Origin of the sequence: Methylobacterium sp. Leaf361, assembly GCF_001424445.1 — a bacterium.
Taxonomy (GTDB): domain Bacteria; phylum Pseudomonadota; class Alphaproteobacteria; order Rhizobiales; family Beijerinckiaceae; genus Methylobacterium.
Window position 1 is genome coordinate 223,656 of sequence record NZ_LMPY01000056.1, and the last position, 43,419, is coordinate 267,074.

33 protein-coding genes (1 of these 33 cut by a window edge) are annotated in these 43,419 nt (G+C 73.6%); 17 read left to right on the top strand and 16 right to left on the bottom strand.

The window, feature by feature from the left end; all coding sequences use genetic code 11:
- From ASG32_RS27845 to ASG32_RS27870, 7 genes are all read right to left on the bottom strand, one after another.
- Window positions 1-48 carry the beginning of an AraC family transcriptional regulator gene (locus ASG32_RS27845; RefSeq protein ID WP_244492254.1) on the bottom strand. It extends 726 nt beyond the left edge of the window, so only the first 48 of its 774 coding nucleotides appear in the window; the start codon lies at window positions 46-48; its stop codon lies beyond the left edge, outside the window.
- The gene (locus ASG32_RS35420; RefSeq protein WP_244492255.1) at window positions 45-293 is read right to left on the bottom strand and encodes a hypothetical protein; all 249 of its coding nucleotides are present in this window, start codon (window positions 291-293) and stop codon (window positions 45-47) included. The genes ASG32_RS27845 and ASG32_RS35420 overlap by 4 nt, the downstream gene beginning before the upstream one ends.
- Window positions 294-544: 251 nt before the next feature.
- Window positions 545-1,123, bottom strand: coding sequence for an ABC-type transport auxiliary lipoprotein family protein (locus ASG32_RS27850; RefSeq protein ID WP_020092337.1), 579 nt, complete (start codon window positions 1,121-1,123; stop codon window positions 545-547).
- 121 nt (window positions 1,124-1,244) lie between these two features.
- Window positions 1,245-2,327, bottom strand: coding sequence for an MlaD family protein (locus ASG32_RS27855; RefSeq protein WP_020092338.1), 1,083 nt, complete (start codon window positions 2,325-2,327; stop codon window positions 1,245-1,247).
- A 134-nt stretch (window positions 2,328-2,461) separates the two neighbouring features.
- Window positions 2,462-3,271 carry an ABC transporter ATP-binding protein gene (locus ASG32_RS27860; RefSeq protein ID WP_056532693.1) on the bottom strand — a complete coding sequence of 270 codons (810 nt, stop codon included), beginning with the start codon at window positions 3,269-3,271 and terminating at the stop codon, window positions 2,462-2,464.
- A gap of 10 nt (window positions 3,272-3,281) precedes the next feature.
- Window positions 3,282-4,436 carry an MlaE family lipid ABC transporter permease subunit gene (locus tag ASG32_RS27865; protein WP_056532696.1) on the bottom strand — a complete coding sequence of 385 codons (1,155 nt, stop codon included), beginning with the start codon at window positions 4,434-4,436 and terminating at the stop codon, window positions 3,282-3,284.
- A 48-nt stretch (window positions 4,437-4,484) separates the two neighbouring features.
- The gene (locus ASG32_RS27870) at window positions 4,485-5,660 is read right to left on the bottom strand and encodes an MFS transporter (RefSeq protein ID WP_056532699.1); all 1,176 of its coding nucleotides are present in this window, start codon (window positions 5,658-5,660) and stop codon (window positions 4,485-4,487) included.
- 145 nt (window positions 5,661-5,805) lie between these two features.
- Between ASG32_RS27870 and ASG32_RS27875 the strand changes: the two genes are divergently transcribed.
- Complete coding sequence (locus ASG32_RS27875; RefSeq protein WP_056532701.1) at window positions 5,806-7,128, top strand: hypothetical protein; 1,323 nt, start codon at window positions 5,806-5,808, stop codon at window positions 7,126-7,128.
- Between the two features lie 103 nt (window positions 7,129-7,231).
- The gene (locus ASG32_RS27880; RefSeq protein WP_020092343.1) at window positions 7,232-7,672 is read left to right on the top strand and encodes a DUF1489 domain-containing protein; all 441 of its coding nucleotides are present in this window, start codon (window positions 7,232-7,234) and stop codon (window positions 7,670-7,672) included.
- Between the two features lie 129 nt (window positions 7,673-7,801).
- Here the strand turns inward: ASG32_RS27880 and ASG32_RS27885 are convergent, their stop codons facing one another.
- Window positions 7,802-15,205, bottom strand: coding sequence for a hypothetical protein (locus ASG32_RS27885; RefSeq protein ID WP_056532704.1), 7,404 nt, complete (start codon window positions 15,203-15,205; stop codon window positions 7,802-7,804).
- Between the two features lie 288 nt (window positions 15,206-15,493).
- On the opposite strand from ASG32_RS27885, the gene ASG32_RS27890 reads away from it, so the two are divergent.
- Together ASG32_RS27890 and ASG32_RS27895 are read left to right on the top strand one after the other, a co-directional pair.
- Complete coding sequence (locus ASG32_RS27890) at window positions 15,494-15,814, top strand: Hpt domain-containing protein (RefSeq protein WP_056532707.1); 321 nt, start codon at window positions 15,494-15,496, stop codon at window positions 15,812-15,814.
- A 133-nt stretch (window positions 15,815-15,947) separates the two neighbouring features.
- The gene (locus ASG32_RS27895; protein ID WP_020092346.1) at window positions 15,948-16,268 is read left to right on the top strand and encodes a 2Fe-2S iron-sulfur cluster-binding protein; all 321 of its coding nucleotides are present in this window, start codon (window positions 15,948-15,950) and stop codon (window positions 16,266-16,268) included.
- A gap of 169 nt (window positions 16,269-16,437) precedes the next feature.
- On the opposite strand, the gene ASG32_RS27900 is transcribed toward ASG32_RS27895, so the two are convergent.
- Window positions 16,438-17,613, bottom strand: coding sequence for a VWA domain-containing protein (locus tag ASG32_RS27900; protein ID WP_056532710.1), 1,176 nt, complete (start codon window positions 17,611-17,613; stop codon window positions 16,438-16,440).
- A gap of 335 nt (window positions 17,614-17,948) precedes the next feature.
- Between ASG32_RS27900 and ASG32_RS27905 the strand changes: the two genes are divergently transcribed.
- Window positions 17,949-18,356 carry a hypothetical protein gene (locus tag ASG32_RS27905; RefSeq protein WP_020092348.1) on the top strand — a complete coding sequence of 136 codons (408 nt, stop codon included), beginning with the start codon at window positions 17,949-17,951 and terminating at the stop codon, window positions 18,354-18,356.
- Window positions 18,357-18,431: 75 nt separating this feature from the next.
- On the opposite strand, the gene ASG32_RS27910 is transcribed toward ASG32_RS27905, so the two are convergent.
- Complete coding sequence (locus tag ASG32_RS27910; protein ID WP_042671514.1) at window positions 18,432-20,276, bottom strand: cation:proton antiporter; 1,845 nt, start codon at window positions 20,274-20,276, stop codon at window positions 18,432-18,434.
- 310 nt (window positions 20,277-20,586) lie between these two features.
- Between ASG32_RS27910 and ASG32_RS27915 the strand changes: the two genes are divergently transcribed.
- The 7 genes from ASG32_RS27915 to ASG32_RS27945 all read left to right on the top strand — a co-directional run bounded on the left by ASG32_RS27915 (window position 20,587) and on the right by ASG32_RS27945 (window position 27,743).
- Complete coding sequence (locus ASG32_RS27915; protein WP_020092350.1) at window positions 20,587-21,846, top strand: hypothetical protein; 1,260 nt, start codon at window positions 20,587-20,589, stop codon at window positions 21,844-21,846.
- The gene (locus ASG32_RS27920) at window positions 21,843-22,484 is read left to right on the top strand and encodes a hypothetical protein (RefSeq protein ID WP_056532713.1); all 642 of its coding nucleotides are present in this window, start codon (window positions 21,843-21,845) and stop codon (window positions 22,482-22,484) included. Before ASG32_RS27915 ends, ASG32_RS27920 begins: the two co-directional genes overlap by 4 nt.
- A 233-nt stretch (window positions 22,485-22,717) precedes the next feature.
- Complete coding sequence (locus ASG32_RS27925; protein ID WP_056532716.1) at window positions 22,718-23,569, top strand: MoxR family ATPase; 852 nt, start codon at window positions 22,718-22,720, stop codon at window positions 23,567-23,569.
- Between the two features lie 65 nt (window positions 23,570-23,634).
- On the top strand, window positions 23,635-24,585 hold the full coding sequence (locus tag ASG32_RS27930) for a 3-hydroxyacyl-CoA dehydrogenase family protein (protein WP_056532719.1): 951 nt from the start codon (window positions 23,635-23,637) through the stop codon (window positions 24,583-24,585).
- The gene (locus tag ASG32_RS27935; RefSeq protein WP_056532722.1) at window positions 24,582-25,340 is read left to right on the top strand and encodes an SDR family oxidoreductase; all 759 of its coding nucleotides are present in this window, start codon (window positions 24,582-24,584) and stop codon (window positions 25,338-25,340) included. The genes ASG32_RS27930 and ASG32_RS27935 overlap by 4 nt, the downstream gene beginning before the upstream one ends.
- A gap of 18 nt (window positions 25,341-25,358) precedes the next feature.
- Window positions 25,359-26,246, top strand: a complete 888-nt coding sequence (locus ASG32_RS27940) for a 3-keto-5-aminohexanoate cleavage protein (protein ID WP_056532724.1) — start codon at window positions 25,359-25,361, stop codon at window positions 26,244-26,246.
- A 267-nt stretch (window positions 26,247-26,513) separates the two neighbouring features.
- A complete protein-coding gene (locus tag ASG32_RS27945) occupies window positions 26,514-27,743 on the top strand; it encodes an ABC transporter substrate-binding protein (protein WP_056532727.1) in 1,230 nt (409 codons plus the stop codon).
- A 158-nt stretch (window positions 27,744-27,901) separates the two neighbouring features.
- Here the strand turns inward: ASG32_RS27945 and ASG32_RS27950 are convergent, their stop codons facing one another.
- A complete protein-coding gene (locus ASG32_RS27950; protein ID WP_056532730.1) occupies window positions 27,902-28,771 on the bottom strand; it encodes an aldo/keto reductase family oxidoreductase in 870 nt (289 codons plus the stop codon).
- Between the two features lie 92 nt (window positions 28,772-28,863).
- Here ASG32_RS27950 and ASG32_RS27955 point away from each other — a divergent pair, with 92 nt between their 5' ends.
- Window positions 28,864-29,784: a LysR family transcriptional regulator gene (locus ASG32_RS27955; RefSeq protein WP_056532733.1), complete on the top strand. Its 921-nt coding sequence runs from the start codon at window positions 28,864-28,866 to the stop codon at window positions 29,782-29,784.
- Here ASG32_RS27955 and ASG32_RS27960 read toward each other — a convergent pair.
- The 3 genes from ASG32_RS27960 to ASG32_RS27970 form a co-directional block, all read right to left on the bottom strand.
- The gene (locus ASG32_RS27960; protein WP_056532736.1) at window positions 29,768-32,929 is read right to left on the bottom strand and encodes an autotransporter domain-containing protein; all 3,162 of its coding nucleotides are present in this window, start codon (window positions 32,927-32,929) and stop codon (window positions 29,768-29,770) included. The genes ASG32_RS27955 and ASG32_RS27960 overlap by 17 nt on opposite strands.
- A gap of 411 nt (window positions 32,930-33,340) precedes the next feature.
- The gene (locus ASG32_RS27965; protein WP_107352005.1) at window positions 33,341-35,119 is read right to left on the bottom strand and encodes a methanol/ethanol family PQQ-dependent dehydrogenase; all 1,779 of its coding nucleotides are present in this window, start codon (window positions 35,117-35,119) and stop codon (window positions 33,341-33,343) included.
- A 34-nt stretch (window positions 35,120-35,153) separates the two neighbouring features.
- Window positions 35,154-35,750, bottom strand: coding sequence for a TIGR00730 family Rossman fold protein (locus ASG32_RS27970; protein ID WP_056532742.1), 597 nt, complete (start codon window positions 35,748-35,750; stop codon window positions 35,154-35,156).
- Between the two features lie 227 nt (window positions 35,751-35,977).
- Here ASG32_RS27970 and ASG32_RS27975 point away from each other — a divergent pair, with 227 nt between their 5' ends.
- Window positions 35,978-37,480 (top strand): LysM peptidoglycan-binding domain-containing protein, encoded by a 1,503-nt coding sequence (locus ASG32_RS27975; RefSeq protein ID WP_056532744.1) that lies wholly within the window; start codon window positions 35,978-35,980, stop codon window positions 37,478-37,480.
- A gap of 10 nt (window positions 37,481-37,490) precedes the next feature.
- Here the strand turns inward: ASG32_RS27975 and ASG32_RS27980 are convergent, their stop codons facing one another.
- Window positions 37,491-38,825 (bottom strand): PLP-dependent aminotransferase family protein, encoded by a 1,335-nt coding sequence (locus tag ASG32_RS27980; protein WP_056532747.1) that lies wholly within the window; start codon window positions 38,823-38,825, stop codon window positions 37,491-37,493.
- Window positions 38,826-38,929: 104 nt separating this feature from the next.
- Here ASG32_RS27980 and ASG32_RS27985 point away from each other — a divergent pair, with 104 nt between their 5' ends.
- The 3 genes from ASG32_RS27985 to ASG32_RS27995 all read left to right on the top strand — a co-directional run bounded on the left by ASG32_RS27985 (window position 38,930) and on the right by ASG32_RS27995 (window position 41,443).
- Window positions 38,930-39,124 (top strand): translation initiation factor IF-2, encoded by a 195-nt coding sequence (locus tag ASG32_RS27985; protein WP_020092364.1) that lies wholly within the window; start codon window positions 38,930-38,932, stop codon window positions 39,122-39,124.
- Window positions 39,125-39,211: 87 nt separating this feature from the next.
- Entirely contained in the window at window positions 39,212-41,134 is a 1,923-nt protein-coding gene (locus ASG32_RS27990; protein WP_056532751.1) for an ABC transporter ATP-binding protein/permease, read from the top strand.
- 72 nt (window positions 41,135-41,206) lie between these two features.
- Complete coding sequence (locus tag ASG32_RS27995; protein ID WP_020092366.1) at window positions 41,207-41,443, top strand: hypothetical protein; 237 nt, start codon at window positions 41,207-41,209, stop codon at window positions 41,441-41,443.
- Between the two features lie 60 nt (window positions 41,444-41,503).
- On the opposite strand, the gene ASG32_RS28000 is transcribed toward ASG32_RS27995, so the two are convergent.
- Complete coding sequence (locus ASG32_RS28000) at window positions 41,504-42,409, bottom strand: NAD(P)-dependent oxidoreductase (RefSeq protein ID WP_056532754.1); 906 nt, start codon at window positions 42,407-42,409, stop codon at window positions 41,504-41,506.
- Window positions 42,410-43,419: the final 1,010 nt, after the last annotated feature.

Below are 43,419 nucleotides of genomic sequence, written 5' to 3' on the forward strand. Positions count from 1 at the left end.
CCGATCGTACTGATCCGCGCGGACCTGTCCCGAGAGCACGATGCTCATGAACAGGTGGTCGGTCTTGTGGTTTTCATGGCGAAGCGTGCGCGGCGTCGTGGCCGCCGCAGGTTGCGCAGCGCGAATTTCGTGAAGATCAGGCCGCCGATACTGGCCCCCTCGATCGTCGCGTGAAAGGGCTCGTCGTTGAGACAAGTCTGCGCCATCGGAACCAGGCGATCTTCGCAGACATCTCGCCAAAGGCGAAATTTGTCCTTCTCCAATACACCTTCAGTTGAGAACAGAGTCTGCATCGCGGCAGCCGTATGACCGCGATTGCTGCGAACTGCAACCGCGCCCCGTCCACGCACGCCGCCGCGGCGCCGCGGGACACGGATTGATCGGCAGGAAATCCCGCGCGCCCACGATGGACCGTCGGGCCCCTCCCATCACCCGTGGCGCCTGTCGGGCCGTGGAGCGGATCCGCACGGCTGGCATTCGGAGGACGTTCCGTCGCGAGCGCCCCGCCCCGGCGGGGCGTCGGCGCGGCCCGGCCGCGGGGCCGTCAGCGCCCGCTGTTCACCCAGCGCACCACGTCGGCCAGCACGATGCTCAGCGCCTGATCGAGGGCGCGGGCGCCGCTGCCGGCATCGATCTTGGACACCGGCACGCGGGCCGTGAAGATCCGCGCCGCCGCAACCCTGCCGGTGCCGTCGGCCACGAGCTTCAGCGACAGGTCGACCACGGCCTCGCCGGTCCCGGACTGCACGTCGAAGGCGCGGATCTCGCTGATCAGCTGGTAGTCGGCCACGACCTTGTCGCCGGGCCGGCTCACCGAGCGGAGCCGCCCGGAATTCTCCAGGCTCTGGATGAGCCGCGTCTGGATCAGGCGCGGCAGCCGGTCGGCCCACTGGCCGCCGCCCAGGAACGACAGGGCGCCGCCGTTCTCGCGGACGATGATCCGGTCGGCCTCGAAGGGCTGGATGCTCACCGGCTCCGAGACCGCGATCGAGCGGCCGGCCGCGATCGGCCGCCCCGCGGCCGGCAGCGCCGCGAGGTCGAAGGTGAGGGGCGCCGCGCCGCCGCAGCCGCCCAGGAGGGCGGCGAGCAGCGCGGCGGCGGCGATGTGGGACGAGCGGACCATACGCATGACCTGAAGGACCCCGCCGGCGAACGGCGGAGCTGTATAAGCTATGCGGTTAAAACTAATCCGCTGCGGCATCCGTGCCGTGCGCCGGGACACATCCGCCCGGCGACGCGGCATTTCACCGGCCACCGTTGTATTCAGGCAACGAAGGCTTGCCGCCGAAGATCACCTGGCTCGGGTCGCGCTCCAGGCTGCGCACGGTGCGGTTGAGGGTGCTCAGCGTCCGCTGCCCGTCGCCCGACAGGGCCTCGACCTCCCGGCGGCCGGTGCCGCTCAGCCGGCCGAAATTGGCCGAGATGCTGGCGGTGCGCTTGTCGAGGTTCTCCGACATGGTCCGGAACGCCTTGCCGGCGTCGCGCACCGAGATCGCCGCCGCGCGGATCTCCGTGAAGGTGCTGGAGCCCTCCTGGCCGGAGGCCGAGCCCAGGAAGCTCTGGGCGCCGTTCAGCACCGCGTCGATCTTGTCGGCCGAGGCGCTGAGCTTGCCGGCGAGCAGCCGGGCGTCGTGCAGGCCGGCCTCGATGTCGGGGCTGGCCTTGGACAGGGCGGCCGAGAAGCGGTCGGCGTTGTCGATCACCCGGCCGAGCTTGGCCCCGTCCACGGCCTTGACCAGCGCCGAGATGTTCGGGCCGGCATCGGCCAGCGTCTTCGAGAAGGTCTCGACGTTGGTCAGCGACCGGTTGATCGCCCCCTCGTTGGCGGAGACCAGCCGGTCGAGGCGGGCCAGCATGTCGTCGGCCCGCTGCGCCACCTGGCGCGCCAGCGCCATCATGTCCTGCATGTCGGAGGAATCGGCGAAGATCGTCGGCGGCTCGCCGTTGGCCATCGGGGTCAGCACCGGCGCGTCGGCGTTGCCGCCCGACAGGGAGATCACCGAGACACCGGTGAGCATCGCCGAGTCGAGGCGGGCGCGGGTGTCGGCCCGGAGCGGGGTCGCGGGATCGACCTTGATCGTGGCGAGCACCCGGCGGGGATCCTGCGGGGCGAGGCGGATGTCGGTGACCTCGCCGACCTTGATGCCGTTGAAGTTCACGCTCGAGCCGCGCGACAAGCCCCCGACCGAGCCGGAGAAGACGATGCGGACGAGCTGGCTGACCTGCCGCGAGGAGCCGCCGGAGAGCCACAGCACGGTGCCGAAGCCCGCCAGGATGACGGCGATCGTGAAAGCCCCGATCAGGGCGTAGTTCGCGCGGGTTTCCATGCGCTCAACCTGCGGTTCTGGCCGGCGGAGATCCGGCCGGGCCTGGAGCCCCGGCTCCCGGAGGGGAGCAGGGCGGGATCTGGGTGGGACGGCGGCGATCGGGCATCGGGTCAGGCACGGGATCAGGCACGGGATCAGGCATGGGCCGAGGCGCCCCCCGTCGCGATGGTCCGGGCGCGCTTGCCGTGGAAGTACGAGCGCAGCCAGGGATGGTCGCTCGCCAGCATCTCGTCGATCGTGCCGGCGGCGATGATCTGGCCGTCGCCGAGCGCCGCGATGCGGTCGCAGGCGGTGTAGAGGCTGTCGAGGTCGTGGGTGACCATGAAGACCGTCAGGCCCAAAGTCTCCTTCAGGGTCGAGACGAGGTCGTCGAACTCGCCCGCGCCGATCGGGTCGAGGCCCGAGGTCGGCTCGTCGAGGAACAGGATCTCGGGGTCGAGCGCCAGGGAGCGGGCGAGCGCCGCGCGCTTGATCATGCCGCCCGACAATTCCGAGGGCAGCTTGTCGGCGGCGTCGGGCTTCAGGCCGACCATCTCGATCTTGAGCCGGGCGAACTCGTCGAGCAGGCGCTCGGACAGGTTCAGGTGCTCGCGCATCGGCACCTGGATGTTCTGCTTGACGGTGAGCGCCGAGAACAGGGCGCCCTGCTGGAACAGCACGCCCCAGCGCTGCTCCATCCGGCGCCGCTCCGCGTAGGTGAGTTCGTCGACGTCGCGGCCGAACACCTCGATGGTCCCGGCCCGCTTCGGGTTGAGGCCCAGGATCGTCCGGGTGAGCACCGACTTGCCCTGGCCCGAGGGCCCGACGAAGCCCAGGATCTCGCCGGCGCGGATGTCGAGGCTCAGGCCCTTCAGGATGTTGCGGTCGCGGAAGCCGACCACGAGGTCGCGCACGCGGATGATCGGGGCGGGGCCATTCGGCGAGGCGGTCATCGGGGCATTCATCGCGGCGGCCTCAGAAATCGATCGCGGCGAAGAACACCGCGAACAGGCCGTCGAGGACGATGACCATGAAGATGGACTTCACCACCGACGCGGTGACGTGACGGCCGAGCGATTCCGCGGAGCCCTCGACCGCGAAGCCCTCGATCGTGGCGATCACCCCGATCGTCAGCGCCATGAACGGCGCCTTGATCAGGCCGACCATGACGTGGTGGACGCCCACCGCCGCCTGGAGCCGGACGAGGAACTGGTCGAGGGTCAGGCCGCCGTAGAGCATCGCGGTGAGGCCGCCGCCGGCGAGCGCCGCGAGGTCGCCGATCAGCGTCAGCATCGGCAGGCCGATCATCAGTGCGAGCACCCGGGGCACGATCAGGATCTCGACGGGGTCGAGGCCCATGACCCGGAGCGCGTCGACCTCCTCGCGCATGCGCATGGAGCCGATCTCGGCGGTGATCGCCGAGCCGGAGCGGCCGGCGACCATGATCGAGGTGAGCAGCACGCCCATCTCGCGCAGGATCAGGAGGCCGATCAGGTTGACCACGAAGGTCTGGGCGCCGAAGCGCTGGAGCTGGAAGATGCCCTGCTGGGCGACGATGCCGCCCACGAGGAACGAGATCAGCACGATGATCGGCGTGCCGTTGAGCGCCACCTGCTGGATCTGGTTGATCAGGGCGTTGCCGCGGAACGTGCCGGGCCGCAGGGCGACGCGCCCGCAGGCGGCGATCAGCTCGCCCAGGAACGCGAGGGCGGTGACGAACTCGCGGCCGCCCTGCACGGTCCGGCGCCCGGTGGCGTCGAGCAGGCCGACGACCGGGCCGTGCCGCCGCGGCGGCGGCGCGTCCGGCTCGCGCAGCCGGACCTCGCCCAGCAGGGTGCGGTGCTCCGGGCGGGCGCCGAGATAGGTGAGGGCGCTGCCCGCCTGCTCGATCTCGGCGCGGGTCCGCTCCAGGACCCAGGCGCCGAGCGTGTCGAGGCGCTCGATCCCCGACAGGTCGACCGCCACCGGCCCGGCGCGGCCGGCCGCCGCGATGCGCGCGGCCGCGGCCTCGACGGTCGGGGCCTGGTCGGCGGTCCAGCGGCCGTCGAGCGCCAGGCGGCCGTCGGCCGACCGGTCCCGCAGCGCGGCGCCGGCCAAGGCGCCGGGAACAGTGCCCTCGCTCAGCAACACCCATACTCCTCGATCGAGGCACCACCCTGCCCGGCGGTTATGACGACATTACGGTTGACGATCCGTCTCCAACCTCACCCCCGGCGCGCGGCGGGAGGCCAGGGCGAGGCCCAGGCCGGCGGCGGCGAGCGGCGCCATCAGCAGGAAGGCGAGGGGGCCGCCGGCCCGGTAGGCGACGCCGCTCCCCAGGGTCGCGACCACCGAGATCCCGGCATTGACCGCGCTGAGCGTGCCCTGCGCCCGGCCCCGCGCGCCGTCGGGGGCGTAGGCCGAGACCGCCGCCATGGCGCCGAGCTGGGTCGCCCCGAAGGTCAGGCCGTGGAGGCACTGGAGCGGCACCAGCGCGGCGAGATGGTCGCCGAGGAGGTACATGCCGATCGCCCGCAGGATCGCCGCGACGGCCCCGGCGCCGAGGAGCCGCACCGGGCCGCGCCAGGCGGCGGGCAGGGCGGGGAGGCCGGCGAACAGGGCGATCTCGGCCAGCACCCCGGTCGCCCAGAGCGCGCCGACCCAGGTCGGCGGGATGCCCTGGCCGGTCCAGTAGATGCTGCCGAACCCGTAGATCGCCCCGTGGCTCGCCTGGATCGCGGCCGCCGCGCCGATGCACAGCCAGAGCCGCCGCGGCAGCCGCGTCCGGCCGTCGCCCGCCGCCGCCGGCGGCAGGGCCGCCACCGCGCGGCTGCGCCACGCCACCAGACCCGCGCCGAGGGCGAGGCCGGTCAGGAGCAGCGGCACGGCGAGCCGGCCGCCGAGCGCCGTCAGCAGCAGCCCGCCCGCGAGGTTCGCCAGCAGGAACGCGATGGAGCCCGCCATCCGGATCCGCGCGTAGGTCAGGCGGGCGTCTTGGCGCACGGCCGCGAGCGTCAGGTAGTCGATGCAGGGCACGAGCGGCGCGCCGGCGACCGCGTTGAGCACGATCAGCCCGGCCAGCAGCGGCCACCCGATCCCGGCCGCGGCGGGCATCAGCGCGTAGGACAGGCTCAGGGCGAGGCTGCCGAGCAGGATCAGCCGCCGGGGCCCGAGGCCGCGGTCGAGGAGGCTCATCAGCGGCGCCGTGGCGGCGATCCGCGTGGCGATCGGCAGGGCGAGGAGGAGACCGATCACCCGGGCATCGAGCCCCAGGGCGTCGAGCCACAGGGGCATGAACGGCATCGCGATGCCGATCTCGGTGAACACCACGGCGTAGAGCAGCGACAGGCGCGCCGGGCCGGACGGGCGGGGCAAGGCGGGTCTCGACGAGCGGGGTTAGCAGGGAGGCGGGACCGGGACGGCGTCCGTAAGCGCCCGTTAAAGGCCCTCTGTCAAATTCGCCGCGATTGGCGCGCATCGGGGCCGCCGCCGCGCCCGCATTCAGCGTCCAGAGAGGCCCATGTTCGGTTCCGTCAACCCGAGCGCGCACGCTTCGGCCGAGTACGAGGCGATCGAGGCGACGATCAGCGCCAGCGAGCGCGGCCGCTGGTTCCTCGCCGAGTACGCCCGGCGCAACCGGGGCGCCGAGACCGAGGTGCTGCTCGGGGCGATCGCGCGGCTGGAGCGGAGCGTCACCGCCGACCGCGGGCAGGAGGCCTTCGGGCACCTGCGCGGCAATCTCCTCGACATGGCCGACGCGATCAGCCGGACCAAGGGCGAGATCGCGGCGCTCAACACCCCGAACGGCGACGAGACCCGGCTGACGCAGGCGTCGCTCGCCCTCGACGCCATCGTGCGCGAGACCGAGCAGGCCACCTCCGACATCCTCGGCGCCGCCGAGTCGATCCAGGAGGCGGCCTGGACCCTGCGCGAGCGCGGGGCCGACGCGCAGGCCTGCGACGCCCTCGACCGCCACGCGACCGCGATCTACACGGCCTGCTCGTTCCAGGACCTCACCGCGCAGCGCACCGCCCGGATCGTCTACACCCTGCGCTACCTGGAGGACCGGGTCTCCGCGATGATCGCCATCTGGGGCGAGGACGCGGTGCGGGTGCCGCCCCACCGGGGCGCGCGGCCGGCCGGCGAGCCGGCCGATCTGAACCAGAGCGACATCGACCGCTACATCGCCATGGACGTGCCGGCCGTCACGGTGGCGGCCCTCGTGGCCCGCCCCGGCAGCCCGGCGCTGCACGAGGATCTGGTGTTCCTGCCGGTCCAGGCGGAGGCCCGGGCGCCGGAGGCCGAGCCGGAGACAGAGGTCGCGGCCGAAGCGCCGGCCGCGCCGGAGCCGGTGGCGGAGGCCGAGCCGGACGCCGTGTCCGAGCCGAAGGGAGTGGCCGCGCTGGCATTCGCCCCGGAGCCGGACCTCGCCGCGCCGGGGGACGGGCCGGAGGCCGCACCCGCGGCCGACTTGGAGGCCGGCTTGGAGGCCGACTTGGAGGCCGGCTTGGAGGCCGGCTCGGAGGCCGATCTGGAAGCGGACTGGGCGGTCGATCTCGAGGCCGCCCCGGAGCCGGAGCCGGCTCCGGAGGTCGCCTCCCTTCCCGTCGCCGATCCGTCCGCCGCGGACGCGCCGGAGCCCGCCACCGCGATCGAGGAGGCGTTCGAGGCGGACGTCGAGGCGGACGTCGAGGAGGACATCGCGCCGGACGTGGTCGACCTCACCTGGGGCGAGACCGTCGCGGCGGCCCCCGAGCCGGCGATGCCGCCGGAGGAGCCGGCCCTGAGCTTCGCCGAGATCGACGCGCTGACGCCGGAGCAGCGGCTCGCGCTCTTCGCCTGACGGGTCCGGCCCGGCGCCGGCGCTCCGGCGCGGTTCGACAGGCGCGCGCCGGCGCGGACCCTGCTATCAGGGGCGCCCCCGGCACCCCCGAGCACGCGCATCCGTGGCCCTGCACCTGATCAAGCTCTGCGTCGGCCCCGCCACCATCGCCGATCTCGAGGCCCGGCAGGCCCGCTTCCGCGCGGAGGCGCTGCGGGACGGACGGCAAGCGGCGCCGTTCCACGTCACCCGCACCCTGCCCAAGCGCCACCGGGAGATCACCGGTCAGGGCTCGATCTACTGGGTGATCCGCGGGACGCTGTCCTGCCGGCAGGCGATCACCGCGATCGAGCCGCTCACCGACGCGGACGGCATCCCGCGCTGCCGGCTGGTCTTCGATCCCCGGCTCGTCCCGGTGGCGCCCCGGCCCTACCGGCCGTTCCAGGGCTGGCGCTACCTGACGGCCAGCGACGCGCCGGCCGATCTCGGGGCCGAGGCCTCGGGGGACCTCGCCGAGATGCCCGAGGCCCTGCGGCGCGAGCTGGTCGGCCTCGGCCTGCTGTGAGGGCGGGGCGGCGCCCGCGCCGCCCGGTCCCGCGCGCTTTGACTCAGGATGTGGGAGAGGGCGCGACGGGTCTCGTCGCCCCCGGTCAGGCCCCCGCCGGCGCCGCGAGCGGCCCCGGCGGAATCGGTCCTACGCCCCGTCGAAGCGCCCGCTGGCATGGGCCAGCATGGTGTAGACCTTGCCGGTCTCCGAGGTCAGGTAGGCGTCGGTGCGCTTGGCGTCGCTGTCGTTCTTGACCACGTCGCCGAGCAGGCGCTCGAACTCGCTGACGTAGCGGTCGACGCTGCGGCGGAACTCCGCATCGGTCCTGTAGCGGCGCTGGATCTCCGCGAAGGTGGCCCGGCCCTGCGGCGTGTAGATCCGCGGGTCGAACAGGTTCGGCTCGCCCCGGCGGTACCGCTCCCACAGGTCGACCGCGGTCCGGTGCTCGATCATCTTGGCGATGTCGGTCGAGATCGTGTCGAGGGCGATCCGCCCGGTCTCGGCGGCCGCCACCGCGGGGCGGCGGGCCGCCGGCGCGGGCGCCGGGGCGGCAGCCGGCGCGTCGGCCGCCGGCTCCTCGTCGTCGTCCAGCGAGGCGCGGGTCAGCAGGTCGGACAGCCAGCCGCGCTTGTCGCCGGCCTGCGCCGGGCGGGCGGTCGCGGACGGGCGCGGCGCCTCGATCTTGGCCGTGGCGGGCCGCGGCGTCGCCGCGGGCGCCGGCAGGGCCGGAGCCGCGGGGGCCGCCGTCGGCATCGCCGGTGCGACCGGGGCCGCGGCGGGCGCCGCCGCCGCGACGGCGCGGCCGCCGCTCTCCGCGACCCGACGCTGGGGCTGCGCCTGCGGCTGGGCGACGTCGACCGAGCGGCCGGAGCGGGAGACCAGGGACGACAGCTCGTTGAGGGCCTTGATCTGGTCCGCCACCACCCGGCGCATCTCGCCGGTGGCGTCCTGCGTCTCGCGCGGCAGCTCGAGGACGCCCTTGGCGAGCTCGGCGCGGGTCGCGTCGAGTTCGCCGCGGATCGAGCCCGCCATCTCGCGCAGGGCCGAGAAGGAGTCGCCGAAGCTGGCCTGGGCCTCCTGGAAGCCGCTGCGCATCTCGCGGGCCGCCTCCTCGATGACCTGCCGGACGCCCTGGGCGGCCTTCTCGCCCTCGGCGCTGGCGCTGTCCTTCAGGTCGGCGAAGGCGCTCGTCACCGAGGCCCCGGCGCCCTGGGCCGACTGGGCCAGGGACTCGCCGACGCTGCGGGCGCGCTCCTCGGCGGCGCGCAGGGTCTGCTCGATGGTCTGGGCCAGGGCGGTGCCGTTCTGCTCCAGGGCGGCGGCCCGGGCCTCGAACGCGGCCAGCGCCTCGGTCAGCTTGGTCTCGCGGCCCGACAGGGCCGAGTCCAGGCGCTCCTCGATGGCCGCCAGGGAGGCCGCGGCCCGGTCGAGGGCCGCCACGTGCGCGGCGGTCTGCTCGCCGAGGGAGCGGCCGCGACCGTCGAGGGTCTCGGCGAGGCGCGAGGCCTCGCTGAGCGCCCCGTCGGCGGCGCCGCGCAGGGCCTCGACCTGGGCCGAGACGCCGGCGCTGGCCCGGCCGGTCTCGGCGGCGATGCGCTCCAGCGCCCCCTGGACCTGCTCGATCCGGCCGGCGAGACCCTGCTCGATCGCGCCGAGGTTGGTGTCGGCGCCGGCCACGAGGTCGGTCAGCGCCGTGTTGGCGGCCTCGATCCGCTGGAGCAGCGCGCCGAGCTCGCGGCCCATCCGGTCGTTGGTCTCGAACAGCTCCGAGAGGGTGCGGCCCGCGCCGTCCTCGACGGCGGCGCGCAGCAGCTCGGCCGAGGCCCGCGACTGCACGGCCAGCTCCTCGGTCCGCTCCCGCAGGCTCTCGGCGAGCGGCATTCCGGTCTCGGCGAGCGTCCGCTCGATCGCCTCGGCCCGGTCCGACAGGGCCCGCGACAGGTCCATCATCGGCCCGTCGATGGCGCCGCGCAGGCGCTCGACATGGCCCTCCAGGCTGTCGCCGACGGCGCGGCCGCTGCCCTCGACGCTGGCGAGCAGCGCGCCGCCGCGCTCCTCGATGGCGCGCACCAGGGTCTCGGCGCTCTCGGCGAGGCGGCGGGACAGGGCCTCGCCGCGGGCGTCGACCAGGGCACCGAGCGCCGTGGCGCGGCGCTCGAACCCGGCCCCGAGGGCCTCGGTGCGGGCGTCGATCAGGCCGGCGAGCGCGGCCTCGCGGCGGCTGAGCGTCTCGGCCAGGGCCGCGTTGTGAGCCTCGACCTGCTCGGCATGGGCGCGGGCCCGCTCGTCGAGGGCGGCGACCAGGGACGCCGTGCGCTCGTCCATGAGGCCCGCGAAGGCCTCGTGGCGGTCGTCGAAGGCGGTGGCCAGGGTGTCGGCGCGCTGCGCCACCAGGGTCGCGAACAGCCGCATGCGGCTGTCGATGCGCTGCGTGAAGGCGTCGGCGCGGGCATCGACGCCGCGGGCCAGGGCCTCGCTCTGCGCCTCGACGGCCTGCGCCAGGGCCGCGGTGCGGCCCTCGACCACGCCGTCCAGCTCCCGCAGCCGGGCATCGAAGGTCTCCACGAGGGCGCCGGTGCGGCCCTCGACGGCGCCGTCCAGGGCGCGCAGGCGGGCGTCGAAGGTCTCGACCAGGGCGCCGGTCCGGCCCTCGACGGCACCGTCGAGGGCGCGCAGGCGGGCGTCGAACACCTCCACCAGGGCGCCGGTCCGGCCCTCGGCGGCCGCCACCAAGGCTTGGCCGCGGTCCTCCAGCAGGCCCTCGATCGCGGCGCGCGCCTGCTCGAAGGTCGCCCGCAGGGTCTCGACGCGCGCGTCGACCCGCTCGGACACGTCGCGGCCGGTGCCCTCGACCAGGGCGCCGAGGCGGTTCTGCACCCGGTCGAACAGGGTCTGCAGCTCGCCCGTCCGCTCCTTGAGGGTCTCGGCGAGGCGGTTCTCGCGCTCCTCGAGCAGGCCGGCGATCGCCGGGTTCACGCCCTCGATGGTCGCCTGGAGCGCCTGGGTGCGGTGCTCGATCGTCCCGGCGATCTGTCGGCCGCGGGTGTCCACGAGGCGGTCGATCTCGCCCTGCGCCCGCTCGAACAGGCCCTGGAGATCGGACAGCCGGTTGTCCAGCAGGTCCGCCATCTGGGCGGGCGCCGCGTCGAGGGTCGTGCGCAGGCCCTCGGTCCGGGCCGCGATGGCATCGGCCACTTCCTGGCCGCGCCCGTCCACGAGGTCGCGCAGGCCGGCCTGGGCCTCCTCGAACAGGGTCTGCAGGCGCTGCGTGCGGGCGTCGAGGGTGGCGGCGAGCTGGCGCTCGCGGGTCTCCACCAGCGCCGAGACGGCGGCCGGCGCCTCCTCCAGCACCGCGCGGAGGGACTGGATGCGGGCATCGACCGCGGCGGCGAAGCGGCCACCGCCGCCCTCGACCACGCCGTCGAGGGCCGACTGGGCCTCCTCGAACAGGGTGCGCAGGGCCTGGGCCCGGGCGGTGAGGGTGTCGGCGAGGCGGGTGCCGCGGCCGTCGACCAGGCTCTCCAGGTGGCCGAGCCGCTCGTCGAACAGGCTGCCGAGCTGGCGGGTCCGGTCGTCGAGGGCGCCGGTGGCGGAGCCGAACGCGCCCTCCAGGGCGGCGACCATCGCCTGCCCGCGGCCGTCCAGCGCCTCATGGATCGGGCCCATCCGGCCGTCCAGGGTGGCGGCCAGGGTGCCGGCATGGTCGTCCAGCAGGACGCGGATCTGGTTGGTGCGATCGTCCAGCAGGGTGTGGACCGAGCGGACGCCCTCGTCGAGGAGGCCGCTGATGTCGGCCGTGCGGCTCGACAGGGTGTGGCCCAGGCGGCCCTCGCCGGCATCGAGCATCCGCTCGGCGTCCGCGATGGTCTGCTGGAGCTTGGCGAGCACGCTCTCGCCGCGCTGGTCGATGAGCTCGGCCAGCGAGGTGCCGCCGCGGTCGAGCAGGCGGGCGAGCTCGGTGATCCGGCCGCCGATCGCCCCGAACACGGCGCGGCCCTTCTCGTCGAGCTCGCCCGACATGGCGGCGATGCGCTCGTCGATCAGGCGGCCGATGAGGTCGGCGCGCTCCGCGAAGGCCGCGTGCACGGCCTCGGTGCGGGCCGCCAGCGCCGCGTCGGCGTTCTCGGTGCGCTCGTCCACCAGGCGGATCATCGAATCCGCGCGGTTCGCCAGCGCGGCCTCGAGGCCGCGGGTGGCCTCCTCGATGGTGCCGGTGAGGGCGCGGACGCGCTCGGCCATGGCGCCGTCGAGGCCGCCGGTCCGGTCGGCGATCATCGCCACGAGGTCGCGGGTCCGGCCGGCCAGCTCCTCGTCCACCGCCCGGGTGCGCGCCTCGATCAGGCGGATCGCCTCGAAGGCCTGGACGCCGAAGCTCTCGTCCACGAGGCGGGCGCGCTGGTCCAGGGTCTCGGCGATCGCCTGCAGGCGGCCGATGACGCCGGTGTCGAAATGGCCGGCGCTCTCCTCGATCCGCCGGGCGATCTCGCCCGTGTGGCGGGCGATGTCCTGGCCGAGCCCGGAGGTGCGGCCCTCCAGCATCTCCATCAGGCCGCGATGGCCCTCGGCCATGACGCGGGCCATCTCGTCGGTCCGGGCGCGCAGCGCGTCGTCCACGGCGTTCGCGCGGCTGCCGAGACGGTCGTCGATCTGGCCGACCAGCGCCGCCACGGCGGCCGCGATGGCGGCGGCCCGCTCGGCCGAGCGCGTCTCCAGGCCGCCGAGATGGGTCTCGATCAGGCTGCCGGCCTCGCGGGCTCGGGTGGCGATCGTCTCGGCGACGGCCTCGCCCTTGCCGGTGAGGAGGCGGTCCATCTCCTCCAGCCGGGCGCCGACGGTCTCGCCCAGCGCGGCGGTGTCGCGGTTGATCCGGTCGGCCAGGATGTCGCCGCGGGCGATGGTCTCCTGCAGGGCGGCGAGGCGGTTGCCCAGCGTCTCGTCGATCGCCCGGACCCGGCCGTCGGCGGTCTCGGCGAAGCTCGCGCCGGTCTGGCTGAGGGTGTCGGCGATGCGGGCGCCCTGGCTCGCCACGGCGAGCACGATGTCGCGGCCGGTGCCGCTGATCCGGGCCTGGGTCTCGTCGGCGTGGCCGGCGAGCAGCTCGGCGACGCTCCGGCCGTGCTCGCCGAAGGCCGCCTCCATCTCGCCGATCCGGGCGGCGAGGTCGGCCGAGATCGCGCGGGCGGCCTCGGCGAGGCTGCCGGTGGCGTCGCCGGTCCGGGCGGCGAGCTCGCGGTTGAGATCGTCCAGGGCGGCGCGGACCGCCGCGACGGCGTCCGTGCCGCGGGCGCCGAGCTCGGTGCCGGCCCGGTCGGCGGCGTCGCGGAACCGGGCGGTGAGGATCGCGGTTTCGGCCTCGACCGCGCCGGTGACCTCGCCGGAGGCGTTGCGCAGGGTGTCCAGCGCCGCGGCGAGCCGGGCGGCGGCGTCCCGCGTCTGCGTCTCGGCGGCCTGGCTCGCCTGATCGGCGGCGGCCCGCAGTGCGGCGGCCGCCTCCTCGGTCCGCGCCGACAGGGCGGCGGCGGAATCCGCGACCCGGCGCTCGAACACCCGCACGGCCTCGAGGGTCCGCGCCTCGACCGCGCCGGTGGCGTCCTCGGCCGTGCCGCGCAGGGCATCGGTGGCCGCCTCGGCCCCGCGCCGGAGCGCCGCGACCGCCTCGGCGGTGCGGCCGTCGATCTCGCCCGACAGGCCCTCGACGGTGCCCCGCAGCGACTGGACCGCGGAGGAGGCCCCCGTCTCGAAGCCCCGGCCCAGGGCCGCGAAGGCGGCCTCGAGGTTGGCCGCGACCGTCTCGGTCCGGTGCGCGATGCTGCCGCCGGCCTGCTCGGCCGCCGCCGCGACCCGGTGCTCCAGGTCCGCGGCCCGGACCGTCACGGTCTCGTCGAGGCGCGCCGCGATGCCGTCCATCCGCTCGGCGAGGGCGCCGCCGCGCTCCGACAGGGCCTCGGCGATCCGCTCGGCGGTGCCGACGAGGTCGTCGCGCACGGCGCCCGCGCGGGCCGCCAGGGTCTCGCCGGCGCCGCTGGCGGCGAGCGCCAGGGCGGCCTGGGCGTCGCGCCCGCGGCCCTCGATCGTCTCGGCGACCGACAGGCCGGCGCTCTCGATCTCGGCGCGCAGCGCGAGGCCGCGGCCGGCGATGTCCTGGGTCAGGGCCGAGCCGGTCTCGGCGAAGCGGGCGGTGATCTCGGCGCCCATCGCGCCGAAGCGCTCGGTCAGCTCCGAGCCGCGCGACAGGAAGGCGGATTCGAGCCCCGTCACGGAGCGCTCGAAGGTCTCGCGCACCGTGCCGGCCTGGCGCTCCAGCGCGTCGCTCACGCGGCTGCCGGTCTCCTCCAGGGTCCGGGTGAGGGCGCCGGCATTCTCCGACAGGCGCTGGGCCAGGGCGGTGCCGGCGGTCTGGAAGGCGCCGGTCGCCGTGCCGGCGCGGTCCTCGAAGCTGCGGGTCAGGGTCTCGCCGACCTCCTGGAAGCTGCCGCGCACCTCCTGGCTGGTGGCCGCCAGCGTGTCGATCAGGTCGCTGCCGCGGGCGGTCATCAGGTTGACCACCCGGTCGCCGGCCTCGCCCAGGGAGGCGGTGATCGCGGCGCCGCGGGTCTCCAGCGCGCCGGTCACGCGCTCGCCCGCGCCGGTCACCGCGGAGACGATCCGGTCGGAGGCACCCTCCAGGTCCTGGCTCAGGCTCTGGTGCGACCCGGTGATGGCGCTGCGCACCCGCTCGGCGTTGGTGACGATCGCCTCGCGCTGGGCCACCAGCTCGTCCACGAGGGAGCGGATCCGGATCTCGTTGTCGGAATAGGCCCGCTCCAGGGTGGCGATCTCGCCGCGCACCAGGGTCTCCAGCTCGCCGGCCCGGGCGAGCGCCCGCTCGACGCCGTCGCCCACCGCCGCCACCTCGCGGCGCACGGTCTGCGACATGGTCAGGACCGCGTCGGTGGAGAAGCTCTCGGGCTCGGCCAGGCGCACCGCGACCTCGCCGACCGCGCGGGCGACGAGGCGCATCTCCTGGGCGCGCACCGCCAGCATGGCGGCGATCACGAACAGCACCACCGGGCCGAACAGGGCCGCGGCGCCGACGCTCGCCTGGAGGGCCGAGAGGCCCGACAGGACGGCGCGCAGATCGCCGTCGGACTTCGACCACGCGATCAGCACCAGGGCGCCGATCCAGACCGCGCCGGCCGCGAGGGCGAGCAGGTAGGGCTTGGGCGAGGAGCGCACCCGCAGGGTCTGCTGCAGGATGCCGATGTTGCGCCGGTCGTCGTTGGCCACGAGCGAGCGGTCGGGGGGCAGGAGGCCGCCCTCGCGGCGGGGGCGGTCCAGGCCCGGCGGCGGCAGGTCGGAGGCGAGCGGCGGGTCGAGGTCGAGGCGCGGCGGCATGGTCCGGCCGGCGTCGAGACCGCCGTCGCGCAGCGGGTCGGCGTCACCGACATCGGGCAGGCGCGGCTCGGCGCGACCGTCGGTGCCGTTCGGCGTCAGGGCGTCGAGGTTCAGCGCCTGCTCGATCGCAGAGAGCGCGGCCTCGGCCGGGTCCTTCAGCTTCTTCTCGGTCGCCATACAACGCCTCGTTACACGGGTTCACCGGCGCCTGGAGAGGCTTGAGCCGGAGACGCAACGCCCCGTTTACCATTACAAGACTAAACTCGGGCAGCGACTGCCGATACCCGAGCCCTCGACCGGCCCCAGAAAAGGTTAACCGAATGGTTACCGGGCCCGTCGCTCGCCGCCTCCACCATCCTGCCGCAGGGGAGGGGTCGGGCGCGATCCCCACCCGACGAATCAGGGGGTGAATTGTGTGGATCAGATCCGCAATCCCCGACGAATCCGGATGCCGGGAGCCCGAACATGCAGGCCATCGACCCCGCGGAACTCGAGGCCCAGACCGGCGGCGACGCCGACCTGGCCCGTGAGGTCCTGGATCTGTTCGCCGGCCAGTGCCGCTCGATCCTGCCGCGCCTCGCCGACCCGGCCCTGCCGCGGGCGCAGCGCGCCGACCTCGCCCACACCCTGAAGGGCTCGGCCGCGGGCGTCGGGGCGATCCACGTGCGGGCGCTCGCGGACGCCGCGGAGACGCGCCTGCGCGCCGGCGCCGGGGCGGTGCCGGTCGACGACCTCGCGGCCGCGGTCGCGCGGGCGCTGGCGGAGATCGCGGAGGCGCGCGCCTGACGGTGTCGCCCAATGCGGCGATCGATCCGGGACCGGTGTCTAATGCCGCGCTTGCATTCCGCGTTTCCAGCCGCCAAGCAGGCACGCCGCCCGTCGGACAGATTGCGCTCGACGCGAGCCCGGAGCCCCCAGCATGCCCAAGATCACCTACGTCGACCACGCCGGGACGGAACGGACCGTCGAAGGCAGCGTCGGCGCGACCGTGATGGAGACGGCTATGCGCAACAACGTCCCGGGCATCGACGCGGAGTGCGGGGGCGCCTGCGCCTGCGCCACCTGCCACGTCTACGTGGCCGACGCCTGGATCGACACGGTCGGCAAGGCGCAGGACATGGAGCAGGACATGCTGGATTTCGCCAGCGACGTCCGCGAGAATTCCCGCCTCTCCTGCCAGATCAAGATCACGCCGGCGATGGACGGCCTCGTGGTGACGACGCCGTCCCAGCAGGGCTGAGACGGAAACCGTCTCGGTCGCGCGATCCCCGCCCGTCCTCGCGAGCGCAGCGAAGCGACCCAAGGTGGCGCGACATCCGCGTATGCGGCGCTGCTGGATCGCTTCGCTGCGCTCGCGAGGACGGCATCGCCTCCGGTCGCATCGCGCTTTGAGGCCGTAAAGGCACCTGTCATCGCACCAGCGCCCGCGCCGCCGCGTCGAGCCCCTCCAGGGTGAGGGGGAACATCCGACCGGCGACAAGCCGCTGCATCATGCCGATCGACTGGGTGTAGCCCCAGTGCGTCTCGGGCACCGGGTTCAGCCACGCCGCCTTCGGGAAATGGTCGAGGAGCCGCTGCATCCAGGTGGCACCCGCCTCCTCGTTCCAGTGCTCCACGGAGCCGCCGGGCGTCGCGATCTCGTAGGGGCTCATCGAGGCGTCGCCCACGAAGACGAGCCGGTAGTCGCTGCCGTAGGTGCGGATCACGTCGAGGAGCGGCGTCTTCGCCTCGTGCCGCCGCCGGTTCTCGGTCCAGACCGCCTCGTAGGGGCAGTTGTGGAAGTAGTAGTGCGCGAGGTGCTTGAACTCCGAGCGCGCCGCCGAGAACAGCGCCTCCGCCTGCTCGATGTGCCAGTCCATAGAGCCGCCGACGTCCAGGAACAGCAGCACCTTCACGGCGTTGCGCCGCTCCGGCCGCAGCTTCACGTCGATGTAGCCCTGGCGGGCGCTCGCGCGGATCGTGCCGTCGAGGTCGAGCTCCTCCGCCGCGCCGGTCCGGGCGAAGCGGCGCAGGCGCCGCAGCGCCAGGCGCATGTTGCGCGCGCCGATCTCCCGGTCGTCGTCGAGGTCCTTGAACTCGCGCTTGTCCCAGACCTTCACCGCCCGGAAGTTGCGGTTGCCGTCCTGGCCGATGCGGATCCCCTCGGGATTGTAGCCGTAGGCGCCGAAGGGCGAGGTGCCGCCGGTCCCGATCCATTTCGAGCCGCCCTGGTGGCGCCCCTTCTGCTCGGCGAGGCGCTGCTTCAGGGTCTCGAACAGCTTGTCCCAGCCGAGCGCCTTCAGCTCCGCCTTCTCGGCCTCGGTCAGGTACTTCTCGGCGAGCTTCCTGAGCCATTCCTCCGGGATCGCGGCGGGCTCGACCGCCGCGCCCAGGGTCTCCAGCCCCTTGAACACCGTGCCGAACACCCGGTCGAACCGGTCGAGATGCGCCTCGTCCTTCACCAGCGCGGTGCGTGACAGGAAGTAGAACGCCTCGACGTCATGCTCCGCGAGGCCCCGGTCCAGGGCGCCGAGCAGGGTCAGGTACTCCTTCAGGGAGACGGGGACCTTGGCGTCCCGGAGGGCCGTGAAGAACTGCAGCAGCATGCCGGGAGAACGCGCCAGCCGGGCGTCCGGGTCAAGCCCGCGCGAATCGGTCGGCGCGCCGCCGAGCGTGGCAGGACTTTTCCGAAGGACTTCCGAGTCTTCGCCGATGGTCGACAAGATTCAGCCCCGTCGGCAGCGCCGATTCCGGCGCCCAAACGAGTCTCTCCGACCCGATGGGACTCATAACCTGGGCATAAGTCGTCGAATCTGTTGATATGTGACCGGACAAGCCTCGCCCAGTCACTCAATCGGTCATGGGAATCGCTCAACTCGGGACATCGAGTGTGTGCGGACGCGGCAGCGCGGCCGACACGGAGCTAGCGAGGAGACCTGCGATGGCGGTCATCCTGCGGAATCTGACGGAATTCAAGCGGTTTCTCGGGAAGCCGGGGGCGACGATTCAGCTGGTGCGCAACACCTTCATGGACCGCCAGCCGGAGGCGACCCGGGACGCCTACCGCGACAAGGGCATGTACGCCCCGCGGGCGGTGCAGGCCCTGTCGCGCAAGGCCGCGGTCTTCACCCTGCGGGGCTATCCCGGGACGGTCTGGCTCTACTGGGACAAGGGCGCCCGCGGCTGGCGCTTCTCCGGCGACACCGTGACGGTGCCCCTGGTCACCGGCCTCGGGCCGGCGGACGAGCTGGTCTACCGGTGCAGCTTCGCCGACGGGTTCGAGCCGGCGCCGCGCAGCCGCGCGGCGCGGCGGGCCAAGCACGAGGACGCGCACCCGGTCCTGATCTGAGCGCGGCCCCCGGGACCTCCGCTCGGATCTCCCGCCTCAGGCCGCCCCCTCAGGCCGCCCCCTCAGGCCTCCCCCTCAGGCCTCCTGGCCGGCCGCCTCCTGGCGCTCGGGCTCCCGCTTGACCGGGGCCTTGCCGAGCGCCTTCCCGACGGTCCGGCGGGCCCGGAAGATCGGCTTCGACTCGCCCTCGCGCTTCTTCAGCAGGGCGCGGTACTCGTCCCGCCGCTCATGGATCGACGCGATCACCAGCCCCATCGGCACGCCGACATCGACCAGAACGGCCTCCGACAGCTGCAGCGAGGCCTCGATCGTCTCCGGCACCGCGTCGTCGACGCCGAGCTCGTAGAGCGAGGAGGCGTGGCGGGCGTCGCGGGCCCGGGCCACGATGGTCAGGTCCGGCCGCTCGGCGCGGGCCGCCGCCACCGCCGCCTCGACGGCGCGGGGATTGTCGAGGGTGACGACCAGCGCCCGGGCCGTGGCGATGTCGCAGCGGCGCAGCATCTCGGTGTTGCCGCTGTCGCCGAAATAGACCGGCGCCCCGGCGCGGCGCTGCTCGGCCACCCGCGCGGCGTCGGAATCGAGGGCGATGTACGGGATCTTGTGCCGCTCCAGCATCTCGCCGACCTGCCGGCCGACGCGGCCGAACCCCGCGACGATCACCCGGTTCCCCACGCGCTCCGGCACCGGCTCCGCCTTGGCGGTGGCCTGGGCACTGGCCGTCGCCCGCAGCTTGAGCCGGCGGCCGACGGCGGCGAGCGCCGGGATCATGATCATCGTGACCGTGGTCACCACGAGGGCCGCCGCGCCGACCTCCTCCGGCACCAGGCCGGTGGCCATGGCGCCGCCGATCAGCACGTAGGCGAACTCGCCGCCCGGGCCGAGGAGGAGCGCCGTCTCCAGCGCCACCGGCCGGGGGATCTTCAGCACGGGGGCCGCCATCATCACCACGGCGGCCTTGATCAGGACCAGCGCCAGCGACAGGCCGATGATCGCCCCCGGCGTCGCCATCAGCTGCGCCGGGTCGAGGTTCATGCCCACCGAGACGAAGAACACGCCGAGCAGCAGGCCCTTGAACGGGTCGATCGTCGCCTCGATGGCCCGGCGGTACTCGGTCTCGGCCAGCAGCAGGCCGGCCACGAAGGCGCCGAGCGTCATCGACAGGCCGCTCGCCGCCGCGGTCAGCGCCGTGCCGACGATGACCAGCAGGCAGGCGGCCATGAACAGCTCGGTGGAGCGCGTGCGCGCCACGAGCTGGAACAGCGGGCGCAGGGCGAGGCGGCCCGCCACCACGATCAGGGCCAGCGCGATCGCCGCCTGGCCCAGCGCCAGGGCGAGGGCCCAGCCCTTGTCACCGCCGTCGTCGCGGCCGAGCACCGCGATCGCGAACAGGGCCGGGGCCACCGCCAGGTCCTGGAACAGCAGCACCGCGAAGCTCGTGCGCCCGGTCGGCGCGTTCAGCCGCTTCTGCTCGGCGAGGACCGGCAGGACCACCGCGGTCGACGACAGCGCGAGGCCGATGCCGACGATCACCGCGCCGGTGATCGGCACGTTGAGCCCGTAGAGGATCGCCCCGAGGATCAGCGCGGAGCAGCCCACCTGCAGGGAGCCGAGGCCGAAGACCAGCCGGCGCAGCACCCGCAGGCGCTCCCACGACAGCTCGATCCCGATCATGAACATCAGGAAGATCACGCCGAACTCGGCGAGGTGCGAGATCTCGGCCCGGTTGCCGATGGTGAAGAGGTGCACGGAGGGATAGGTGTCGGCCAGCCGGCCGAGGCCGAAGGGTCCGAGCAGGGCCCCGGCGCCGATGAAGCCGAGCACCGGCGAGATCCGCAGGCGGTGGAACAGCGGCACCACGATGCCCGCTGTGACGAGAAACAGGATCGCTTCCTTGTAGGAGCCGGCGTGGACCTCTGGCATCGGCGGCGGATCGAACCTCGTCTCTCGGGGGTGGGGAGCGCCGCTCACGGCCGCGCGATCATGGGTCGCCGCCGCCCTCGGAGCAACCGGATTCGGCCCGCGACCGGTCCCGCGGACGTGCGTTCCGACACAAGCCGGATACAGGCGCGGGTGAGACATTTCGGTCACCGGCACGCGGGATGCGGACGGCATCCAAAGGAGGCATGCGGTGAAGGCGTGCAACGCGGCCCAAAATCGGCACAATGCGCGCATACACGCCTGAGTTAACCGGGGGTTAAGCTCGGCCGGGCTCGGCCCGGAACTGGACCGGATGGATGCGACGAGGCCGATGATCTCCATCAAATCGATATTTGCCGGTCCGGCAGCGCCCCCCAGCCGCGACCTCGAGCGCGAGAAGCGCGAGTGGAAGCTCGAGTCGGACCGCTGGCGGCACCAGCGCCACGTCGAGAAGGGCTACCGCATCAAGTGGGGCTACGTGGCGATCGCGTACCTCGTCGAGTTCATGGTGATCGGCGCCTCGCTCTGGGGCGCGTGGCTGTTCGCGGGCGTCTACAGCGACGGCGACTGGCACGCCTTCTACTTCATGCTGCTGGCGCCGCTGGTCTACGCCGCGGTGGAGCTGTGCCGCGTGCCGCTCGGCATCCTGGCCCGGACCCAGCGCTCCTACTTCGTGCGCGGCCTCGCCGTGCTGGGCATCATCTTCGCGGCGGGCGTGACCACCAAGTCGGTGTCGCAGCTCGGCGAGATGATGTTCCATCCCCGCCTGATGGAGGCGGCCCGGACCAAGACCGCCCTGAAGGACGCCCAGGCCGACCGCGCCACGATCGGCGACCGGATCAAGGCGGCCGACGAGCGCGTGGCGCAGTACACGGCCGAGCTCGACCAGATCGAGAAGCGCTCCGCCGACAACGCCCAGCAGCTCGCCGGCCTCCCGGCCCAGCGCTGCGAGCGGGTCTTCGGCACCAACAGCAAGGGCCGGAAGTACCAGAACCTGAAATGCGTGGCCGATCCCCGCGTCGCCGCCCTGTCGCAGGGCGTCGCCAAAGCGTCCGCCGACCGCGCCGGGATGATCAAGGACCTGGAGGAGGCCCGCAAGGCGCGCGCCGCCCTCGATCCGGGCGCCGCCGACCGGCGCGTGGCCGATGCCGAGCAGGGCTACCGGAACGCGGTCAACCGCTCGCAGCTCCACTCCTTCACCGCCATGGTCTACGGCGTCGACCCGATCGACGTGACCGAGAGCCAGGTCCACGCCTTCCTGCGGATCTTCGTGTTCCTGCCCGCGGTCTGCGCCGCCTTCGCGTCGACGATCCTGGCGCTCTGCGCGGTCTCGACCCGCCGGACCTTCATGGACGAGGACGATCTCGGCGCCGCCGTGAACCCGGAGGCGGCCCCCTACATGCTCGACGCGATCGCCGACGCCCTGCGCTCGCACCCCGAGCCGATCCTGCCGCGCGCCGCCAACGCGTCGGGCGCGGTGATCCCGATGAACCGGCCGGCCCAGGGCCAGCAGGCGCTGCCGAACCAGACCCATCCGGGCCCGACCCTCCCTGCCGCTGGAGCCGGCGCATGAACTACGTCGCGAGCGGGACCCCCGAGAACATCGCCCTCGCCCAGCAGGTGAATTCCCGCCTGCGGGCGGATTCGAGCTACGTCGCGGCCCGGGCCTTCCTGTTCCGGGCGCTGGGCTTCGGCGCCTTCGCGTGCCTCGCGGGCATCGGCGTCGGCGCGGCGGCCTACGGCTGGGCGACCCTGAACCAGTTCGACACCGCCGCCGAGAAGATCGCCGCCGCCATGCAGGCGGCGCTCTCGGACGTGACCCTGAAGACCAAGGGCGAGGTCACGCTGACCGACAACACCCTCAAGCTCGAGGGCCTGCCCAAGGTCGCCGCCTCGCCGACGCCCACCCGGGCGCAGCTCGGCAGCGACGCGACCCCGGCCTCGAAGGCGACGGTGAACACGACCTTCACGGTGTTCAAGCAGGTGCCCTACCTCGACGGGCAGATCGTGACCGGCTGGAACTTCAAGGACAGCGCCGACCAGCCCTACCAGCAGTACTGCTACTTCTCCCGCCGCACGGCCGAGGCGAAGGGTCAGGTCGAGATCAAGATCGACCTCGCCATGGACGGCAAGACCCTGCCGCAGCCGCAGAAGTCGGACGTCAACCTCGAGATCCTCGCCCGGAACTGCGTCTGGCACGAGAAGGGCTGAGATCGCTCGCGGCGCCACCGTCCTTGCGAGCGAAGCGAAGCAATCCAGGGTAGCGCCACGCCTTCGGACGTCCCGCTGCTCTGGGTCACTTCGCTTCGCTCGTGATAACGGCGTGGACCATCGGGCGGGCGCATCAGCCGGCACCGACTGGGACGGCCGGGAGGGCTCGGCGCTTGCGGCCCGGCGGCGCGGCGCGCTACCCCTGGGCCCGAGCCCCTCTCTCCGAGACCGCGATGCGCTTTTCCGGAACCGAGACCTACGTCGCGACCCCCGACCTCACCGCGGCGGTCAACGCCGCCGTGGTCCTGGAACGGCCGCTCCTCGTGAAGGGCGAGCCCGGCACCGGCAAGACCGTGCTGGCCGAGGAGATCGCCAAGGGCTTGGGCGCGCCGCTGATCGTCTGGAACATCAAGTCGACCACCAAGGCGCAGCAGGGGCTCTACGAGTACGACGCGGTCTCGCGCCTGCGCGACTCGCAGCTCGGCGACCCCCGGGTCTCGGACATCTCCAACTACATCCGGCGCGGCAAGCTCTGGGAGGCGTTCACCGCGCCCGAGCGCCCGGTCCTGCTCATCGACGAGATCGACAAGGCCGATATCGAGTTCCCCAACGACCTGCTGACCGAACTCGACCGGATGGAGTTCCACGTCTACGAGACCGGCGAGACCGTGAAGGCCGTGCGCCGGCCGATCGTGATCATCACGTCGAACAACGAGAAGGAGCTGCCGGACGCGTTCCTGCGCCGCTGCTTCTTCCACTACATCAAGTTCCCCGATTCCGAGACGCTGCAGCGCATCGTCGACGTCCACTATCCGGGCATCAAGCACCGCCTCGTCGAGGAGGCCCTGCGGACCTTCCTGGCGATGCGCGAGGTGCCGGGCCTCAAGAAGAAGCCCTCGACCTCGGAGCTGCTCGACTGGCTGAAGCTCCTCGTCTCCGAGGACATCGCCCCCGAGACCCTGCGCGAGCAGGACGGCCGCAAGCTGATCCCGCCGCTGCACGGGGCGCTCCTGAAGAACGAGCAGGATGTCAGCCTGTTCGAGAAGCTGGCCTTCATGATGCGCCGGGACCAGCGCGGCGGCTGAGGCCGGACGGACGACCCGAGGATTCCCGCGAGAGGAGCCCCGGGGCAGGGACAGGAGCGTGCGGCATGGGCGAGATCGCGATCGTCGGCGGCGGCGTGATGGGGCACGGCATCGCCCTGGTGCTGGCGCTCGCCGGCCACGGCGTGCGGATCACCGACACGCGGCCCGAGACCCGGGCGCGGATCCCCGGCCTGATGGAATCCGCCCTCGCGACCCTGCGGGAGGCCGGCGCCGCCCCGGAGGGCTGGGATGCCGCGCGGCTGGCCCGGGCCGTCCGGGTCGAGGCGGCGCTCGACGCGGCGGTCTCGGGCGCCGGCCTCGTGATCGAGGCGATCACCGAGAACCCGGAGGCCAAGCGCGCGCTCTTCTCCGAGCTGGACCGGCTCTGCCCGGCCGACGCGATCCTCGCCAGCAACACCAGCTACCTCGACGTCTTCCCGCTGATCCCGGAGCGCCGGCAGGCGCGGGCGCTGATCCTGCACTGGTACACGCCGCCCTACATCGTCGACCTCGTCGACGTGGTGCCGGGGCCCGGCACGGACCCGGCGGTCGTCGCCGCCATGGCCGAGTTCGTGCGCGGCCTGGGCCAGGTCCCGATCGTGCTGAAGCGCTTCATCCCGGGCTACGTCGCCAACCGCATCCAGCAGGCGATCAGCGCCGAGGTGTTCCGGCTCCTCGACGAGGACGTCGCCGCGCCGAAGGACATCGACGACGCGATCGTCCACGGGCTCGCCTTGCGCATCCCGATCCTCGGCCACCTCGCCAAGGCCGACTTCACCGGCCTGGAGCTGACGCAGCGGGCGCTCGCCAACGGCAGCTACGCGCCGCCGCCGCCGCGCACCCGCTCCGAGACCCTCGACGCCCTCTGCGCCGCCGGCCGGACCGGGGTGATGGCCGGCAAGGGCTATTTCGACTGGGGCGGGCGGCCGCCGGAAGAGCTGTTCCGCGAGCGCGACCGCAAGCTCCTGGCGCTCAAGGCGGCGATGGCCGGGATCGGCCGGATGGAGGGATCATGATCGGAGCGGACCTGTCCGGACGGCGCGTCCTCGTCACCGGAGCCTCGTCGGGGATCGGGCTCGCGACCGTCGCGATCTTCGCCCGCAACGGCGCCACCGTGGCGCTGAACCACCTGCCGGACGATCCCCGCGGCCCCGAAGAGGCCGCCCGGCTCGCCGGAGCCGGATTCTCGGTGATCGCGCTGCCCGGCGACGTGTCGCGGGCGGGCGAGGCCGAGGCGATGGTTTCGGCCGGCATCGACCGGCTCGGTGGCCTCGACGTGCTCGTCAACAATGCCGGCACGTCGGGCACGACCACGCCCATCGCCTTCGAGGACCTCGACGCGATGACCGAGGATTTCTGGGCCACGATCCTGGCGACCAACCTGCTCGGGCCGTTCCGCTGCGCGAAGGCCGCGGCCGCGACCCTCAAGGCGAGCCGCGGCGCCATCGTCAACACCGCGTCGGTGGCCGGCCTCGGGCGGCGCGGCTCGTCGGTCGCCTACTCGGCGAGCAAGGCCGGACTGATCAACCTGACCCGGAGCCTCGCCCGGGCGCTGGCGCCGGACGTGCGAGTCAACGCGGTGGCGCCCGGCCTCGTCGCCACGCCCTGGACCGAGCCCTGGTCGGAGGAGCGCAAGGCCGCGACCGTGGGGCGCACGATGCTCGGCCGCATGGCCCGCCCGGAGGACATCGCCGAGACGATCTTCTTCCTGGGCGCGGGCGCGGCCTACATCACGGGCGAGACCATCACGGTCGACGGCGGAGCGATCTGACGCGCGGGGAGCACACACATGGCGAGCACCACCGTCATCACCTGCGCCCTCACGGGCTCCTTCGACACGCCGCGGAAGAACCCGGCCGTGCCGGTGAGCCCGGAGGCCATCGCCCGGTCAGCCCTCGAGGCCGCCGCCGCCGGGGCGGCCGTGGTCCACATCCACGTCCGCGACCCCGAGACCGCCGCGGCGAGCATGGAGCTCGCCCATTACCGCGAGGTGGTGGAGCGGATCCGCGAGAAGAACGACGCCGTGATCCTCAACCTGACCACGGGGGCGGGAGGCCGGTTCGTGCCGGGCGACCCCGACCCGTCGGTCGCCGGCCCGGGCACGACCTTCGTGGGACCGGAGGCCCGCACCCGGCATGTCGGCGCGCTGCGGCCGGAGATCTGCACCCTCGACATCGCCACGATGAATTTCGGCGAGCACCTGTTCCTCAACACTCCCGGCCACCTGCGGGCGATGGCGGGGCACATCCGCGACGCGGGCGTGAAGCCCGAGATCGAGGTGTTCGATCTCGGCCAGATCGAGCTGGCCCGGCACCTGATCGCCGAGGGGCATCTGGCGCGCCCGCCGCTGTTCCAGATCTGCCTCGGCATCCCCTGGGGGGCGCCCGCGACGCCGGAGGCCCTCGTGGCGATGCGCGCCCGACTGCCGGAGGACGCGGTCTGGTCGGCCTTCGGCATCGGCCGGGAGGAGTTCCCGATCCTCGCGGTCGCCGCCGGCATGGGCGGCAACGTCCGCGTCGGGCTGGAGGACAACCTGTACCTGTCCCGGGGCACGCTCGCGCCGAGCAACGCCGCCCTGGTGGAGAAGGCCGTGAGCCTGCTGGCCCACATCGACCGGGAGCCGGCCACGCCCGATCAGGCGCGGGCGATGTTTGGATTGACGTCGCGGGGCGGTTGAGAGGCCGATCGCCGCCGCTCCCCGTCATCGCGCGCGCAGCGACGTGACCCAGGGCAGCGCGACCTCGGCGAGCGTGGTGCTGCTGGATTGCTTCGCTCCGCTCGCAAAGACGGCGGTGCCGTCTCGGGCGGGGAGGGCTGCCCCTGACGGATCGCCGGCATCCTCACGCGCACCCGTTCCAGCCGCGGACCGCCGCGGATACTCTGCCTTCGGAAACAGCCCGAGCGGCGATCAACGCCGCCGGGTGGACACGACAGGGAGAGAGACATGACGCTCCGCCACCGCGCCGCGGCGCTGCTCGGGAGCTTGTGCGCGCTCGGCGCCGGCGCGGCGCTCGCGGCCGACCTCGTGCCGGTGAAGATCGGCGTGCTGAACGACCGCTCCGGCGTCTACTTCGACTCCACCGGCGAGGGCTCGGTGGTGGCCGCCCGCATGGCGGTCGAGGACTTCAAGCCGGAGGAACACGGGCTGAAGGTCGAGGTCGTCGCCGCCGACCACCAGAACAAGCCCGATGTCGGCGCCTCGATCACCCGGCAATGGTACGACCGCGACGGCGTCGACGCGGTGTTCGACGTGCCGACCTCCTCGGTGGCGCTCGCCATCGCGCAGATCACCAAGGAGAAGAACAAGGCCTTCATCAACTCGGGCGGCGGCACCGCCGACCTCACCGGCCCGGCCTGCACGCCCAACACCGTGCACTGGACCTACGACACCGCGGCGCTGGCCAACGGCACCGGCAAGGCCATCCTCAAGCGCGGCGGCAAGTCCTGGTACTTCATCACCGCCGACTACGCCTTCGGCCTCGCCCTGGAGCGCGACACCAAGGCGGTGGTGGAGAAGAACGGCGGCACGGTCGTCGGCGGCGTGCGCACGCCGTTCCCGAACCCGGACTTCTCCTCGTTCCTGCTCCAGGCCCAGGCCTCGGGCGCGCAGGTGATCGGGCTCGCCGATGCCGGGCTCGACGCCGCCAACGCCATCAAGCAGGCGCACGAGTTCGGCATCCGCCAGGGCGGTCAGACGCTCGCCGCCCTGCTGATCGCCATCACCGACATCCACTCGCTGGGCCTGGACGTGGCGCAGGGCCTCGCCTTCACCGCCTCGTTCTACTGGGACCTCAACGACGGCACCCGGGCCTTCGCGGAGCGGTTCGAGAAGCGCATGCCCGGCAAGAAGCCGACCTCGTACCAGGCGGGCGTCTACGCCAGCACGCTGCACTACCTGAAGGCGGTGGCGGCCCTGCGCTCGGCCAAGGACGGCGCTGCCGTGGTCGCCAAGATGAAGGAGATGCCGACCGACGACCCGCTGTTCGGCAAGGGCACGATCCGGCCGGACGGGCGCAAGATCCACCCGATGTACCTGTTCGAGGCCAAGGCGCCGTCCGAGTCGAAGGGCGCGTGGGATCTCTACAAGGTGCTGGAGACGATCCCGGCCGAGCAGGCCTTCCGCCCGATGAGCGAGGGCGGCTGCCCGATGGTGGCCGGCATGACGGCGAAGTAGGCCTCGGGTCGCTCCTTTCCGCACCGCCGTCCTTGCGAGCGGAGCGAAGCGATCCAGACGGCGCGACGCCGACCGTCGTCGCGCTGCCCTGGGTCACGTCGCTGCGCTCGTGGTGACGGTGAGGGAGCCCCCAACCGAAGCGTCCGGACGGAAACCGTTCACGCCGCCCCGATCCGATCCAGCGCCGCCATCGCCTCATCCGGGAGCGCGAGCGTGGCCGCCGCGAGGTTCTCGCGGAGGTGGCCGAGGGACGACGTCCCCGGGATCAGCAGGATGTTGGGCGACCGGCGCAGCAGCCACGCCAGCGCCACCTGCATGGGCGTCGCGCCCAGCCCGGCCGCCACCGCCGACAGGGTGTCCGACTGCAGCGGGCTGAACCCGCCCAGGGGGAAGAACGGCACGTAGGCGATCCCGGCCGCCGCCAGATCGTCGACGAAGGCGTCGTCGCCCCGATGGGCGAGATTGTACTGGTTCTGCACGCAGACGATGTCGGTGATCCGCCGCCCGTCCGCGACCTGCCGGGGCGTCGCGTTGCTCAGGCCGATCCGGCGGATCAGCCCCTGGCGTTGGAGATCCGCCAGCACCGTCAGCGGCGCCTCGATCGAGCCTTCCGCGGGGCCGTGGACGTCGAACATCAGGCGCAGGTTGACCACGTCGAGGGCGTCGACGCCGAGGTTGCGCAGGTTGTCGTGAACCGCCCGGGTGAGGTCCGCGGCCGAGAAGGCCGGGTTCCACGAGGCGTCGGCCCCGCGCTCGGCGCCGACCTTGGTGACGATCACGAGCCCGTCCGGATAGGGGTGCAGCGCCTCGCGGATGATCTGGTTGGTGACGTGCGGCCCGTAGAAGTCGCTCGTGTCGATGTGGTCGACCCCCGCCGCCACGGCCGCCCGCAGCACCGCGACCGCCGCCGCGCGGTCCTTGGGCGGCCCGAACACGCCGGGCCCGGCGAGCTGCATGGCCCCGTAGCCGAGCCGCTTCACGGTGCGGTCACCGAGTTGGAAGGTCTCGGCCTGCGCGAGATCGGTCATGGCAAATCTCCTGTTGGTGGCCCGGATGTAGACGCCCGTTTTTGCGTCGATAAGCCGTGACAATCGGCACGGCCTGTGCGGATTCTCGAACGATGACCCAGGATCTCACGGACCTCGTCGCCTTCGTGACCGTGGCTCGGGCCGGCGGTTTCCGCGAAGGCGCCCGCGCCGGCGGCGGCAGCGCGTCGAGCCTCAGCGAGGCGGTGCGCCGGCTGGAGGCGGGCCTGGGGGTGCGCCTCCTGAACCGCACCACCCGCAGCGTCGCGCCGACCGAGGCGGGGGCCCGCCTGCTGGAGCGGCTCGGGCCGGCCCTCGCCGAGGTGGAATCCGCCCTCGACGTGGTGAACGGGTTCCGCGACCGTCCCGCGGGCACGCTCCGGCTCAACGTGCCGCTGAGCGCTGCCCGGCTGGTGCTGCCGGCCCTCGTGCCGCCGTTCCTGGCGGCCTACCCGGAGATCCGCCTGGAAGTGGTGGTCGAGGACGGGTTCGTGGACGTGCTGGCGGCGGGCTGCGACGCCGGCATCCGCTACGACGAGCGGCTGGAGCAGGACATGATCGCCGTGCCGATCGGCCCGCGGCGGCAGCGCTTCGCCACCGCGGCGGCGCCCGCCTATCTCGAGAAGCGCGGCCGGCCGGAGCACCCGCGGGATCTCCTGGAGCACGCCTGCCTGCTCGGCCGCTTCCCCAGCGGCGCGCTGACGGCGCCGTGGGAGTTCGAGCGCGACGGCACCATCGTCCGGGTGGACCCGTCCGGCCCGCTGATCGTGCGGGTCGCCGCCAGCGACCTCGCGGTCGAGGCCGCGGTCGCCGGCACCGGGATCGTCCACCTGTTCGAGGACTGGCTGCGGCCGCAGCTCGCGAGCGGCGCCCTGGTGCCGGTGCTGGAGCCCTGGTGGCAGGTCTTCTCCGGCCCGTTCCTCTACTATCCCGGCCGGCGGCACCTGCCGGCGCCCCTGCGCGCCTTCGTGGACTTCGTCGGCGCGCAGGCGTCGCGCGCTAGAACCGCAGGGTGAAGCGGCCCGTCACGGCCTGATCCTGGGCGCGGCCGCCGGTCTGACCCGTGTAGGCCACGCCCAGGCTCGCGTCCGGCGCCACCGCCAGGTCCAGGCCCACCTGCGCCACCAGCGCGTCCCGGGCGATCGGAACCCCCGCGCTCAGGAAGGCCGGGCCGCCCGCCCCGAAGGCCAGCAGAGCGGTCGGCACGACGTCGCCGAACGCGCGCCGGTAGCCGACGAGACCCCGCAGCGTCACCGGCAGGCCGAGACCCAGGTCCAGGCGCGCCTGCGCCCGCACGCCCACCGTCGCCGCGCCGAGGTCGTAGTCCCGCGCGAAGCTCGCCAGCGCCGCCGCGCCCCCGGCCTCCGCGAAGGCGCCGCGCCGGATGCCGACATAGGCCCCGCCCGCGAACGGCTCGACGAAGCGCGCCGCCGGCGTGCCCAGCGCGATCCTCCAGCCGATCTCGCCGAAGCCCTGCACCGTGGAGCCGCCGCCGTGCCCGCTCAGCGTGTCGGACAGGCCGTACTGCACCGCGCGGCGGGTGCGCGCGTCCGTGTCGGCGTAGAGCGCGCCGAGCCGCAGCGACAGCGGGCCGAGCTCGTAGCCGCCGTACAGGCCGCCGAACCCGCTCCTGAGCGTCGCACTCTCCGCCCGGCTCGCGCCGCCCGCCCGGCCGGCGCTGTCGAGGAAGGCCTCCGTGTAGCCGCCGACCGCGCCGAAGCGCAGCCCGCTGGGGAGCCGCACGTCCGCGGCGGCCGCGAAGCCGGCGATCTGCCGGTCGAGGTCCAACGCGTTGCCGCCGCCATCGGCCGTGCCGAAGGCGCCGAAGCCCTGGCCCCAGAGCTCGAACACCTGCGGGTCGAGGGTGCGCACCGGCACGGTCGCCACCACCGGAACCCGGCCGGGCAGGTCGGCCGCGTCGGCGGCCGGCAGGGCGCCGGCGTCGAGCCCGGCACCGGGATCGCCCCAGCGCAGGCGGTCGAGCACCGCCTCGCGCACGAAGAAGGCGGTCTCGTAGGCGGTGGACACGGTGCCGGCGTGGATGTCGCCGGCCAGCGCCCGGAAGCCGCTGCCGGCCTCGTTGGCCGTGAAGGCGACCGCCGCGTCGTAGAGCCGGCCGGCGCCCATCGCCTGGATCGCGTTGGCGGCGGCCGCGCTGTTGCGCGAGGTGGCGCTGGCGGCGAAGGGCACGTCGTTGCGGGTGAGCGTCAGGTCGACCGCGTCGGTCCGGTAGCGCAGGCCCGGGGTGAGGAAGGCGAGGTTCGCGGTCACGCCGGCGAACCGGCCGGAGACGCCGCCGGCGGCGGAGAGGATCGTGTAGGTGGTGCGCGGGTTGTAGGCGCCGGAGGCGGCACGCACCTGGACGGTGCCGCCCGACAGGGTGGCGGTGCCGGTGGCGGCGATCCGGTCGGCCCGGCCGGCGGCGTCGGCCTCGACCCGGTAGGTCGAGCCCGGCGCGAAGCCGACGTTGCCGGCGACCGTGAGCGTGCCGATGGAATTGCCCGGCGCCACCGTGGCGCCCGCGAGCGCGACGATCCCGCCCAGCGTGCCCGAGCCGCCGAGCTCGGCCCCCGGCAACACCGACACGACCGAGTGGGCGAGGCCGCCGTTCACGACGAGCCGACCGGCCTGCACGGCGGTGGCGCCCGTCAGCGTGCTGAGCCCCGTGAGCGTGAGGGTGCCCGCCCCGGTCTTGGTCAGGGTCCCGGAGCCCGAGACGGCGTTGGCCAGCGTCCCGTCGGTCGATTGATCCACGACGAGGGCCGCGTCGTCGACGATGGCGCCCGTGCCGAAGGCGCCGGCATGGCCGACGAGCGTCCCGCCGCCGATCGTCGTGCCGCCCGCGTAGGTGTTGGCGCCGGTCAGGACCAGCGTCCCGCTGCCGAGCTTCACGAGGCCGCCCGTGCCGCCGATGTCGTTGCGCCAGACGTCGTAGGCCGAGAACCCGCCCCTGGCCGCGTCCATCGTGACGGTGACCGTGCCGCTGAAGGCGCCGTAGCCGTCGGCAGCGGCGAACAGGTTGATGCGGTCGTAGCCCAGCCCGTTGTCGAGGAAGCCGCCGGAGGGCAGCTCCGTGGTCGCGATCACGTCGCGGCGCTGCGCCGCCGTGAGGTAGGGAAAGCGGGTCGCGAGCAGCGCCTCGGCACCCGCCGGGACCACCGGCGGACGGTCCGTGGGCCCGACCGGAGGCAGGCCGTAGGTCAGGCGCGCCGTGTAGGCGGCCTTGTTGCGCGCGTAATCGGAGAACCGGTCGGTGGCCGGATCCACGGGCGCGTGGGCGCACCGCTCCAGCGGGCCGCCGCAGGCCTGGCTCAGGTAGCTCTGCGCCTGCGCGAAGGCCTCGCCCAGCAGGGCCGCGTTCGCGGGATCGTTGAGTGCCCGGATGGCGAAGTAGGTCGCCAGCACGCGGCCGCCGATCACGTCGGTGGGCGAGTGCATGCCCGCCTCGATCCGGTTGTCGCCGAGCTCGCTCGCGCGGGTGAGCAGTTCCTGGAAACGCTGCGGGACCGCGTAGGCCAGGGCGAGGGCCGAGAGATAGGCGGCGTTGGTGTGGCCGCTCGGGAAGCCGCCATCCGTCGCGGGGGTCGGGCTCTTCTCCGGCCCAAGGGAGGGCGGCACGACGAGGCCGAGGCCCTGGCCGTCCAGGCTCTGCCGCCAGGGGCGCGGATAGCTGTAGGCGTCCTTGGCCGGGCCGGTGGAGGCGTTGGTCCGGAACGCGTTGACCAGCTGCACGACCTTCCCGAGGGGCGACGTCGTCACGCCGGCACCGGTCCCCTGGTCGACGTACTGCACGCGCGACGTGGTCGCGTCGAAGGCCGGGATCGTGGTGGTCGCCCCCGATCCCGCCAGATAGGCCCGCGTCAGCGGCCCGAGGCCGTCGATGACGCTGTAGCTCTGGTTGCGGCGGTCGTCGTAATAGGCGGCGATCTCCTGCGCGCCGGTCCGCTCCCGCGCCCGCTCGGCGACGATCTGGATGTTGCGCAGCAGGAGGGGCGCCCCGAGGGCCGTGGGCGATCCGGTGTCGTAGGTCCGTCCGGGGATCCAGATCCGCCGGAAACCCGACAGGATGTCGACGCCGTTGCCGGCCGTCTGCGCCTGGGCGCCCGGACCGAGCAGCACGACCGCCAGCGCGGCGAGTGAGACCCCATATCCTCGTGTCATGACGCGCTCCCCGACACCGCCCCGTCCGGCCGGTCGCGCGCCCCATATCCAAGATCATCGACGGCAGATCGTCATAGTTCGTTCAAAATCGGACGCATTTTCGATTCGTATCCTCTGAGCAACACTCTGTGAGGCGGCTTATTTTTTACAAATATACTTGAGAAGTGAGAATTTTTACTTCTGAATTTGCCCGGCCAGCACTTCTGACCGATCATCGATCGCCGTGACCGGCGCGGCCGCATCTGGATAGGCCCGCCCGAGGCCGGCCACCGGCGCCGGTGACGTGGTCATGCGGGACAGGAGAGGCGGCCCGGGATGCGTCCAGCCAGACCCGGCGCGGGAGCGCCTCGGAAGGTCAGGGAGATGCCGTGCGAATCGCCCGGCGGCGCGTGCGGACGCCGCCGGGGCGGCTCACTGCGGCAGTTCGAACACCGTGAGCTGCCCGCCCGGCGCCGTGTACTGCGACAGGGCCGCGTAGCCCCCCACCGCCCCCGAACCGTCCGCGGGGTCGGTCAGCCCGGCCGCCAGGCCGATCCCGGCCCAGCCGCCGACCCCGGACAGCACCGCGACGTACTGCTTGCCGCCGTGCAGGTAGGTGGTGACGTTGCCGACGATCCCGGACGGGGTCTTGAACCGGTACAGCTCGTGCCCGTCCCGCGCGTCGACCGCCTTCAGGTAGCCCTCCAGCGTGCCGTAGAAGACCACGTTGCCCGCCGTGGCGAGCGCCCCCGACCAGACCGAGAACGGCTCCGGGATCGTCCAGGCGATCCGGCCCTTCGCGCCGTCCCAGGCGATGAACGCCCCGGTCCGGTCCGAGCCCTCGGGCGGGTGCAGGGTGAGCGTCGCGCCGACATAGGGCTGGCCGGGCGTGTAGGTGACCCGGAACGCCTCGTAATCCATGCACATGTGGTTGGCCGGCACGTAGAACAGCCGCGTCTTGGCCGAGTAGGCGGCCGGCTGCTGGTTCTTGGCACCGAGCGCCCCGGGACAGATATTTTTGGTTGCTTCGTCCTCGTCGGCCTCGCCGGGGGCGTAGCGCTTGTCGACCACCGGCTTTCCGTAATCGGGCGCGGCGGGATCCACGCTGATCCGGCTGGCCCAGTTCACCGTGGGGTCGAACTTCTCCGCCACCAGCAGCGCGCCGGTGGCCCGGTCCAGCGTGTAGCCGAAGCCGTTGCGGTCGAAATGAGTCAGCACCTTCCGGGCGCGGCCGTCGATCACCTGCTCGGTGAGGATCATCTCGTTGACGCCGTCGTAGTCCCACTGGTCGTGGGGGGTCATCTGGTAGACCCAGCGGGCGATGCCCGTATCGGCGTCGCGGGCGATGATCGCCTGCGCCCATCGGTTGTCGCCCGGGCGCTGGTTCGGGTTCCAGGTCGAGGGATTGCCGGTGCCGTAATAGACGAGGTTCAGGTCCGGATCGTAGGAGAACCAGCCCCAGCTGCAGGCGCCGCCGGTCCGCCACTGGTCGCCCTCCCAGCTGTTGAGCGAGGAATCGCGGCCGACCGGGCGCCCGAGCTCGGTCGTCGTCTCCGGATCGACCAGCATGTCGGCGTCCGGCCCGGTGGCGTAGGCGCGCCAGAGCCGCCGGCCCGTCGCTTGGTCGTAGGCCGTGACGTGGCAGCGCGCCCCGTACTCGCCGCCCGCGAGCCCGACGATGAGCTTGCCGCGCACCGGCAGGACCGTGGCGGTGTTGGTCTCGCCCCGGCCCGGGTCGCCGTTCCTCACCGACCACAGCACCCGGCCGGTCCCCGGATCGAGCGCCACCACGGTGGTGTCGGCCTGCTGGAGGAACAACCGCCCGTCCGCGTAGGCGAGCCCCCGGGAGACCGTGTCGCAGCACATCACGGCGATGACGCTCGCGTCCTGCCGCGGTGCGTAGCGCCACAGGATCCTCCCGCCCCGGTCGAGGTCGAGGGCGTAGACCACGTTGGGGAACGGCGTGTGCACGAACATCAGGTGTCCGACCACGATCGGCGCACCCTCGTGGCCGCGCAGGACGCCCGTGGAGAAGGTCCAGGCGACCTTCAGGCGCCCGACATTGCCGGCGTCGATCTGGTCGAGGGCCGAGTAGCGGGTGTTGGCGTAGTCCAGGGTCTGCAGGACCGGCGACGGGCCGGCCGCCGCCGCGGAGGCGAGGCCGGCGAGCGGCAGGGCCGCGAGCAGTGAAGCACGCATCGACGCACGCATCCTCGTGATCCTCATCGCCGCGCGGCGCGCGCACCTACATGCGCTGCTGGACGATGTCCTCGGCCTGGGGGTCCGGCTCGTGGCCGGCCTCGCGCAGCAGCGGCACCACCTCGGCCGCCTCGCGCGCGACGAGGTAGCTCAGGTCGAGGCCCTCGCGGATGAAGCCGTGGCCGCGCATGTGCTCGAACAGGGCCAGCAGCGGCGCCCAGAACTCCGCCACCGAGACCAGCACCACCGGCTTCCGGTGGCGCCCGAGCTGCGCCCAGGTCAGCTGCTCGACCAGCTCCTCCAGGGTGCCGATGCCGCCCGGCAGGGTCACGAACGCGTCCGAGCGCTCGAACATCAGGCGCTTGCGGGTGTGCATGTCGGAGACCACCACGGTCTCCTGAATGTCCGCCAGCATGTGCTCGCGCGCCTGGAGGAAGTCCGGGATGATGCCGGTGACGTGGCCGCCGGCGGCGAGCGCCGCCCGCGCCACCGTGCCCATCAGCCCGACATCGCCGCCGCCGTAGACGAGGCCCATCCCGGCCTGCGCGACCGCGGTCCCGAGGGTCTCGGCGGCCTCGCGGAAGGCCGGGTCGCGGCCGAAGCCGGAGCCGCAATAGACACAGACTGTCCTCACCGGAGCCATCCGGCGTCCTCCTCGCGCGTCCGTTGCGAGCCGTCCAGATCGCGCCCCGCGCCCAGCACTCCACGTGCCAAACTGCTGAATTCGCGTGGGATTCACCCGCCTGGGCGGCAGGACGGCTTGGTGTGGGGACCATGTACGGTATTATGGGCGGCGCCGTCGACGGCTTTTCGCGCGGGCGGACGGCCGCCCGCCGGGCGGCGGCAGGATGAGGGGAGGCCTTCGTGGCGATGTCGAGACAGGTGCGGCGCAGTCTCGCCCTGGCGCTGGCCGGCCTTCTCGGCGGACTGGGACTCGTGCTGGCGCTGTTCGGCGGCGACTCCCTGCGGCGGCTCACCGGCCGCGGGGGTCCCGAGCCGTCCGCGTCGTCGGCGCCGAGCGGCAGCCTGCGCAGCCTCGCCGATCCGGGCGCCCTGGCCGGCCGCGCCGACCCGACGATCGACTTCCGCGACGACAAGCCGGGCCGGGCGAGTCCGGCGCCGGGAGAGGGCCCGGTGGCGGCGCTCCCGCAGGCCCCCCGCGCCGGCACCCCCGGGGCGCCGCAGGCCGGCACCGCCGGGGCGCAGCAGGCCGGTCCGGGCCAGGACGCGCGCCTGCCGGATGCGGCCGAGGCGCCGCGCTTCGACATCGTCCGCGTCGAGCCGAACGGCGACGCCGTGGTGGCCGGCCGCGGCGCGCCGGACGCCGCGATCGAGATGCTGGTCGACGGCAAGCCCGTGGCCCGGGCGAAGGCCGATTCCAACGGTCAGTTCGCGATCGTGCCGCCGGCCCTGCCGACGGGCGCCAGCACGCTCCGCCTGCGCATGACCGGCGCGGACGGGCGCGCGACCGAGTCGCAGCAGAGCGTCGCGGTGGACGTGGCCCCCGGCCGGGACCGCCAGCCGCTCGTGGCCCTGACCGCCCCGGACGCCGCGACCGTCGTGCTGTCGCAGCCCGGCGCGCCGGGCGCGACGGCCGACGCGAAGGGCGGCGCCAGATCCTCCGGTCCAGCTTCCGAGCCGGGTACCCGGGACGCCGACGCCGACGCGGCGCGGGCCGGCCGGCCGGCCGGGAGCGGGGAGACCCGCGAGGCCGCGGCGTCCGGGGCGGGGCCGACCCGGATCGCCAGCGTGGACGTGCAGGGGAACGGCCGCCTGTTCGTGACGGCCACCGGCACGCCGGGGGCGCGGATCCAGCTCTACCTCAACGACACGATGATCGCCCCGGGCAGCATCGGGCCGGACGGCCGGGCGACCTTCACGATCGGGCGCGGGATCAAGCCCGGGCAGTACCAGGTGCGGATCGACCAGGTCGATCCGGCCACCGGCAAGGTCGCCAGCCGCGCCGCGGCCCCCCTGTCGGTGCCGGAGCCGACGCAGGTCGCCGCCCGGGAGACCGCCGAGTCCGGACCGTCGCCCGCCCAGAGCGGCGCGCGGGATCGCGCCGGCCCCGATCAGGCCGCGCGCGACGGTGCCGACCGGGACCGGCCGGCCGCGGCCTCGCCGCCGGCCGCCGTCTCGAACCCCCAGGTGGCCGACATGGCGGAGCCGGACCGGGTCGGCGCAGTGTTCGTGCCGGAGATCAGCACCGCCCGGATCACCCGCGGCGACAACCTCTGGCGGATCAGCCAGCGCACCTACGGCCGGGGCGAGCGCTACACGGTGATCTACGACGCCAACCAGAACCAGATCCGCGATCCGGACCTGATCTACCCGGGCCAGATCTTCGTGCTGCCCACCGACAAGCGCGGCTGAGCGGCGCCGCCTACTCCACCACCTGGTCGTCGCCCGCGAAGGCCAGCCGGCGCAGGCCGCGCAGCGCCCGGTCGAGTTCCTCCCGCGACGGCGAGGCCAGGGCGAGGCGCACCGCGTTCGGGGCGTGGCCGGGATGGACCGCGAAGGACGAGGCCGGCAGGAGGGCGATGCCCTGGCGCAGGGCCGCGGCCGCGTAGGCCTCGGCCCGCCACGTCTCGGGCAGTTCCAGCCAGAGGTGGTAGGCCTGCGGATCGCCCACGACCCGCAGGTCGGCGAGCGCGGCCCGGGCGAGGGCCTGCCGGGCCGCGGCGTCCCGGCGCTTGGCCTCGGCCAGCGCCGCGGCCGAGCCCCCCGCCATCCAGTGCATGCCGGCCGCGAGCGACAGGCCGAGCACCGTCCAGGCGCCCTGGCGGACGGAGGCGGCGAGCCGGTCGGTGAGGGCAGGCGGCGCGGCGATCAGGCCGACGGTCAGTGCCGGCATCACCCGCTTCGACAGGCTGTCCACGAAGATCACCCGGTCCGGCGCGAGGCCGGCGAGCGGGGGCGCCTCGGCGAGGAAGCTGTAGACCGCGTCCTCGACGGCGGTGAGCCCGGTCCGCTCCAGCACCTCCGCCAGGGCGGCCCGGCGCGCCGGCCCCATCGTGGCGCCGAGGGGGTTGTGCAGGGTCGGCTGGAGATAGACGCCGCTCAGCGGGGTCGCGCGGTGGGCCTGGAGCAGCGCCTCGGGGCAGACGCCCTCCGCGTCCATGGCGAGCGGGATCAGCGTGATCCCGAGCCGCGCCGCGATGCCCTTCACCCCGGGATAGGTCAGGGGCTCGCAGCCGATCCGCTCGCCGGGCGCAGCCAGGGCCGCCAGGGCGGCGGCCAGCGCCTGCCGGCCGTTGCCGGTGAACAGGATGTCGGCGGGATCGGGGGCGTAGCCCGCCCGCGCCAGGAACCCGGCGGCGATCGCCTGCGCCGACGGCGTGCCCGCGGGCCCGTACTGGGTGAAGCCGATCTGGCCGTCGTCGCGGGCGAGCGCCGCCAGGGTCTCGGCCAGGACCGCCTCCTGCTCGGGCAGGCGCGAGTGGGTCCGCTGCAGGTCGAGGGCGGCCGGGGGCGGCTCCGGGCGGAGCAATCCGGCGCGCCCCGGCTCGCTGCGGACGTAGGTCCCGCGCCCGACCTCGCCGGTCACCAGCCCCCGGCGGGCCAGCTCGGCGTAGACCCGGCTCGCCGTCGAGACCGCGATGCCCCGCGCGTAGGCGAAGTCGCGCTGCGGCGGCAGCCGCGCGCCGGGGCGCAGCCGGCCCGCCGCGATGTCGGCCGCGATCGCGTCGGCGACGGTGCGATAATCCGCGGGGCGCATAATTGCTCCGAGGTCAATGTTTCGATTGATCCGAGATTTGTATCGGATCAATGCTCCGCCAGCAATCCCGGCCGGACTGCCTTCCCGCCACCGGATCGTCTGCGATGCAAGCCGTCACCCTGTCCTCCTCGCCCGCCGTCACCCGTCCGACCGCGCGCCCGTCCCTGCTCCGCACGTGGCTGCAGCGGATCCGCACCCGCCGCGCCCTGGCGGCGCTCCACCCCGACCAGGCCCGGGACGCCGGCCTCGAGCCCTGGGACCTGCGCGCCGAGGTCGCGAAGCCGTTCTGGCGGGCGTGAGGCGGGGGCCTGCACGCAGCGCGGGTGCTCCGGCGCGGCAGCGGGCCTATATGCGGGGCCAGGACATCCCGCCCCGCAGAACCCTTCATGACCGACAACACCGCGCCCGCGGCCGGGACGCCGATCCCGGCCGAGCGCCCCGGCCTGATCGCCACCTACCGGCGGCTCTGGCCGCATCTCTGGCCCCACGGCCGGCCCGACCTGCAGCGCCGGGTCTTCCTGGCCTTCGGCCTGCTGCTCGCCGCCAAGCTGGTGACCATGGTGACGCCGTTCACCTTCAAGTGGATCACCGACGCGCTGGTCGCCGCGGTCGGCGGCAAGGACGAGGCCGTGCCCACCGGCCTCCTCGCCGCGCCGATGCTGCTGATCGCCCTCTACGGCGTCTCGCGGATCGCCATGTCGGCGCTGACGCAGGTGCGCGACGGGCTGTTCGCCAAGGTGGCGATGCACGCGGTTCGGCGGCTGGCGCTCCAGACCTTCGAGCACATGCACCGCCTGTCCCTGCGCTTCCACCTGGAGCGCAAGACCGGCGGCCTGACCCGGGTGCTGGAGCGCGGCCGCGCCGGCATCGAGGAGCTGTCGCGCCTGATGGTGCTGACCCTGGTGCCGACCATCGTCGAGTTCGTGCTGGTGCTCGGCGTGCTGGCCTACGAGTTCAACTGGACCTACGCGCTGACCGCGTTCCTGACGGTCGCGGCCTACTTGGCCTTCACCTACAAGGCGACCGAGTGGCGGATCGCGATCCGCCGCCGGATGAACGCCTCCGACACCGACGCCAACACCAAGGCGGTCGACTCGCTGCTCAACTACGAGACGGTGAAGTATTTCGGCGCGGAAGCCCGGGAGGCCGGCCGCTACGACGAGTCGATGGCCAAGTACGAGAAGGCCTCGACGCAGACCTACGTATCGCTGGCGGTGCTCAATGCCGGGCAGGCGGTGATCTTCACGCTCGGCATGACCGTGGTGATGTGGCTCGCGGCGCGCGACATCCTGGCCGGGCGCACCACGATCGGCGGCTTCGTGCTCGCCAACACCATGCTGGTGCAGCTCGCGATGCCGCTCAACTTCATGGGCATGATCTACCGCGAGATCAAACAGGCGCTGATCGACATCGACGACATGTTCCGCATCCTCGGGCAGAACCCCGAGATCGCCGACCGGCCGGGCGCCGCCCCACTCGCGGTCGCGGGCGGCACGGTGCGGTTCGAGGACGTGCGCTTCGCCTACAATCCCGAGCGGCCGATCCTGCGCGGCGTAACCTTCGAGATCCCGGCGGGCCAGACCGTGGCGGTGGTGGGACCCTCGGGCGCCGGCAAATCGACGCTCTCGCGCCTGCTGTTCCGGTTCTACGAACCGCAAGGGGGCCGGATCAGCGTCGACGGGCAGGACATCGCCGCGGTGACGCAGGCCTCGCTCCGGGCGGCGATCGGCATGGTCCCGCAGGACACGGTGCTGTTCAACGACACGATCGGCTACAACATCCGCTACGGCCGGGCCGACGCCACCGACGCGGAGCTGCGGGAGGCGGCCCGCCTCGCCCAGATCGACCGCTTCGTCTCGGGGCTGCCGGAGGGCTACGACACCCCGGTGGGCGAGCGCGGCCTGAAGCTCTCGGGCGGCGAGAAGCAGCGGGTCGCCATCGCCCGCACGATCCTCAAGGCGCCGCCGATCCTGGTCCTCGACGAGGCGACCTCGGCGCTCGACTCCTTCACGGAGGCCGAGATCCAGGCGGCGCTCGACCGGGTCAGCCGCGGCCGGACCACCCTGGTGATCGCCCACCGGCTGTCGACGGTGGTCAACGCCGACGCGATCCTGGTCCTCGACCACGGCCGCATCGTCGAGCGCGGCACCCACGCCGAGTTGCTGGAGGCCGGGGGCGTCTACGCGGCGCTCTGGGACCGCCAGCGGGAGGCCGACGCCGCCCTGGAGGTGCTCCAGCGCGCCGACGCGCCGGTGCTCCCGCCCCGGACGGGCCACGCCGCCGTGCCGGAGACCGAGGCCGCGGAGTGACGGAAAGGCCACACGCGGTCCGCGCAACGCGGCCGGGACGCAACCGGAGGCGGTAAGCGCGGTTCTGCGGTTATGCCGCACTTCTACCTGCACATCCGGGACGGTCAGTGGCTGGTCGAGGATCTCGACGGCGCCGACCTGCCCGACCTCGACGCCGCCCGCACCGAGGCCGAGCGCTCCGCCCGGGCGCTCTTGGAGATCCAGCGGGTCGACGGCGCGGTGCTGGCCGGGCAGGTCTTCGAGATCGCCGACGCGTCGGGGCAGGTCCTGGCGGTCGTGCCGCTGAGGGACGTGCTCGAGCTGCCGTAAGATCCAGGGCGCGGGCGGGTCGGTCGGGATCGACCGCCCGATGGCCGCTACGGCCGGCCCCTACGGCCGCGACCGCACACGGACCCCGAGTAGGTCCTCGAACGGCAGCACCATGGCGCCCTTGTCCCGGTCGCCGTGGCCCTGGCGCAGGGCGGTCTGGTAGGTGGCGGTGGCGGCCGCCGTGACCGGCATCGGGAAGCCGTTCTCCGCCGCGACCGCCGCGGCGGCGACGAGGTCCTTGTAGGCCGCCCCCATCGGGTAGCCCTCGTCGAACTGACCCCGGAGGATCCGCGGCACGAAGTACTGCGCCGCGTAGCTCCGGCTCGTGCCCGTCGTGACCACCTGGGCGACCTGATCCGGGTCGAGCCCCATGGCGACGGCCATCGGCAGCACCTCGGCCAGCGCCGCGATGTTGATGTCGTAGAGCACGTTGTTGATCGTCTTGGTGAGCTGGCCGGACCCGGCCGGGCCCATGTGCAGGATTGTCGTGCCGATCCGCTCCAGGAGCGGGCGCACCCGGGCGACCGCCCCGGCCGCGCCGCCGCACATCACGGTGAGCGTCCCGGCCTCGGCGCCGGCCGGTGCGCCGGAGACGGGCGCGTCGACGAAGGCGCGTCCGGTCGCCGCCACGGCGCGGCCGACCGTGAGGGCCTTGGCGTGCGCGATGGTGCTGAGGTCGACCACGACCGCCCCCGGGGCGAGGCGCTCCGCCAGGGCGCCGTCCCCGAGGAGGGCCGCCTCGACGGCGTCGCCGTTCGGCAGGCACAGGAACAGCACGTCGGCGCCGGCGGCCTGGCCGGGATCGGTGGTGGCGACGAGGCCCGGCGCGGCGAGGCCGGCGAGGCGGGCCGGGTCGGTGTCGATCGCGACGAGCGTCTCGGCGTCGGAGCCCCGCTTGGCCGCGAGGTTGCGGGCGATGGGGTGCCCCATCGCGCCGAGGCCGAGGAGGGCGAGGCGCGCGGCCATGCGGGTGTCCCTGTTCCAAGTGTCCGGGCGCCCCCTGTCCGTGCGGGGGAGGCGCCGCGCCAGCATGTCGCCGGACGGGGCCGTCTTCCAGCCCCGGCCCTGGAATTGCGGCCGATGGTTTCTCGGCACCGACGTCCTTGCGAGCGGAGCGAAGCGGGCCAGCAGCGCGACCTTGCCGATGTTGCGCCGCCCTGGCTCGCTTCGCTGCGCTCGCGATGACGGAGAAGCGTCGTCGACCGCGGCGCGCGGCTCAGTTTGCCTTGACAATRTTCCTATTTTGTGCTTCCTGACMGCACCTGTCCGCGGCGGCCCGGGAGCGATCCCGGGGCGTCCTTCGGGGGCCCGCCCGGTGGCTGACCGTGCGGGTCCGGGGACGGGGCGGCGCCCGCGTCGGTGGCTCGGGTTCCTGGTCGCGGCCGCGCGGGCCCGGGAGCGATCCCGGGSCGTCCTTCGGGGGCCCGCCCGGTGGCTGACCGTGCGGGTCCGGGGACGGGGCGGCGCCCGCGTCGGTGGCTCTCAGCCGCCATCGCCCCGGGCGACGGACCGGTGCGGGGCGTGCCTCGGACGCGGGCGTGASACCGGGCGGCACTSTGCCCGGCGGGGTGAGGAAATGCCCCCGCGCCGACCCGCCTCTGGGCCGACCCTGAGCGACCTGCGGACCCGCCCACTACGAGGCGGGGRACGGCTGGAAGGCCACGGCGCCGATGCGGGTTCCGGAGGYGCGGGCACGSCGTGCMYGCACCTCGACMGAGACCGCTCACGGGGAGTCGCAGGACCGGGACGTCGGAGACGCCGCGACGAGACAGACGGCACCGGCCGGGGACCATGCCCGGTCGATGCCGCGGGGCGCCGCGGGGATCGGATCCCGCGCGTACTTGGCCGACACCTGGGTTCCCGCGGCGTCCCGCGTCCCTCGTGCTCGCCTCCCGGGCCATGCCCCCGGCGCCACGCGCGCGCGGGGACGATCACGCGCACCCGAACGGCGGACGAAGGGCAGGGATGCGTGAAGG

Coding starts and splice junctions, on each gene's coding strand:
- ASG32_RS35420 (WP_244492255.1), bottom strand. CDS start 293: ATGCAGACTCTGTTCTCAACTGAAGGTGTATTGGAGAAGGACAAATTT.
- ASG32_RS27850 (WP_020092337.1), bottom strand. CDS start 1,123: ATGGTCCGCTCGTCCCACATCGCCGCCGCCGCGCTGCTCGCCGCCCTC.
- ASG32_RS27855 (WP_020092338.1), bottom strand. CDS start 2,327: ATGGAAACCCGCGCGAACTACGCCCTGATCGGGGCTTTCACGATCGCC.
- ASG32_RS27860 (WP_056532693.1), bottom strand. CDS start 3,271: ATGAATGCCCCGATGACCGCCTCGCCGAATGGCCCCGCCCCGATCATC.
- ASG32_RS27875 (WP_056532701.1), top strand. CDS start 5,806: ATGTTCGGTTCCGTCAACCCGAGCGCGCACGCTTCGGCCGAGTACGAG.
- ASG32_RS27885 (WP_056532704.1), bottom strand. CDS start 15,205: ATGGCGACCGAGAAGAAGCTGAAGGACCCGGCCGAGGCCGCGCTCTCT.
- ASG32_RS27890 (WP_056532707.1), top strand. CDS start 15,494: ATGCAGGCCATCGACCCCGCGGAACTCGAGGCCCAGACCGGCGGCGAC.
- ASG32_RS27895 (WP_020092346.1), top strand. CDS start 15,948: ATGCCCAAGATCACCTACGTCGACCACGCCGGGACGGAACGGACCGTC.
- ASG32_RS27900 (WP_056532710.1), bottom strand. CDS start 17,613: ATGCTGCTGCAGTTCTTCACGGCCCTCCGGGACGCCAAGGTCCCCGTC.
- ASG32_RS27905 (WP_020092348.1), top strand. CDS start 17,949: ATGGCGGTCATCCTGCGGAATCTGACGGAATTCAAGCGGTTTCTCGGG.
- ASG32_RS27910 (WP_042671514.1), bottom strand. CDS start 20,276: ATGCCAGAGGTCCACGCCGGCTCCTACAAGGAAGCGATCCTGTTTCTC.
- ASG32_RS27915 (WP_020092350.1), top strand. CDS start 20,587: ATGGATGCGACGAGGCCGATGATCTCCATCAAATCGATATTTGCCGGT.
- ASG32_RS27920 (WP_056532713.1), top strand. CDS start 21,843: ATGAACTACGTCGCGAGCGGGACCCCCGAGAACATCGCCCTCGCCCAG.
- ASG32_RS27925 (WP_056532716.1), top strand. CDS start 22,718: ATGCGCTTTTCCGGAACCGAGACCTACGTCGCGACCCCCGACCTCACC.
- ASG32_RS27930 (WP_056532719.1), top strand. CDS start 23,635: ATGGGCGAGATCGCGATCGTCGGCGGCGGCGTGATGGGGCACGGCATC.
- ASG32_RS27935 (WP_056532722.1), top strand. CDS start 24,582: ATGATCGGAGCGGACCTGTCCGGACGGCGCGTCCTCGTCACCGGAGCC.
- ASG32_RS27940 (WP_056532724.1), top strand. CDS start 25,359: ATGGCGAGCACCACCGTCATCACCTGCGCCCTCACGGGCTCCTTCGAC.
- ASG32_RS27945 (WP_056532727.1), top strand. CDS start 26,514: ATGACGCTCCGCCACCGCGCCGCGGCGCTGCTCGGGAGCTTGTGCGCG.
- ASG32_RS27950 (WP_056532730.1), bottom strand. CDS start 28,771: ATGACCGATCTCGCGCAGGCCGAGACCTTCCAACTCGGTGACCGCACC.
- ASG32_RS27955 (WP_056532733.1), top strand. CDS start 28,864: ATGACCCAGGATCTCACGGACCTCGTCGCCTTCGTGACCGTGGCTCGG.
- ASG32_RS27960 (WP_056532736.1), bottom strand. CDS start 32,929: ATGACACGAGGATATGGGGTCTCACTCGCCGCGCTGGCGGTCGTGCTG.
- ASG32_RS27965 (WP_107352005.1), bottom strand. CDS start 35,119: ATGCGTGCGTCGATGCGTGCTTCACTGCTCGCGGCCCTGCCGCTCGCC.
- ASG32_RS27970 (WP_056532742.1), bottom strand. CDS start 35,750: ATGGCTCCGGTGAGGACAGTCTGTGTCTATTGCGGCTCCGGCTTCGGC.
- ASG32_RS27975 (WP_056532744.1), top strand. CDS start 35,978: ATGTCGAGACAGGTGCGGCGCAGTCTCGCCCTGGCGCTGGCCGGCCTT.
- ASG32_RS27980 (WP_056532747.1), bottom strand. CDS start 38,825: ATGCGCCCCGCGGATTATCGCACCGTCGCCGACGCGATCGCGGCCGAC.
- ASG32_RS27985 (WP_020092364.1), top strand. CDS start 38,930: ATGCAAGCCGTCACCCTGTCCTCCTCGCCCGCCGTCACCCGTCCGACC.
- ASG32_RS27990 (WP_056532751.1), top strand. CDS start 39,212: ATGACCGACAACACCGCGCCCGCGGCCGGGACGCCGATCCCGGCCGAG.
- ASG32_RS27995 (WP_020092366.1), top strand. CDS start 41,207: ATGCCGCACTTCTACCTGCACATCCGGGACGGTCAGTGGCTGGTCGAG.
- ASG32_RS28000 (WP_056532754.1), bottom strand. CDS start 42,409: ATGGCCGCGCGCCTCGCCCTCCTCGGCCTCGGCGCGATGGGGCACCCC.